Source organism: Mammaliicoccus sp. Q-M61, from assembly GCF_022386055.1.
GTDB classification, from domain to species: Bacteria; Bacillota; Bacilli; order Staphylococcales; family Staphylococcaceae; genus Mammaliicoccus; species Mammaliicoccus sciuri_A.
The window spans coordinates 1-57,671 of sequence record NZ_JAJNJL010000004.1 but is presented as its reverse complement, the minus strand read 5'-3'; the positions used below and the strand labels follow the sequence as shown (position 1 = coordinate 57,671).

Below are 57,671 nucleotides of genomic sequence, written 5' to 3'. Positions count from 1 at the left end.
ATTTAATGAACGGTGCAACTGCCGAAACACCTCACGCTATTGCTGCTGTTTATATATCTGTTTCAATTGTCTTTGGTAAAAGTATGATTCAATGGGCAGATGACCGCTTCAGATATTATGTCATGAAAGAAGGTAGCAAGCCTGAGAAACCTAGTGGATTCGCGTATGCTAAACTATATGCGAAAAGTTGGTTTAAACATTTACTCTCTTACATTATAGGGACAGGTATTCTACATTTAATCATTTATTTAATTCATGATAAAAATAGAACAGAAGCTATGGATGGTGTTATTCACATTTGGTCAATAGTGCTCATTATTGATTTAGCTATCACCATCTCGTATTTCATCTGGCCACCCAAAAAGAAACAGACAGAATAGAAAAACCTGAGCCATTTTTTGTGGCTCAGGTTCTTTTTACGTCTATTTATCGTGTTCATCTTCAATGTTACCGACAATATTTTCAAGTATGTCTTCCATCGTAATCATACCTGCTAATTCACCGTGTTCATTATGAACAATTGCGATATGTGCGCGTTGTTTTTTCATTTTATCTAGTACGTTTTGAATGGCATCTGCCTCTTTGACGTATATGATTTCATGAATCAATTCAGTAATGTCTTGTATGTTGTCTTTCAATAAATCTTTCGCATGTAAATATCCAATAACATTCGTTTTATCATCTTGGTAAACTGGATATCTCGTATAATAGCCATTTTTCACAAATTGAATAGCTTCTTGCTGACTAGCATCACTATTGATCATTGTCATATTGTCTTTAGAAATCATACAATCTTTGACGACAAGTTCATCATAAATAAAGACTTTATTAATATGTTCTAGTTCTGTTGATGAAATTTCCCCGCCTTGGTGACTTTCTTTAATCAACATCTTCAATTCTTCTTCAGAGTGATATAATTCAGACTCTTTCGCAGGCTTCATACCAAATAAGCTCAATATCATTCTTGCTGACCCATTTAAAATAAAAATAAAAGGATATAATAATTTGTAAAACAGTATGATCGGTCTTGCAAAGAATAATGTAACTTGTTCTGCTTTTTGAATTGCGATTGTCTTTGGCGCCATTTCACCTACTACAACGTGTAAATAAGTTGCGATAATAAATGCGCTGACTAATGTTAAGACATGAATAACCGTTTCTGATAATCCAAAGCTACTATAAAGTGGATGCAGAATAAACTCAAATGTTGATTCGCCAACCATACCAATTCCAAGTGCTGTAATGGTAATACCTAGCTGACATGCTGCTAAATACTCATCAAGATGTTCGACTACCTTTTTAGCTGGTTGAGCGTTCTTATAATTCTGTTCTGCTAAGTAGTTAATTCTAGATGACCTGACCTTTACAATTGCAAATTCCGTCGCAACAAAGAATCCGGTTAAAGCGAGTAATACAATAAACGTGATTAAACTAATTGTGGTCCCCAATTATTAATTAATTCCTCCATATAATAAAAAATTCCAACCATATTCGGTTGTCTTTTAATTTTACACTATTTCGAATAATTTTTATAATAATATACATTTGAAATTACATGGTTAAAGGACTATACTAGTGTCTGATAAGGAGGGATCTTAAGATGCTACTAAATGTGTCATGTTCTCTACAATTATTCATACCCAACGATCAAAGGAAATAATTTAAAAGAAGGGATTCAATATGAATAATTACATTAAACCATATCAATTCGTTAGTATTAAAGAAAAATCTGAACAGTTATTTAACGTTTATAAATCTGTAAATGATATAAAAACAATCGATACGTTTCAAGCTATAACATACGACCATATTTCACAGCTTTTTGAGGAAAAGCATTCAGAAATAGAAGATTTCACAAAAATCATTATGAATAAAAAGATTTCTCGAGCACAAATTGAGAAATTATTATTTGGACTTAAAAGCTACGTCGTTCCATTTGAACAGCCTTCAAGTAAGCAACTTGAAAAAATCTTTAAAAAGACCAAGAAATTAAAACATCCAGAATGGGATAACATAGACTTAAAAGAGTCTTCATATATAGGTTGGAATGATTCTGGTAAACAAAAGAAATTTATCGTGCTTTATGAAGATGATAAATTGATAGGTGTATCAGGAGACTTATCACCTACCATTAAACCCGGAATCTGTAGTATATGTAAGAAAGAATCCAATGTTTCCATGTTTCTATCAACTACGAAGTCAAAAGGTGATGGAACATATACTAAAAATGGTAATTATATTTGCCATGATAGTGAACATTGTAATCAACAACTCGATCAACTAAACGGATTATATGAGTTTATACACACAGTAAAAACAAAATAATCAATAAGAAAGCTGAGCACATCATCAAATGATGGCTCAGCTTTTCATTTATCGGCCCGAAAATCCCGTTTTCGGGTCGTTATTTTTATTTATCGGTCCATATTTCTCATTTCTGGACCGGTAATTTATTTTATCGGTCCAGAAATTCCCTACTTACCTCTACTACCCTTGCACCTATCTATATCCATCCTTTTTCGATTGCTTTCTGCCATGCGTCAAACCGGTTATCTGCTTCTAATTTATCTATAATTATCGATGTATAATTTCTAATTGTGCCGTCTGATAAATATAACTCTTTTGATATTTCTTTACTGGATAAGCCTTTGCCTATTTCTTTCAATACTAGTTGTTCTTTCGGACTTAATGGATTTCGATCTTTAAACATTGATGTCATTAAAGATTCACTATATTCTTTCTTACCGTCCATCACATTTTTAATTGTTTCGACAAGTTCATCTATTGATCGTTCTTTCAATACGTATGCATCAACATCGTTTGCTACTGCACTCTCAAAGTATCCAGGTCTTTTAAAAGTTGTAACGATGATGACTTTCGTATTTAAATTTGAATCTTTTACTTTTTTCAATACTTCTAATCCTGTCATTTTAGGCATTTCGACATCTAGTATCGCGACATCTGGTTCGTGACTTTGAATACTTTCTAATGCATCTTCTCCATTTGAAAAGTCCCCTAAAATATTTAATTCATCATTCATTTCCATCAATTGAACCATGGCTTTACGTAACATTTCTTGGTCTTCTGCTATAACAATTGATATCATAATGTGTCATCCCCTCTAGGCAATGTGATCGTCATTTTTAATCCTTTATTTAAATTACTTACTTTTAGTTGGCCATTTAATGCATGAACACGATTTTTGATACTCTTAAAATCATCTTCATCAATGTGTTTCATACCTATGCCGTCATCTATGATTACCAATGTTAAATGTTCATTTTCTTCAACGATTTCACCTGTTACTTTAGTAGCCTGTGCATGCTTAATGACATTGTTAACCGCTTCTCTCAAAATCATGGACAGTGCTGATTGTCGAGTTGGACTGAGTGATTGAGCTCTGTCAGCATTGTTAAATTCAAACGATAAGTTTGCATTTTCTAACAATGTTTCCATCGTCTTCACTTCTTCTTCAAAAGATTGCAACTTCAAATCATCTACAATTGCTCTTACTTTAACAAGTGCTTCTTTAGATAATTCATTCACAGACGCCATTTCTTCTTTCGCTTTATCAATATCTTTATCCACTAATTTCATCGCAAGTTCAGATTTAATACTTAAACTCGCAAACACATGACCTAACGTATCGTGTAAGTCTTGTCCTATTCGATTTCGTTCTTGTTCAGCAATTAACGTATTGATATGTTCATTTTTACTTCTAATTTCTTCTTTTAACTGTTCAGATTCTAACGCTTTAAAATTTCCAAACATAATAAATATCATGACAATACTCATAGGTATCATAATAATTAAATAGTCTCTATGATCAACTGCAATAATATAAATAGCAATCATAAACGACACAATATACATCAATACTTCGATAGATTTTATTTTAGTTTGAAAAACATATGGAATAATATAAGCTGCATAGAAAAAGAATAATAAGTGAGAAGCATTAAAAAAATCTACAAAATAAAATATACCTAAAAAATGAACCATTAAAAGTATTCTTCTAAGCATGCGCCTTTTAGATAAATCTACATAAATCATCATTAAGTAACTTATCGTAAATAGAGCGGTAACCAATATACCGCTCCATAAAGGTCCTCTATGACCAAGTACTGTTAAACTCAATATCGGAAAGATGAGATAAATTAAGTTTGATGAACCTATAGGATTATCTTTAATTCTTTCTATTAATGTCATTAAACCACTTCCGTCTTTTTACGTATAATCAACGCAATACTTATAAACAGTATACAATAAATTGCCAATATAAGAAGTGATACAAAGTGTATACCACCTTGAGTTGTCACAGATAAAGAAAGTTCTCTTAAATTATAAGTAGGTGTTGCATACGATACGTGCTTTAGCCAATCTGGAAACTGATCTGTCGGGAACCAAAGTCCACCCAATACAGCAAGTCCTAAATATATGATATTCGCAATAGCACTAGCTTTTTGAATATCTTTTATTTGAGATATGAGAACGCCCATTGATAAAAACATGCTAGACCCAACCCATAACATCAATCCTGAGCCAATCCATTCGCCTGCTGACATTTCAACACCTTTATAAAAAGCACCTGTTAAAAATAATGCGATAATGGCTAGACAAAACATGCACATGAGTTTCATTACTTTCCCTGCATAGTAATAACTTGGAGATAAAGGTGTTTTGAATAAATTTTTAGACCATCCAATTTTCTTATCTTCTATCATCTCTAACGGAAATGTCATAATACAGAAACTACTTAAACTGAACGTCGCCATACTAAACATATATTCTTTATAAAATTTAGCTTCGTATTCTTTAGGTAAATCCAATAACGCTGTAAATATTAAATAAAATACTAACGGCAACATAATCGAAAGTATTAAATATGATTTTTTTTTAGTTAACAATAACAATTCAGATTTAAAATACGCCCATAACATATCTCATCAAACCCTTTCTTCATTTTTTGAAAATATCGTATCCATCAATGACTCTTTAATAATTTCTACCTCATTAAAATCAATGCCATAGTCTATAAATGCTTTAATAACAGGATTAACATCTTCAGTCGTAATGATGAGCATATCTTTAGATGCTTCAACCGAAACATTTTTAAGAATGTTCACCACTTCTTTCTTAGATAAAGGAATTTGAATCATCGTTTTGTTTTCACTATGACGTATCGCTCTAGGTGTACTATCCATAACAAGCTCACCTTTATTAAGTACAACAACACGGTCAGCCATTCTTTCAACTTCTTCAATATAATGAGAAGTATAAAATATCGTTTTACCTTCTTGTTTCATTTCCTCAATCACTTTCCAGAAATGCTTCCTCATTTCAGTATCCATCGCACTTGTCGGTTCATCCAAAATGACAAAATCCGGTTTCCCAATAATAGATAATGTAAAATCCAATATTCTGCGTTCACCACCAGATAATTTAGCAGCAAATTGTTCAAGTTTATCATTATCGAATCGAGTAATTTCTTTAAAAGTTTCTATCGAAATCGTATCTTTATAAAAAGACTTAAAAAGATAAAACAACTCCTTAACTTTCATCACATCCGGGAAAGCCGTCGTTTGAAACAAAATACCCATCCGCTTCTTATCTAATTGTTGATTGTCACTAATAATTTGCCCGTCATTAGGATGTCTGTCCCCAATAATCATATCAATCAACGTAGACTTACCAGCACCATTTGGACCAATTAAAGCCGTACATTCACCCTCATTAATTTGAAAAGAAACATCACTCACAACTTTTTTCTGATTATAGATTTTCGTTACATTTTGAACATCAATCACAATCATCACCGTCCTTTATAAGTTATCTATATTATAAAAAATCACACCATCCGTTATAAGTACAAACTGTCACGAATATCATATGACAAATGTCATGAATGATTGTAAGATTAAATTGACAATATTTGGAATGTATAGATAATTTATTGTAAGAAGTGTTTGAGGATGATGAAGATGACTAAAATATCAGTAATAAATAAAAGTAATCACACAAGTGTAGTTCAAAGCATCAGAAATTATATTAAATGGATTAATAGAAATAACATATTAAATCAAAGCATTAAAATTATTATCCATGATGCTCCAATAAGTTCTTATGGTTATCTTTCAGATTGCCAAGTAGACTTTGATAATCGTCATATATATTATTCTTTATATAATATTGAAGAATATCTTGTGGCTAAAAAGAGCAATAACATTATTGTAAACGAATTTGAATATGCACTTTCTGAAATTTTATATGATTTAAATTTTCATATCGCACAATTCTATACTTTAGAGTACGAACAAGTTACACATAAAGAACTCATTGATCATTTTGACCGATTTGAATATAACATTTGAAAATACAGTTATTATTTAACTTACAAATATTTATTTTGTCATAATAATAGTTCTACACTTTATAAGGATGGACTTACGTTGAAGTTTGATTCTGAAATAAGTGCTCATTTAAAGAAGGCTTTTGTACAATTTAGAAATTTCATTAAAAAAGAATTGGAATTCCCTTTAAAAGTTAATATTCATATTACGCATAAAGAACTCGAAGATTCTTATGGTTACTTCCAATATCCCAAATCTTTATTTAAGTATCCAAGAATAGTCGTTTCCACACATAGCTATGGACAATTAAAAAAAGAAATGTCACTTTTTGATAGTGATTTAAACATTTTAAGAATATTAGCGCATGAAATTGGACATTATCAAGATTATATAAGTGACAATATAATTTTAGATGAAAAGATGAGTGAGAAGATAGCAGACAAATATGAAGATGAACTCATACAAGAATTTATTGATCAAGTTTATTATGTCAATTACAACGAAAACTAAATTGATTTTTAAGTACTAAATCTGAAACATAAATCATTTCAAATGGTATTTTTTAGCGCTGTCTCCTGCGGGAACAGCATGATTCGAAGACTACAGGCTGAGAACATGCCCGCGGAAAGCATGCGCATAAAAAAATGCCAATAAAGTCTAAGGCTTTGGCAACACACTAAAAAACGCTAAGACAATTCCTTTTTTCTTAGCGTTTTAAATTACTCTATTTCTTCTTACTCATTGCATAGTAAATCACAACTAAAATGACTAATGCTAATTGTGGTATCAATGTTTCGTATGTTGGATAAAATCCTATTAAGTCTATGAATGGTAAGTGATTAATTGTATGTTGTGGTACTATGTTTAATATTTGTAATGTATGGATACTTACGCCTAATATTTTAAATGCCAATATAAATATGAATAATGACATGATAAAGAATAAGCGATGTATTGGTATCCATTTTGTAATTTGGTTAAAGAAGATTGCAATTAACGCCAGTATGACGGATGCGACGATAATACCTAATATTAATGACCATGTTGAGATTTTCCCAACGATACCTAAATAGAAGATAATCGTCTCAGCACCTTCTCTAAATACAGATAGGAAAGCGACTAACCCAAAAGTAACGATACTTCCTGTAGACATAGCTTTATCCATATTTTTATTGATGAAGTTCTGCCACGAATCTAAACTTGATTTAGAGTGCAACCAGATACCTACGATGATCATTAATATCACAGATCCAATACCTACTAAACCTTCTGTTAATTCTCTTGTTGAACCTAAGTTTTCAAATATTGCTTTAAATATGAAAGCTAACGCAATACTTAATACAATACCGATGACACTTCCTGTAACAATCCATTTTGATGCTTTTGTTTGTTCAGATTTACGTGTTACAGTAAGCAACGCCATAATAATGAGCAGCGCTTCTACACCTTCACGTAATAAGATTAAAGCTGCATCCCAAAATGTATAGCTCGTCTTAGAAATAGTTGATTTAATTTCTTGATTGAGCGTTTCTAACTGGCTACCAATGTCATCTTTATTATCTTCATCAAGTTGACCTGCATATTGAGGAATTTTCTGTTCTATTTTAGTGTACAACGCACCATTTCTCGTGCTAATTTCACTCTCAACATTTGGCCATGCAATAATAAATTGTTGTAACGCTTGCTTTGATTTAGCTAAATTATCATTTTTTATATTTTTAATCGCAGTATCTAAATGTTCATTTAAAATGTTAACATCTTGATCGCTTGTTTTAGCATCTGATTTTTTCCCTGCATGATAATCATCAAGTTCTTTTTTCAATTGATCGACTTGCATTTGTGCACTATTCGCGTCTACTTTATCTTTCGTTAATTCAATTCTTGTAAACATTAATGCTGTTTCAACTTGACCATATCTACCAATGTCTTCTTCTCGAACAATTTTTTCATTCTTTGTCCAAGTCGCATTTAATTGATTATTGATCGTTTTTGCTTTTTCAAAATCTTTATCTGAGATCGCCTTTGTTATATTTTTAATCAATGGCTGCATTTCATTTTGTAACTGATCTCGTTTCTTCTGTTTATCAACAGGATTTAATACTTTTTCATAATCAATTAAATCAGAAGTCAGTGTATTTAACGCACTTTCTCTATCTTTTTGAGACGTTGTTTTTTCAACTTTTTCGATATCTTGATCTATTTTTTTCACAAGTTTATGGTCTTTTTTATTCGTACTTTGCCAATTATCTTTAATCTCTTTGAAATGCTTGTCGAATGCCTTTTCGTCTTTATCTTGTATAGCCGATTTGGCATCCGTCACACTAATATAAATATCGCTTAAGCTCGTTTCTGCTTTAGCGGTCAAAGATAGTAGCATAAATAGTATTGCGACTAAACTAAATACGATTGAATAACGTTTCACCTAAATATCCTCCTTCTTGGACACCTGGTAAACATAGAAAAATACCTGAACCTCGATGTGTAATATATTCATTTAATTTATCAATAGCACCCATTTTACTTTGGATTTTAATAAATTGTTCAGGTGATTTTTGAAATGATAGAAAGAGTAATCCTGCATCAAAAGTACCTGTATTTGCGTTTATACCATCTGAATATGAAAAAGATCTTCTTAATAAATTCGTTTTAGCTGCTTTTGCTAAACTGACATGTGACTCTTTTTCTATCAAGTTCTCGCCATTTTTATCTTTAATATCAGGGTCAAATGTATCAAATTCTTTTTCTTTACCAATTGGCGCACCAGAATGACGGTATCTACCAAATGTGGCTTCTTGTTCACCTAAAGCCGTTCTATCCCATGTTTCTAACAACATTTGAATTCTTCTTGCGACTAAATATGAACCATTTTTAGCCCAACCATCTTGTATAAAGACGTATTCATTCAAATCACTTTTATTTTGGACATTAGGATTACCTGTTCCATCTTTAAAAGAGAATAAATTTCTAGGCGTTTCTTTCTTACCATCTTTTTCTTCAAATGAGTTAAATCCAGCTTGGCTCCACTTCATTGAAACTTCACCTTTAGCCACTCTAATTAAGTTTCTAATGGCATGAAAATTAACTTGCGGATCATCTGAGCATGCTTGAATACAAATGTCTCCACCTGAATAGTCTTCATCAATTTGATCTTTAGGAAAATGCGGTAAATCTTTTAATAAATCTGGTTTATGCTTTTTCAATCCAACTTTCTCAAAGAATGAAGGACTTATACCAAAAGTAAGAGACAGACGACTGGCGTCTAGGCCAATCGTCTCCCCTGTATCTGGACTTGGTAACATTTTGTTTTTACCAAGCTCTTTTACATATTCACCATTCATTAAATGAACACTATAATTTGTCCATACTTTAAACATTTCTTTAACATCTGAAATTGACATTTTATTAATGCTCAGAACGACAAAGTAAATATGTTTTTGTTGTTCTGTCGTAATGCCAGACTGATATTTACCATAGAAATTGATTTTATTTTTCACGCCTGTTTTATCTTTAGCAAAGTATTGAGATGCAAGAAAAGTACCGCCTACACCTGTAGAACCTATCAGTAATCCTGCGCCACCAACACCAGCGAGTTTTAGAAAATCCCTTCTAGCTATATGATTTTCATTATTAGACATCAATCATCACTCCGTAATAACAGCCATTTGACTTAAAGATTCCCCTAATTTATCGACAGCTTCAGAAAGTTTTTTCGTTTCATCTTTAGATAGTTTCGTATAGTCTTCATATCCACCATCTTTAGTCTTATATTGATCTAATAATTTATTAACATTATCAAATCTTTCTTGAGTTGTGTCAGCAAGTTTTTTATCTTTATCTGCTACTTTATCTTTAAATATTTCAAAGATTTTTTCTGCACCTTCGATGTTTGCTTTAAAGTCATATAAATCTGTGTGTGAATAAATTTCTTCTTCACCTGTAATTTTTGAGCTAGATACTTCATTTAATAAGTCGATTGAACCTTGTAACATTAATTTAGGTGTAACATCTACTGTATCTACTTTTGCACGTAACTCTTTAGTGTCTTTTAATAATTGATCAGCAACTGGTGCCATATCTTTAGTTGTATTATCTTCCCATAATGCTTTTTCAATTTTGTGGTAACCTGACCATTCGTCTTCTTTATTTTCTTCTTTCATATCTGCTAAACGTGCATCAATTTTCGGATCTAAATCACCGAAACTTTCAGCAACTGGCTCAGATCTTTCATAGTACATACGAGCTGTAGGATAAATTTCTTTCGCTTTTTCGATATCGTCTGCTTTAACCGCTTCAACGAATTTTTCAGTATCCGCTAAGAATTTATCTAATTGTTCAGTTGTAAAATCTTTATAAGCTTTTGTTTCTTTTGAGAAATCCGCTTTTTCAGACTTTTTCGTTTCCTTTGTTTCTTTTTTATCTTCATTTTCTTTCTTATCAGCGCTATTCCCACACGCTGTTAAAATTAAAGTACTTGCTAATAAAGTTGTTGCTAACTTTTTCATCATAACACTTCCCATCTAATTGATTATCATTATCATCTTTAATTTATGCCTATAATGTGTAATAGTCAATAAAAATTTTATAGAATTCATCAAAAATACAAATATAAGACTGTACCTATAGTGTTTATGTAATGAAAATTTTTTCAAACTTCTTCTGATTTATTAATTGAGAATGATAATCACTTAATGAACATAAAAAAAACATAGGACAAAATGAATTATCCTATGCTCTATAATAAATTAATCTGTTTCTTGTTCTAGTATTTCTTTAGACTTAGCATCAATTGTAAATTCTGTTGATTCTTTATTACCTTCTTTTAGTTCAATAGAATAAACAAGTTTGCCATTATCTTCACTTAGTGACCATTCTTTAATATCACCTTTAGCTTTGTCTTGTGCTACTTTAAGTGCATCTTCAAATTTTGCAACATCAGATAATTTGAATGTTTGATCATTATCATCACTATCTTCTTGTTCTTTTTCAACATTCGTAACAGATTTATCATCTGCATTTATGAGTACTTTATTTTCATTTGTTCCATCAACTAATTCTACTTTATAACTCCACTCGCCTGTTTCTTTTTCAAACGATAAATCTTTCAGTTCACCTTTTGATTCTTTTTGAGCAGCTTTTACAGCATCTTCTGGAGAGACTTTAACGTCATCCCATTTCACTGTATTTTCAGTTGCTTTGTCAGAAGATTGATCATCATCTGTGTTTTGGTTATCATCTGAATCTTGATCATCATCTGTATTTTGATCGTCGTTACTATTTTCTTTAGTTGTTTGTTCTGTTTTTTCATCATTTTGATTATCTTTTTTATCATTGTTATCATCGTCACCATTTCCACATGCTGCTAACACGATACCTGCTGACAATAATAAAGAAAGCATTTTATACTTCATAATCTATTCCTCCTATGCTTCATATTCAGTTAATATATAGACCATCTTAAAATTTTTAAACATTTAGCTTTTAAAAAATTAGACAAAATGCAATTTATTCGTTATGATTAAGAAACAATAAAATAGCTCGTAGTCTTATTAAGAGTAGGCGGAGGGAATTGGCCCGATGAAACCTCAGCAACAGGCGTATGTACTGTGCTAAATCCAACAAGTTTAACTTGAAAGATAAGAAGATTCTCTAAACAGCTCTTCTTAATCTTAAGATGAGCTGTTTTATTGTAACTATCAAATTAGGAGGCAATAAATATGAGAACAAGAGACGATATTTTATCAGAACTATTAGAATTAAAGGCAAATCCACCAAAAAGCTTTTCAGGTTCAATAGCTAAGACCCAGAAGAAGAACGCTTTAATCCAAGAATTATGCAGAGTCGAGAACACAATACTACAACCAACTTCAGATACTGAACATCACAATGTTCAATTCGGGGACTTTGAAATTAATATTAAAATAACTAAAAAATAAGCAAAATAAAACAGGCTAAGACATTACATTATGTCCCAGCCTGTTTTATTTATGATTCCATAATGATTTGCATCGCTACAAATTTTGCGACTTGATTACCATTTGCTGCTGCGTCTATAAGTTGAGATGCCATGAAATCTTTACTTTCTCCTGCTACAAATAAACCTGGTACAGATGATTCGCCTAACTCATTAATTTTTATTTTTCCGTTGTCTTCTCTTTCAATATTGAGCGCTTTTAAAAATTCAAAATCAGTATCCCATTTCACACCAATGATTGCACCGCTTCTATTAATTCGTTCACCATTTTTAAAGATAACTTCATTAATTTGTCCTTCATGATGTTTAAATTCAGCTACTTCGCTTTCCACTAATGTGATATGTTTACTTTCAATAAACGCTTTATCTTCTTCAGTTAATAATGAAAAATCACGACTACTTATAACGATATCGTCTGTCCAATTGTTAATAAGCATAGCCATATGTTTCACATGTTCAGGTTGAACAGCTACAAGTAATGGTTTATGTCTCAATTCATATCCATCACACCATGGACAATAAAAGACAGATTTGCCGTAACTTTCTTTTAAACCTTCAATTTCTGGTAATGTTTCTCGCAATCCTGTACATACCATAATTTTTTTAGCTTTATATTGTTGATTGGCTGTTTCAACAATAAAGTTATGCTCTTCTTTCAATATGTTTAACACAGTGTCATTGATACGTGTTACATCATCATATTGATCTACATCGTGTTCTGCTTTAGCTCTCAATTCTTCAGGTCTTACACCGTCTTGTGTTAAAAATGCATGTGAATGCTGTGTCACTTTATTTCTCGCATTATTATTGTCTATCACTAATGTCTTTTTTAAAGCTCTTCCTAACGTGAGTGCACTCGCTAATCCTGCTGGCCCTCCACCTATTACGATACAATCAAACATAGTATTTCCACCTTTCATAACTATTATAGAGTCGTAATATCTATAATTGATAGATAAAAAAAGATTTAACTTACATTAAATCTTTTAAAGTTTTATTTTTCAAAGCTTGCGTCATTTCATCTTCAGCAGAAGTTAATATCGCTTGTATCTTACACTCTGGACCGTGATCAAAGCTATCTTCAAGTGTACTTTGATGACCATCAATTGCAGTAATAATATCATAGACAGTTATGTCTTCCCAATTATTAACTAAATAATAACCGCCTTTTGCACCAGATGCAGATTTTATGACGTTTGCCTTTACTAATTGCGTTAATATTTTAGATAAATATGTTACAGATACATTTAACGTTTCAGATAAACTTTTAACATTGATTGGTTGTTGGTCTCTTTTAGCAATTAAATATGCCAATGCATGCAGCCCATAGTCTGACCCTTTAGAAATCTTCATGTTACACCTCTTAATCATAGATATTACCACTCTATAATAACAACTTTAAACAGAAAGTCTATTATTTAGCTCAAAATATAAAAATGAAGAGACCTTTTTCTTCAAAAAGATCTCTAGCATTATGTTAAAATTCATCAATTTGTTCAAATTGTGACATGTATAAATCTTTGTATTTGCCGCCTTTATCCATGAGTTCATCATGACTGCCCATTTCTTGTATTTGACCTTGTTCGATATATACAATTCTATCGACATGTCTAATCGTACTCAGTCTATGCGCAATGATCAGTGATGTTCGTCCACGTGATAAATTCTTAAATGCTGATTGTATTTTATTTTCAGTTTCAACATCTAAAGCACTTGTTGCTTCATCAAGAATAATAATTGGCGGATTCTTCAAGAACATTCTCGCAATTGAAATACGTTGCTTTTGTCCACCAGATAATTTTGTACCGCGTTCCCCAACGACAGTATCTAAACCTTCTGGCAATTCATCTACAAACGTTCTTAATTGTGCTTGGTCAACTGCGTAATTAATTTCTTCTTCCGTTGCATTTAAATTACCATAAATAATATTATCTCTTAATGTTCCACCGAAAAGAAATACATCTTGTTGTACAACACCAATTTGTTTTCTTAATGATTCCAACTTATAAGATTTAATGTCTCGATTATTGATTTTAATCTTACCTTGTAACGGGTCGTAGAACCTTGGTAATAACGAACAAATTGTCGTTTTACCTCCCCCACTCGGTCCTACAAGTGCTACTTTTTCACCTTGTTCAATTTTGATAGATAACTGATTTAAGATTAATTTCTCTGAATATTTGAATGATACATCTTCATATTCAATCGTATCTGGTTCATCTATAAATTCGATAGCATCGTCATTATCTTTAATTTCTGGATCCATATTGACGATTTCTTTGAAATTTTTGAACCCAGCAATACCTTTAGGAAACAGTTCAATAACCATATTAATTGACTCTAATGGTTTAAATAATAGATTTGTAATCATAATAAACGCTACAAATCCACCATATGACAATGCTCCATTTAATACAAAATAACTTCCTAAAATCAGTACAAAGATTAACGTTAATTTTTGAGCAATATGACTAATCGACAAGTTCCAAGACATATAAGAATATGCTTTTAATTTTGTCGCTCTAAAATTATCATTGACCTTTTTAAATCTTGCTAATTCGTGACCTTCATTAGTAAATGCTTGTACAAGACGCATACCACCAACATTATCAGCAATAAGCTCATTAAATCTCGAAACATTGCTAAATAAGTTCTTAAAAGCACCTGACATCTTTTGATTAAAGTATATCGTTAATACAAAAATAATCGGTACAACACAGAACGTAATAAGCGCGAGTTTCACATCGATCGTCAACATAATGACAAATGAACCGACAAGCGTCATAACTGCTACAAACACATCTTCAGGTCCATGGTGAGCAACTTCTCCAATATCCATTAAATCGTTCGTTAATCGTCCAATGATTTTACCTGATTTTTGGTTATCAAAGAATCCAAAATTCATTTTTTGAATATGCTCATAAAGCTCATTACGAATATCTCTTTCAATATTAGTCCCCAGTTTATGCCCCCAATACGTCACGATGAATTTCAATACAGATTCAACAACGTATATGAATAATAAAAGAAAAACAAAAATCACAATCCAACTCCAATTCTTAGTTGGCAATAGCTGATCTATAAATATACTTGTAATAAGTGGAAACACCAATTCGAGAATACCTACGAAAACAGCCGAACCAAAATCTAAGAAAAACAATCCTTTATAGGGTTTATAATATTGGAAGAATTCTTTCATAACGGACCTCCTAAATAAATTTCGACCAAATTTAATTATACTATAGAATTATATTTTTTCTGCACTTTTTAAGAATTTATTTAAAATTGTTTTTGTATCCGAAATAAAATGGATGATGAAGTGGTGCGCGGTGGATTTTCGGGTCGATATTTTATTTTATCGGCCTGCAAATCCTGTTTTCGGGTCGATATTTATTTTTATCGGACTGCAAATCTCGTTTTCGGGTCGATATTTTTATTTATCGGCCTGCAAATTTCGCTTTCGGGTCGATAAATTTTTTTATCGGTCCATATTTCTCATTTCTGGACCGGTAATTCCATTTATCGGTCCAGAAATTACACAACACAAAAAGGAAAGAGGCAACGCCACCTTAGCGTTGCCTCTTCATCTCAAGCTTCTATATTAATGCGTCGTTTCCTTTTTCTTGTTCTACTAATTTTTTATCATATATCTTAATAAATGGGAACCAGATTAAGAATGCTACAAATCCACAAATTAATGAAACGAGTACTGCCATGAGACTTCCTGCTGTTCCAATAAATGCCCCAAATCCAATAGGCGATGGCCATGGTACTTGTGCAATAATTGGTTTCACGAGTTCTAATTTAATTGTCCAATACCCTATTGAAGCTGATACCATTGGTGCTAAGAAAAATGGAATGGCTAAGAATGGGTTATAAACAATTGGTAATCCAAATACAAGTGGTTCATTAATGTTAAATAATCCTGGTGCTAACGATGCTTTTCCTAATACGCGTAATTGCTCTGATTTAGCTAAAAATGCGATAAACACACATAGTCCTAATGTCGCACCTGATCCACCCATAACAACGAATGAGTTCTGGAATTCACCAGCAAATGGAATATTTGCTCCTTCAATATTTAATTGCATGTTTGATAAGACAATTGGCGTAATAAAAGCACTGATAATATTTGCGCCATGTATACCTACAATCCAAAGTGCATGAATTAAGAAGTAAATCACGAGTATACCAATCCAACTACTAGTTAAATTAACAACAAATCCAAATGGCACAGCAATAATTTTGAAAATATCCGTATCAAAAGCTACTAATATTCCTGTAAATGCCAGTATAACGAAAGCAACTAAGAATGCTGGAATTAATGCTGTAAATGATCTTGAAACCCCTTCTGGTACCGCTTCTGGCATTTTTATAATCCATTGACGTTTTACACATAGTCTATATAATTGAACAGCTATAATAGACATGATAATTGCAGTGAATATCCCGGTCGTACCTAGCCTACTGACACCATCACCAGACATTTCCCAACCATTAAAGATATTGACATCTTTTTTCATGATATTAACTAAGACCATTTTACCGTCATCCATTACTAACTGTGGAATGGCCATAAAGTAAGCAAACATAGATAATAATGCACCGTTAAGTGGGTTAACATCTAAGTCTTCTTCCTCTGCATAAATTTTAGTATATTCATAACCAATGACTAAACAGAAATACAAGGCTAGTATCCCCATCGTTGCTTTATTGGCTAACATGTACAAATCACCAATTTTTAAAAATGTACTATTCCAAAATCCTTCTAAAAACGTAAAAGTCTGTGGAATAACGTTTAACACTAAAAACATTGATCCTACAATTGTAAAAGGTATACACGCCATACCAGCTGCCATAATAGCTCTTACAATTCTAAATGAAGCAATTTTCCCCATTGGACCCATTAAATACTTCTCTAAAAAAGCAAAAACTTTGTTTTCTGATCCCATTTCAAGACCCCTTTTCTTTGATTAGTTCATTGCATTTTCAAATCTTTGTAGTCGTTTATAATGCCAGTCTTTATCGTGTCGAATATTGTGTAATCTAAATAAGATGAAGCTGCTTATGCATAAGCCACATACCAATATGCCAACTACGAAAAGTCGAGACGCTGATTGATCCACAATAAATGGATATAAATATTGGAATAATGGTGTGAATAATATAATGGGTATAAGCAATAGATTGATTGTGCTTATACTTAAAAAGCAATAATAAGTATACTTCGCTTGATTCGAATGATTACCATACATTCTGACTTGTTCTGCAACACTGATCAAAATCACAATCATCAACACAAGTGGCAATATCAATGCTAAAGAGCGACTCATCACAAGTGTAAAAAACCAATATAAATTCGAAAAGAAGAACAAAGCAGACATATATCTCACTAATAAAAATCGATTAAAATACATAGCTTTGAGACTTGTTTCTCTTCTATTTTTTTCAATTTTATTTTTCGTTTCTTGATCCATTTTTATCCCTCATTTATACTGCATCATTTACTTTTTGATACAAATGCAACATCTCAATTGCGACTTCTTTTAACGTCATCGTTGTCATGAGATGATCTTGTGCATGAACCATAATAATTTCCATATTAATAGACTCACCTGATGCATATTTTTGTAGTAAATCCGTTTGAGATTGATGCGCTAACGTTATCTCTTGGTTTGCTTCATCTAATAGTTGTTCCGCTTCTTCATAGTTGTTTTCACGCATCTTTTTAAAAGCATCATGTATATTTGTACGCGCAGTACCACTATGTAAAATAATTTCAAAAGCAACAACTTGAATTTCTTCTTGTTCCATAGACTAACTCCCTTTACTTGTGATATTGACCAATCATATAGTTTTTAAAGCTGTTATAATCCTTACAATTCATCAGTTCAGAAATTTTGTCATCTGAATCTATGAGGTTCACGATAATATCGATGATCGTTTTGAGCTCATTGTCGTTATATTTTGAAGGTGATAACATAATGATTAGCTTAATATTCGGAAACTGTTCATTCCAATACACTCCACCAGGCACAAGTGCCACCGCTATACTTGAATAATCTCCGACTGGCTGTGCAGTATGGGGAACAGCTACCTCATCACTGAATACAACTGTACTCAACTCTTCTCTATACCGAAGTTGTCGTTTCAACTTTTCTTCAAAACACGGCTCTTCTTTAATACTTAATTGCTTGATCAAAAGCTGATATAGCTGATGTTTAGTGATTGGTTCTTCGATATAATTAAACGCATGTTCACTACAATATTGACTAAAGAAAGAACTATATTGTTCAAGTGCCAAATTCGCTTCTAACACATGGTTATATGAAAATTTTGAATCATGATGATGAATAAATGTATTAATTTTCTTAATATCTTGATCATTGAGTAATACATTCACTTGTATGACAGGCACTTTAAATACGATGGTTGATAAATCAATAGATGAAATAATTAAATCAATATTTTCTAATTTTTCGTCTGTTATTTCATATTAGCTAATCACATCAATGATATTCATCTGTATACTAAATTCTCTTTCTACTCGAACCTTTAACATCTGTGCACTACCATAACCAGTTGCACAAATAACGAGGACATTTAACTTTTCTCTTTGGTAATATTTTTCAATAGCTGCAAGTAAATGTAATGTTAAATACGCCCATTCTCCTTCACTGACATCTTGGTCTTTTAACTCTTCTAATTCACCAAAATAATTTTTTGTCATCGTAAGTGATGCTTCATTTTGTGATTTAATGTCATTCAAAATTGGATTTTCCAAGTGGATATTATTGCGAATTCGTTTAATCAACGGTTGTAAATGGGTAACAAGCCCATACAATAATTGACTGTCTGACGACATTGGAAATCCAAAATCTGCTTCTATTTTTCCTAATATTTGAGATACGCGATGAGATAAATCACTCACTTCATCGCTTTCTTGTTGTTTTGAACCTTTGCTCATAATATGCAAACTGATATACTTCGCTTCTTCTTCTGGAAACGATATTTGATAAATACGTTCAACACGATTTAAAATTTTTCTCGCGACTGACAATTCATTTTCTGTTAATACCTCTTCATTTGAAGCAATTGTTTTTAAACAATGCCCATCTAACAGTCTTCTGATCATCAGTCCTAAATGTAATACAAGATTTTGGAGTATATAATCTGATAAATATACTTTAGATTCTCTCGTTTCATCTACAACAATAATTGCCAACTCTTCCATATTGATTTGCTGCAAAAGTGGCGTATCTTGAAAATATTTATTAATAGAATGAAAGAAACTATTTCCTAAGAAATAATCCATGATAAAATGACGTTTATCTCGTTCATCTCCATCAATTCCGATACCATGTTGCTGTTTGCTTACAAGTTCTAAATCATATTGCGCAATCATCTTTTTTATATTTGCGATATCGTGAGATATTGTGGATCTCGAGATAAATAATTGTTCGCTTAATTGCTCAATCGTAATAGCTGTCTTATTAAAAAGTAATAAATTCAAAATATAATATTGTCTATCTTTTGAATCATTAATACTTTCTTGATTCACAGATTTAGTGCTCAAATATCTTTTTAAAAAATTTTCAAATTCAATCATTAAATTGATTTTGAGTTGATAACCATACCCTTGTTTAGCAATCAAAGTTGCACCATTTTTTTCAATTTCAGGTTTAAGGGTTTTGATATATTTTCGAATCGTTCTATCTGAGAGTTGCAAGATCGTTGCAATTTCTGAGCTTTTGACAAATTCATTACGTCGCTGTGATAAATAACTGAGTATATCTATTTCTCTTTGACTAAGCATAAGCTTCCCTCATTTCATAGAGAATATTATACTGATTATTCTATGTCTTGCAAAATTACACTCGCCAATTTTTCAATGCCCATTGGAATCGGGACATATGCTTGTGGTGGAATATTCACAACTGGTTTATTAACTCTATCTCCAGCTTCTTTTAACTTTTTAAAATACATTTTAGTTTGTGGACTCACTAAATATAAATCGAAAGATTGTTTTTCAATCATTTTCCCGCCTTCATTTGCTGAAACGGCATCAACTTCAATGTCATGTCCTTGTTCTTGTAAATAACTCGTTGTTTTTTTAGCCATTAGTGATGATGACATACCTGCTGCACATATAATTAACGCTTTTTTCATAATAAAAACCTCCAAATGTTATAATTGTTCTCCGTTACTTGCAATAACTTTTTTGTACCAATAGAATGAATCTTTTTTAGAACGGTCTAAGGTACCATGACCTTCGTTATCTTTATCTACATAAATAAAGCCGTATCTCTTTTTCATCTCGCCCGTTCCGGCAGATACTAAATCTATACAACCCCATGGTGTATATCCCATTAAATCGACACCATCTTCATCGACAGCTTTAATAAATTGTTCGATGTGAGTTTTTAAATATTCAATTCTATAATCATCATGGACAATGCCGTCTTCACCAAGTTCATCAATTGCACCGAATCCATTTTCAACAATAAACAATGGTAAGTGATACATATCTGTAAACCAGTTCATCGCATATCTTAAGCCTTCAGGGTCAATTTGCCATCCCCAATCCGAAGCTTGTACATAGTTATTTTTTACTAAATCACGTGTTTCAACATAATCATATTTATCGTTAGATTTTTCATGTAAAATTGCGAATGACATATAATAACTAAAGCCAATATAATCAACTGTGCCTTGTCTCAAATCTTCAATATCTTGATCTGTAATATCTAAATTGAAGGATTTATCTTTGAAATACTGTGTCATATGACCTGGATATGCACCATGAACATGGACATCTGTAAAGTAATATCTCTTTTGCATCGCTTTTTGAGCCATTAAGATATCTTTCGGATTACAAGTTGCCGGATATACCGGACACATTGCTATCATGCATCCTATTTCAAAGTCTGGATTAATGTCATGACCAATTTTTGTTGCTTGAGCGCTCGCAACTAATTCATAATGTGCTGCTTGATACATAATTTGTTCACGATTTTCACCAGGTTGATATTTCACGCCTGAGTTCGTAAATGGCGCAAAATCTTCATCAAAGTTAGATTGGTTATTAATCTCATTGAACGTCATCCAATATTTAACTTTGTCTTTATATCTTTCAAAACAAACTGTTGCAAATCGAACGAAGAAATCAATCACTTTCCTATTTCGGAAGCCACCATATTCAGTTACAAGATGATAAGGCAATTCAAAGTGAGACAATGTTACAACAGGTTCAATCCCGTGCTTCAAACACTCATCAAACAAATCATCATAGAATGCTAAACCTTGTTCATTAGGTTCTTGATCATCACCATTCGGAAAAATTCTTGACCATGCGATTGAAGTTCTGAAACATTTAAAACCCATTTCACTAAATAATTGAATATCTTCTTTATATCGGTGATAAAAATCAATTGCTTCATGGTTTGGATAATATTTACCTTCAATGACGCCGTCTGTAATTTCTCGATGTTTCCCGTGAGAAGCTGCAGTCATAACATCTGCAACACTGATTCCTTTACCATCTTCTTGCCAAGCACCTTCAAGTTGATGCGCCGCTACAGCACCTCCCCATAAAAAATCCTCTGGTAGTTTTGACATTGAAACCTTCCTCCTTTAATCAAACATTTCTTAATACAATTTTATTGTAAACGTTTTCATAAACGAGTAGCATATCGAAAAGTTCCGTAGTATTACGGAAGTCTTTTATAATAGGTAGGTTTTATGCAGATTTGGATGATTTATTATGGTGATTGGGCAGTTGATTATAGTGAGGTGAGGTTTTCGGGTCGATATTTTATTTTATCGGCCTGTAAATCCTGTTTTCGGGTCGATAAATTTTTTTATCGGCCTGTAAATCCTGTTTTCGGGTCGATAAATTTTTTTATCGGCCTGTAAATCCCGTTTTCGGGTCGATAAATTTTTTTATCGGCCTGTAAATCCCGTTTCTGGACCGATAATTATTTTTATCGGTCCACATTTCCTATTTCTGGACCGATAATTTTTCGTATCGGTCCATATTTCCCGTTTCTGGACCGATAATTTTTCGTATCGGTCCATATTTCCCGTTTCTGGACCGATACTACCGTTCCAATCAAATACGAAAAGGATGAGACAGCCCACGCTGTCTCACCCTCTCCAACTTCTTATTTATCTATTAATTGATCTTGCTATTCTAGATACTGTATGGCGTTGTCCTCTAATGGCTTTACTTAATGCATATATATTCTCAACTGGTGCTAATCCACCATATCCTGCATCACCTATATGTTGAATATCAACGCCTAATGTTTTATTTTTGATTGCTATTTCTCTAATTGTCGCCTCATCCGAACCTTCTTGAGATGTACCGATTGCACTCATCACTAGTGCGCCATGTTTATGTGCAACTTGAACAGCTTCTCTCACTTCTTCTTCACTGACACCCCATACTGTTCCTACTGCCGGCACTAATATAATATCTGCTCCAGCTTCTACAAAATTCGTTATTGCTTCTAAATTAACGACTGGCTCATCTACACCTGATCCGTGCATCTTACCAGCAATAATGAGTCCATTAAAATGAGATTTCCCTACTTTAATCGCTTCTAAAATATGATTATTTGTAACACCAGTTGCTGGATTACCAGTTAAACATACAAAATCAAAACCTAATTTTTCAGCTTGTATAAAAGTTTCTTTAGTCGCTTTTCTACCTGCAGAAATATCTAGTTTAACTTCTGCCATATTCGCTTTATCATCAACTGGTTCTAAATTTACACCAATAGGTCTTCCGACAAGATTCTTTAAATCTTGAACAGCATTGCCAGTTCCTTGATAAGCTTCATGGTACAGACCTTTTATTTCTGGTTCATTGACATCTAAAGCATTCAGTAAAATCATATCCGCTCCAAAAGCAGTTGCCATTTCCGCATTTGTAATATCTTGAACTAAAGCAGGCGTATGTACGACAACATTCTCACTAAGTACCGTTCTACCTTCACTCGCCTTAATACTTTGCTTCAATTCCTCTGATGTAAAGCTCAAAATATCAGACGTATTTGCACTAATTAATCGTTTAACCAAAATATTCACCCCTTCTTTTACTAACACAAACCAAAGATATATTTAAAAAATAACAAAGTCAAATTAATTTAAAAATAAAGTATTGAATAATTAATGTTGATTGCTATAATTTAAATGATATTGATTATCATTATCATATTTTTGGAGGGTTTAATTTATGAAAAGATTAATAATTTTTTGCTTATGCTTATTATTTTTCTTGGCAGCTTGTAATAGCTCAGATACTAAAGAAAAGTCGTCAGAAACAAAATCGGATTCTTCATCTGATACTAAAGTATTTAAACAAGATGATGGTGAAAAAATCAAAATACCTAAAGATCCGAAAAGAATTGTCGTATTACATCCGACATACATAGGTGCATTAGTTGAATTTGGCCATAAACCTGTTGGGGTCATCGATTTTGTGAAACAAAATAAAACTTTATCTGATGCTACTAAAGGTGCAAAAATGTTAGGTCAAAATAATGTTGAAGATATTGCTAAAACAAAGCCGGATTTAATCATTACTACTAAAGAAGATAAAAACATTAATAAACTCAAAAAAATTGCACCAACTGTCCAAATGGATGCTATGAAATCAGACTACAAAGCTGCTACTAAAGAACTTGGGGAAATTGTAAATGAACAAGACAAAGCCAAAAAATGGATAAAAGATTGGGAAGAAAAACTTGAAAAAGATAAAAAATCTTTAGGTGATAAAGTAGACGGGAAAACTATTACAGTCCTACAATCAACACCAAAAGGTTTAACAGCTTTCGGTAAAAACTATGGACGTGGTACAGAAATTGTTTACGGTGGTTACGGAATGACACAACCTGAAAAATTAGAAAAAGAAACAAAGAATGCTTATATGGCAACGCCATCTGAAGAAGAACTTTCTGATTATACGGGTGATTATATTATACTAGCAACAATGGGAGAAACACCACAATTCACACAAACAACTAACTGGAAAAACCTTGATGCAGTTAAAAACAACCATGTTATCGAATTAGATTTACAACAAACGCAATATAATGATCCAATTTCACTAGAAAAACAAAGAGAAATCATTTTAAAACAACTAAAAGAAATGAAATAAAATATTACTGAGCATCGCTTTTAGCACACGTATAATGTTTTCAACTTTATACGTGTGTCTTTTTTTAAATATTAACTTGTTCTACTTCTTCTACTTTTTCTTTGCTTTTACTAATAGAAATGGTGGGAATTGTTTCAACTTATTGATACGTGCTTGATCGTACATTTTAAATACTTCCTCAGACTGCCCAAGGTCTTTTACACATTGAATTTCAAAGTCATTTTCTATTAAATTATTGAAGATTGTCTCAATTGTATGATGATATTTATAAACATCAGCACCTAGCCAATTTGCTGAACGAGATGACTCATCAAAATAATGTTCCATTCGTAAAAATATGCCATTGTCATCTTCTAGTGCAACTTCGGGTTCTTTAGTGGCTGTTTGTATAGGATGTTCCATTGTAAAGAGTAACGAGCCACCACTATTTAAGAGCTGATTCAACTTCTCGGCGCATCTCTTAAAATCTTCAATATAATGAAACACAAGTGAAGATACGATTACATCATACGTTTCATTCGTCTCAAAATCCATAAATGATTCATGATATAACGTGACATTGTTAGAATTGAATTTTTCGCGACTTGCGTTAATCATATTGAGTGACTCATCTATTCCTGTAATATGTTTAGGATGTAATTTCAACATATGCGCAATTAAATGCCCCATACCACAGCCAATATCAAGTACTGTTTTGCCATTTAAATTTGGCATTAACCGCTTCATCTCAGGCATTTCAACGACTTCGTTATAACTTAATGCATGATTTCTTTTTTGTTTATAGCCTTCAAAGAAATCATCTTGATCATAAATATTTGTCATCTGATACATCCCCCTTTTATTAAATTTAGTATAGCAATCATTTATATAAAAAAGAACCTGAGACCACCGTGGTCTCAGGTTCTTTACTTTAATGTGCTAACATTTCTTCTTTAACTTCGTCTTTAGATAATTTAGCTGGATAATAAGTTGGCCAGTTATCTAATTCTTTTAAGACTTTATCTTTATCATTGCCCGTGAATATATGGAAATGTGCAGCTTTTTTAGGATAAATATTGTGATCGCTAAATTGTACATATTTCGGTAAGTTATCGTTTGATTCACCTTTTAATTTAAATGTGTATCTTACGCCTCTATTACCTTTTTCATATTTCAAGATATCATAGCCATCGTACTCATATTCTCCAGTTGTTGTTTTGCCTTCTTTAGTGAAACTGATTTTATTGCCGTCAATTTTGATGTTTTCGACATCTGTTTTATAGCCTTTATCATAATAAGCTTTATATTCTTTTTCAGACATTTTGCCATCTTCTTCAGCTTTATGTTCGAAGACTTCATCAAGTGTGCCATCTTTTAAATATGGATATACTGATTGCCAGTCACCTTCATAATCAGATAGTTTACGGTCTTTTACTTGTGAATCTTTGAAATACCCTTTTTCAATTGCTTTATCATGAGATGCAGCTTTCTTGTCATCTTTTGTTGTAATCTTGTCGTTTAATGATTTTTCGATATTTTTAATATTTTCTTTCATTAATGACTGATATGAAAGGTCTTTTTCTTTTAATTGTTCTTTCGTTAAAGATTCCATATTATTAAACGTTAATGGCTTAGCATCTGTTTCTTTACGAATTGTGTCTGTAATTTTTGATGAAATATTGCTTTCATATAAGATGTATTTCGCATCTGTATCTTTAATTTCTTTAACAATTTCAGTTAATTCTTTTTGTGATGGATCTTCAGCATTCATACTTTGAACACCTTTTTGAACAAATCCATAACGATTTGCTAAGTAACCTAGTGATTCATGAGAGATAAATACTGTATGGCCTTCATGACCTTTAGTAGCATCTTTTAATGATTGATCGATATCCGATAATTCATTATTTAATTTTTTATAATTTTTCTCATAATCTGCTTTATGGTCTGGGTCTTTCTTAATTAATTCATCTTTAATTCCTTTGATCATTTCTTGGTCGATTTTAGGATCTAACCATACATGAGGATCAAATCCACCGTGGTGATGATGTTCATGTTCGTGTTCATGCTCTTCATGGTCTTCTCCATGTTCATGATGTTCATCTTCGTCATCATGATCTTCCCCGTGCTCGTGACCATGTTCATGTTGATCTGTTAAAAGTTCTGATTGATCCATACTATTTTGAAGTGATAATTTTTTATCATCTTTTTTAATAGTTGAGGCAATTTTCTTTGCTACTGGATCTAAATCATCTCCTGTATAAACAAATAAATCCGCTTTACTCGCGTTTAAAATATCTTTTTGCGTTGGTTCATAACTATGTAAGTCTGTTCCTGCAGGATAAATTGATTCTACTTCTACATGCTTACCGCCAATTTGTTCTATAAAAGATTTCAATGGGTAAACTGTCGTCTTAATCTTTAATTTATCAGAATCATTATTTTTGCTATCTGTTTGATTACAGCCAGCTAATACCATACAAATTGCAAAAACAACTGTTAGTACCCCAATCCATTTTTTCATCTCGTACACTCCTTATACAAATAGTAACGTTTACGATTTAAAATTATATACGTATATTTGTTAAAAAACAAGACCTTATTTAGAATAATTTTTTATAGTCTGTTTATTTTGTTTAGTTGAAAACGCTTTAGTATAATGACATCAAGACATACATTAATTAAGAGGACGTGTTTAAATGTTACAAAATAGAAAAATCATCATGGATTGTGATCCTGGGCATGACGATGCTATCGCATTAATATTGGCTGGTGCTCAATCTAGTCCATTAAATATCTTAGCAGTGACAACAGTTGCGGGGAATCAATCAGTAGATAAGAATACAACAAACGCTTTAAACGTATTAGATATTATGAATAGAGGCGACATTCCTGTTTCAGTCGGTGCTGACAGACCTTTAATTAAGAAAGCTGCATTTGCTGAAAGTATTCATGGTGAAAGTGGCTTAGATGGTCCTGAATTACCAAAAGTTCCAAACTTAAAGCCTACAAACCAGCATGGTGTAAATGTCATAATTGAAGAAGTCTTAAATAGTAACGAACCTATAACACTCGTAGCAACAGGACCGTTAACAAATGTTGCGATGGCACTTATCCAAGAACCTAAAATCGCTCATAATATAGAAGAAATCGTCATTATGGGCGGTGGAACGTTTGGGAATTGGACACCAACAGCTGAGTTTAATATTTGGGTTGATGCAGAAGCAGCGAAAAAAGTATTTGAAAGTGGTATCCCGGTTGTTGTCTTCGGATTAGATGTGACGCATCAATTATTAGCAGATGATGCTGTAATTGAAAGATTTCATCAAATCAATAATCCAATTTCTCATTTCGTAGTTGAGCTCTTAAAGTTCTTTAAATCTACATATAAATCACAATTCGATATGGATGGTGGTCCTATTCATGATGCTTGTACAATTCTCTATTTGCTGCATCCTGAAATATTCACGTTACAAAAAACATTTATCCAAATTGAACATCAAAGCGACCTCACATATGGCACAATGTCTGTAGATTTGCATAATACTTATAAACAAGAACCTAACGCCTATTTCGCTACAGAAGTGAACGTAGACTTAGCATGGGACATCATGGAAAAAGCATTAAAAAGTTATGAATAAAAAAACTCTCGCTCTTTATTACATATTGAGCGAGAGTTTTTTTATTAGTTCTATAATTAGATTTTAATACATCATAATGTAGGATAAGTTATTTTATAAAATTGATATTACAAAAGGAAATTAGTTTTCAACTAAATTATTTATTTCTTTTTATCATTATTGTTAAGTTCAAATTCTGAGAGGTTTTATTTTCAATAATAATTAGTTGATAAAGTATGTCCTAACCGATATTGGTTTTCAGCAATATCAATAATTACATCACAATTTTAATAAATGACTTTAAAAATCTCATAATCCTTTATATAAAAAACTTCTGAATTATTAAAAAATCACTTGATTTTTAGAAACTACATTTCAAGGATCTTATTTAGCACTGAGAAATGATTTACAATATTAAATCTATCCAAATAATAAAGCAATTAACCATAGTACGAATATATATAAGAAACATAATGCAGATATAACTATTAGACCACTTCCAATAAATTCTACAATACTAAATAATGAAAATGAATCTATTTGTCCACCATAGGCGTCAGTTGTGAACGGTTTAGCAATTACACTTAAAAGTGCACCCATTATACCTGTAAAGATACCAACACGCACTACAGTTGGAAGTGCTCTAATCCATTCAACCATCGAAGTTCCTTTTCTTTTTGTAAAAAATACACAAGCAATAACAATTAAAATTAAAATCCACAAATTCAAAACCTCCAAAAATTAAATTATAATTTATTCTACTTTACTAAATTCAATTTTACAATATAGAATTACATAAAATAAAAAATTTTATGTTCTTTTTCGAAGGATTTATAAAAATAAAAATCCTAGATATTAATAATCTAGGATTTTTTTATAATTCAATCAATTTTATTTAACCAATTTACTCTTCTTCTTTCAACTCACCGTCTACCATTTTAAATACTTTATCACAGTATGATGTCAGTCTTTGATCGTGTGTTACGATAATACATAATTTATTTAATTCTTTTGTTTCTCTTCTCAATATTTCCATAACTTCTATTGCATTTTCTGTATCTAATGATGCGGTTGGTTCGTCTGCTAATATAACGGATGGATTTGTGTAAAGTGCTTTAGCGATAGCCACTCTTTGTTTTTGACCGCCTGATATTTCACTTGGTAATTGAGATAAAATTTTATCCAAACCGAGTTGTTTCAATAATCTTGTATGTTCTTCTTCATTCATGACGTCTTTTTTCACTTTTTTAAGTAATTCAAATTGTTGTTGAACAGTTAAAAACGGTATTAAATTACTTGTTTGAAGTATAAATCCGATTTCTTTTAATCGAAGTTTAGATAATTGCTTTTCATTATATTGATTGATATTTTGACCATTTAAAGATACAGTGCCTTCTGATGGTAATTGCAAGGCACCTGCCATTGTTAACAACGTACTTTTTCCTGATCCTGATGGTCCAATAATGGCAACTAGTTCGCCTTTTTCTAATTTAAAGTTGGTTGATTTTACTGCTTCTATCGTTCTATTACCGTCTTTAAATGACTTTGTGACATTCTCAAATGCTAACATGTTTCCGCCTCCTAACTAATGACTTTCAATGGTTCTACTTTTCGTATACTTAATACTGAGAATAAACTACCTAAAATTGCGACGATAATAAGCACGATACCGTATAACAACATTGTTAAATAATCAAATTTAATAGGCACTGCTTCTGGTAAGAATGAACCTGTTAACACCGTTAATCCAAAGCCAATCAATGTACCGATTAAAGCGATAATAATCGTTTGGCTCATAACTGAACGCGCTAAAAAGCCATTCGTTAATCCTTGTGCTTTTAAAACACCAAATAAATTTCTCTTTTGTAAGGTAATAATGTATAAGAATATACCAATAACCATTGCTGAAATCGCAAATAAGAACACAATCATAAAGTTTAATGTTAAATTTTGCGCTTGATAGCCTGGTAACTTCGTAATAAATGATTCAATGTCATCTACTTCTAAATCTTTGTTTAATTCAACATCTTTCCAATTTTTATCTTTAACGACTAGCGCATTAATCTTATCGCCTTTTAACATCGGATTTAATTTCCCAATCGTTTCATTATTTGTAAATAAAACAGGTGATGCATTAAATTTAGAACTTACTGAGAAACCGACAATTTTTAATTCTTCATCACTATTTGAAAGTGTTAATGTGTCCCCGATTTTAAATCCTTTTGTTTTTAAAGTATGATCTGCAACGACTTCATTATTCTTCTCAAATAGTTTGCCGTCTTCTATTTTAGGCATTAAAAACCCTTTTCCATCGATACCAAAGACCGTCGCATTCTCTTTGTTTTTACCGTCTGAAGCGATAACAGCCGTTTGCTTTAAACCTTCACTTTTATCAAATTTGCCTTTAACATCATCTGTATTAATAGATGATTGTGCAACTGTTTGATTGGCATCTTTATTCAATACAATCGCATCTGCTTTCCATAAATCGACTGCTTCTCTATTCATATTCATCAATCCATTTGCTAACCCTGATAATAAGAATAAAAGATAGCTAATCATAACTAATACGCCAATAATTAGACCAAACTTCGTCTTATTTCGTCTCATTTCATTCCAAGCTAAAAACATACTTCCAGCCCTTTCCTGAATCTAAATTTTCTATTATTTAATTATAACATTATTATTTAATTATCTTAAAATAATAGCAGCATTGTATTTATAAAAACGTTCATGTATAATTGATAACGATTATCAATTAAGGAGGTGTCAAATTGGCACAAAAAGAAATTTGCATCATTGGTACGCCACATATTCGGTTAGACCAAAGCAATCAATATTTTTTAGAAACTTATCAACGATACTTAGAAGACGCTGACGTCATTTTGAATAAATTACAGCAATACAATCCAGATTTAATCGCAATTGAATGGGATATTAAAAATAAAAATCAATTAGATAAAGACTTTAACCAATTATCCCGTAAACATTTACCGCTTCAACTCAACGAACATCATTTTTTAGCGATACCACTCGCATTGAAATTAAATTTACCAACTGTTATACCAATCGACAACAATCAAATGCAAACCCGTAAAATCCGTGCAGCATTTGCAGATGAATACCTTGAAAATGATAACCCTTTACTATACCAACATTTAAACGAAGCAAAACAAAGTCATCAAAATAAAAAAGGACAAGATTTATCATTATATGAACAATTAACGGAATATCAGGATACAGTCATTCCATTAGAACAAGTTTTTGCTATTCGTTCACTTGCAGATAGTCCCGGTATCGCCTTTTCACTTGAATGGTTAGAACGTAATCAATTTATGGCCAACAACATCATGAAAAATGCGCTTAACCATGATAGAACAGTTGTCTTTACAGGTATGAGTCATGTCAGAATTTTAAAATTCATGATAGAATCAACAGGTTTATTTAAAGTCGTTCCATCAATAGATATATTAAAATAAAGGAGCATACATATGAAAAAGTTACTTGTATTAATGGTCATCACACTTATATTAGCAGCATGTGGTCAAACAAAAGGAACAAGTGATTCAGACAGTAAGAAAGAAACAGTCACAGTTAATCAAAAATATGAATTACGTGGTAAATATAAAGACGGAAGAGATGCAGAACAGAAAGATGAAAAAGTCAAAATCACGAAAGATCCTAAAAAAGTCGTCACATTTGATTACGGTGCAACAGATATCATTAAAGCACTCGGTAAAGAAAATAATGTAGCCGGTATTTCAATAGGTTCAAGTGATTCTATGCTACCTAAAGAATTAAAATCTTTTACGAAAGATAAATATACAAATGTCGGTGAATTAGGGAAACCAAATTTTGAAAAAATAGCTGAAATCGACCCAGATTTAATTATCTTTTCAAACCGTACAGCAAGCAGCGAAACATTAAAAGAATTTAAAAAAGCTGCCCCTAATGCATCACTGCTTTATATAGGTTCAGATGATAATGCCGTCGTAAAATCCGTTTCAGATAACACGACGAAACTCGGCAAGATTTTCGGAGAAGAAAAGAAAGCTAAAGAACTTACAGATCAACTTAAAAATGAAGAACAAAAAGCTAAGAAATCAGTTAAAAATATAGATAACAGTGTCATGCTGCTACTTACAAGCCAAGGTGAATTATCAACTTACGGACCAGGCGGAAGATTCGGTGGCCTACTTTATGATCAACTTGGATTTAAACCAGCAGATAAAAAAGTTAAACCAAATCCACACGGCCAACCCGTCAGCTTTGAATACGTCGCTTCAAAAGATCCAGAAGTCATATTCGCAATGGATAGAGACGAAGCAACAGACGGAAAAGGCACAAGTAAGAAAGTACTAGGAAACGACGTACTTAAAGACGTAGATGCCATAAAAAATAATAACATCATTAACTTAGATGCAAAATCATGGTACTTCTCATCAGGTGGCATTAAATCCACTACGAAACAAATACAAGAAATACAACAAATCGCGAAAAAATTACAAGAACAGAAATAATAAGTGTGGATGGTGGTGTTGAATGTTTGGCTAACTATCATTATTCTGAATTCTGGTAATTAGAATGCCCTAACTTCCATTATTTCGAATTCTGGTAATTAGAATGCCCTAACTTCCATTATTTCGAATTCTGGTAATTAGAATGCCCTAACTTCCATTATTTCGAATTCTGGTAATTAGAACGCTGTAACTACCATTATTCGGAATTCTGGTAATTAGAGCGCTGTATCTTCCACTATTCGGAATTCTGGTAATTAGATGGACGCTCTCTTACGGACATTTCTCGAAATTCTGTCCCTTACAGCATACAAACTTCGTCATCTTATACGACAAAAACGCCACTGGCTCCTGCCAGTGGCGTTTTCCTTTATCTATTCTGTTTCACTTTCATAATATATCCGAACAATCCGATTCCCCATAATAAAAATAGTGGATCCCACACGAATGCTTGTCCGAAGGTTGTAAAATAGTTATGACTCTCGATTATTTTACACATTTTTAATATGCCAATTATCATGTTTAATCCACCATATATCATTAGAAAAATACTGCCTATTAAAGATATGATATATATTTTCTTATCAAAATGATTGGTTAATGTTAATGGCACGATGGTCGCTAAAAATTTAAACACACCTATTAATAACAGCCCGATATTAATCCATATTCCAAACTGTGCACTTAACGTGAAGACCCATGAGCCAACTGTTATGAGACCCGCTTCTCCACCAAGTCCCCAATACAATGAAAATAGTGCATGCACACTTCCTGCTATGATAAATAATGATATATACTTTTTCATTCAATCACCTATTATAATCATAAATTTTCTGCGATATATATTTTTATATTTCGATAACTTGTATTGTATTTTTAATTTCAGTTGCTAAATCAGTCGTTCGCCACTCTCTTTGATAACCGAGACATGGACATATATATTGAATACCACTTTCTTCTATTATATTACGAAAATGCACATGCCCCATAATACTGTATTTGATTGGGTATGCTTCATAGAACTTATCAAAGTCTGATGTACCTATAAATGCATTAAAATAATCAAATATTCTATGTGGCATTGGTACAGCAAATTTTCGATTGGTCACAATATGCGTCATTAATATAATATTTTTATCTTTTACCTGTTCTAAATCATTTCTCACGGATTCGGCAGCTAATCGCGACATTTCTAAGTCTGACTTACCCCAATCGATATGTTCTTTATCTAGCCATGTAGAGCCGTAATATTTTCTACGTTCTAATCTTTCCATACTAAATTTATTTTGGTCTGCAAAGCTATAATCATACCATCCACTGTGCCCGACAATCGCCCAATCTTCATTCACAATATATGGACTTGCTATAATACTTTCAGGTTGCGCTTTATAATATTCAAAAATTTCATACGAACTTTTTTCTTCTTGATCTTTTTTCCAATAATCATGATTGCCAGGTATAAACAACACTTCAACTTTAGAATGACGCTTAACATTTTGAACAAACTGCATCGTTTGTAAATAATGATTTGAAACATCACCTGCTATTAATAAAAGGTCTAAATTCAAATGTGTAATTTCTTGCGCTAAAATATATTCAAAATCTTGAGGATAGTAATCTTTACTTCTATCTATATGCAAATCTGAAATGGTACCAATTCTCATATGCATGACCTAGCTTTCTTTAAAATAACGTTGTATATCAATTTTATATTAACATATTCTATCCTTGTATCCTTTATAATAGAATTAAGATTTAAATAGGAGGTTTTGAGTTGAATATTTTACAATTTGAAGAGTACTTAAAAATAGATACAGAATCTTTTAATCAAGTAGATTTGCGCACTTTGAACCACTATATCGAAAGATTCATGTACACTGTACCTTTTGAAAATATTAGCGTTCAAAATAAAGAACCGATTTCAGTGAACATTTATGATTTATTTAACAAAATTGTTCATCGTCATCGTGGTGGATTTTGTTATGAATTAAATACGATTTTTCAATATTATTTAAAAGAAAAAGGATTTCACGTCGAACGTGTATCAGGAACGATTCATACGCCAGATGACAATTGGAGTAGAGACGGTTCACATATGTCGACAATCGTACATTTAGATCAACCTTATATTGCAGACGTAGGATTTGGAGATTTACCAACAAAAGCTATTCCAATCTCTGACCCAGATAATATTGTAGTTATTGATGATGTTAACGGTCATTATCGTGCTATTTTAGACGAAGATCGTGTCATTCACCTTCAAAAACAGTTAGATGACCAATCATGGCGCACATCTTATTTAACAAATGAAATTTGTAGACCGTGGGACTTCTTTATAGAACATTTAGATTATAATGAACATCATCCTGATTCAATATTCGTTCAGAAACTAATTATTACAATGGCTAAAGAATATGGTAGAGTAAGCATGTCTTATGATCATTTAACCATTACGTCTAAAAATCATAAACAAAAAGAAAGTTTCAAACGTGATCAATATAAAGCCATATTAAAAAAATATTTCGGTATAGATGAAACAATTCATACGTTGGAAAGTTGAGGAAAGCTCTATCTTCTTCCATTACTCTAATAAAATAAGCCGGAGACGTCACAAACGTCTTCGGCTTTCTTCATATATATTAATCTGTTTTTACTTTACCTTTTTGTAATTCTTGTTCTGTCCACCATAGTGCATCTTCAGGATTTTTAACGGCATGTTCGAAATCTTTTTTAGAAGATACTGTTGGATATGATCCTTTTAATGCTTTTCCTGATGTTGTTTCAAATAGGAATAGTATTGTTACAAATCCTATAACACTTACAGCTGTTAAATAATAAGCTGGTGCTAATGGATTTTGTGTGACATGTACTAACCATGTTGAAACTAATGGTGTTGTACCACCAAATATTGAAACAGATACGTTAAATGTAACCGCTAATGTACGGTAACGAACATCTGTATAGAAAATACTTGGTAATAAACTTGGCATTGCACCTTCATATGTTGATAAGAAGAAGCCAAGAATAAAGATACCTAATGATATAAACATTAATTGGTTAAGTCCTATGAAATAGAACGCTAGCATTGAAAATGCTGTTAAACCAAATGTACCGAATAACACAACTTTTTTGTTACCGATTTTGTCACTTAAACGACCGAATATAAATGCTAATGGCACCATAATAACCATAACACTAGTAATCAATACTGTACTAACTGTTGTTGAAATACCAATTACTTCGTCTAAGTATGACGGCATATATGAAAGTAACATATAGTTTGTAATATTAAAGAACGCAACTGCTATAAAGCATACGATAATATCTTTTTTGTGATTTTGAATAATTGAAATGAATGGTTCTGGTTTTTCATCATTCTCAGAAATATCATTTTCAAAAATTGGTGTTTCATCTAAATGTCTTCTTAAATAAAGTCCAACTAAACCAAGTGGTGCACCTAGAATGAATGGAATTCTCCAACCCCATGCTTGCATTTGTGCATCTGATAAACCAATAAATAATCCACTTGCTAATAACGAAGCTAAAATATAGCCACCTAAAGTACCAATTTCTAATCCACTACCTAAAGCACTTCTTCTATTGTCTGGAGAAGATTCTGCAATATATACCATTGCACCTGCATATTCCCCACCAGTTGAGAACCCTTGAATAATTCTCGCTAATAGTAATAAGACTGGCGCCCAAATACCTATTTGATCATAAGTAGGCAATAATCCAATTAATAACGTTGAAGCTGCCATCAATACGATAGTCGTTGTAAGAACGGTTTTTCGGCCAAGTTTATCGCCAATTTTACCAAATATAATACCACCAAGTGGTCTCATTAAGAACGCAATCGCAAATGTAGCGAAAGTAAATACTAATTTCAGTTCATCATTTTCAACTGATGTAAAGAAATTCTTACTAATGATAATTGCTAAATAAGAATATAGACCAAAGTCAAACCATTCCATAGCATTACCAATACCTGTAGCATAAACACTTTTTTTAGTTTGTTTCATATCTACAACATTTATTTTATTCTTGTTGAATTTCATGTTTTTATAAACACCCTTTCAATATAGTTATGTATACTACCATATTGAAAAATAAGCACAACTGTAATTTTACACTTTGTTAAGCATCAACTTTTGTGAAAAACACCACAAGTATATAAGCTTATTAGCCTCATAAGTGGTCGACCGATGTTGTAATATTACTTATATTTCTTGAATAATTTTATAAAAAAACAGAAAAAAGCTCTTTCAAAGCTTTTTTCTGTTTTAATTATTTTAAATTATTTCAATCTTTGAACCTTCTTGAAGTGTCACGATTTCTTTGTCTTCTAAATATAATGATCCAGATTGTTCTGCATTTGTACTTCCATCAAATTTTAAAGTAATATGACCTAAATCATTTAAATTTTTATTTACTGCAGATCCTACTTTTGTAATTTCATATTCTGTTCCATCAATGAATAATTTATTTGATTCAGTAATCTCATTTTCAACTGGATTAATATCAATAATGTAACAAAAATCTACTAATTCATTTGGTGCGTTATCACCAAATAATATAATCATCTTTTCTGCTTCAAATGCATTAGCATCTTTTCCTATTTTTTTAATCTCTGTTTGATACATGTCATTTACTCTCCTTAATTATTTATATAGACCGAAGCTTGCTAACCAGGCGACAAACACCCTAGGAACACCGTTTAAGAACCGAGAATATAGAACAGATGGCACACCAACTTCAATCGTTTTAGTTTCTGCTTCTGCTAAACCTAAACCAACCGGAATAAAGTCTGCAGCATTTTGTGTATTTATTGCAAATAATGCTGGTAATGCTAAATGAGGTGGGATGTTGCCTTTACCAATTTCAACACCAATAAGTGTTCCTAATACTTGGCCGATAACGCCACCTGGTCCTAATAATGGACTTAAGAATGGTAATGAACATATAAGTCCAATAGCTAATAATCCCCAAATATTACCTGCTAATGGTGACATAAATTTAGCAAATAAATCACCAATTCCTGATCCTTGAATAATACCAATTAACAATGCAACAAATCCCATAAATGGAATGATTGTATGCAACATCGTTTCTACTGCATCACGAGCGGCTTGGTAGAAAGTATTGATTACTTTACCTGCACCTAAACCTATTTTAGTTAAAAGCGATTTATTCTCTTGCTCTGCTCTTGTTTCCATAATTTTTTTATTCTTAGAATAAGTCGTTTTTTCTTCTGAAGTAGCTGCAGAATTGTTAGAGTCAGTATCATTACCAGTAGAATTATTTTCTCCAGCTACTGACACTTGATCAACATCCACATTAGAAACATAAATTTCTTCAGTAATATATTGTCTTAATGGACCACTTTTACCAGTTGCCATTATATTTATTGTAGGGATACCTTTTTGAGGATATATACCACATCTCAAAGTTCCACCACAATCAATAACAGCAACCATGATTTCATCTTCAGGTACTGATGTTTCAAAACCATTAACTGGTGTTCCTCCAGTTATTTCACAAATTTTATCAACGATATCTGGTTTATGACCGCCAGTAACATACATAACTTTATCTTTTTTACCTTCAATACCTATTTCTAATGGCCCACCAAATCCACCTGAACCTTTTACAATTTTAGCTTTTTGACTCATTTTATGTCACCTCACCCTTCAAGTTTAACTTCAGTACTTAATTTAACTTTTTGTTGTTTCTCAACATAACTTGTTGTAAAGTCTGTTACCCATCCACCAATAAAGTTCATAACAAGACCAACTAGTAAATATCTAACTGCTAAATCTGTCATTGGTAATCCCAACTGTTGAATACCATTTGCAATACCCATAAAAATAAATAACTCTGCTGGGTTTATATGTGGGAAAATACCATTACTTGTATGTGCAAATTGTGCAGCTGATGCAAAATAACTTGGTTTATATTTTTCAGGCATAAATCTACCGAGCGAATGTACCATTGGATTTGCTAACATAAACGATCCTAAGAATGGTAATACTAAATATCTTAATAATGGGTTTTTGGATGATTTTTGAGCAATAATATTAATACGGTGTTCCCCTATTAATTGAATTAAAGTATTCATTGCAATTAATAACATTAAAACGAGTGGTACAATTGTTGTCATCCAGTCTATAAATGTATCTGCACCTGTTTGAAATAACTTAATAAATCCTTCAGCTAACTTAACTATGAAGTCCATGATGATTTACTCCCTTCTTTTTTAAACATTCCATTTATTTTTTTAACTGCCTTCATCATTGGAGATGGAATCTTCTCAATTTCTCCACCTGATTGAATGACGTTAAATGTATGTTGTGCGTCCAATATTGCTTTAATTAACAATTTGTTATATTTTTTCAAATCTGTATCTCTTAATTTATTGATTTTATAACCATCTAAACCTTTTAATTTTTTAAATTTAGAAAATACGGTTACCCCTTGCATATATCTTGCTTCTTCGATTTCATTCCGATTATTTATTTGTAGTAAAACGAGTGTCCCAGCTTTAAAAATTGCTGGTCTTCTCCCTATTGCTACACGACCATTTTCACGCATGCTCGTATAATGCTTTGTAAAATTTTTAATTTGAAGTAGTCCTAATAAATACTGAATTACAAATCCAACAGCTAACATGATAATCAATATAATAAAAAACATAACTAACCTCCGATTTCTTTATTTAGTATATGTGCAAGCGATATATAATCCGTATCACGATTGATTTTTTCAATGATATAACTGTTAGCTGTAATTGCTAATATTTCTTCATATAATCGAATTAGTACCGCTTCATTACCTTCATTTTCTGGTGTTGCTACCATTACAATAATTTTTACATTTTCATAATCTAATAGAGGTTCATCTAATATGCAAAACTTCACCCATATATCATTTAGACTGTGGCTAGTATGAGGGAAGCCTAATAAACCAGTTATGGTAGATTTATTATCTTCTCTTTCTAGTATTCTATTCGAAAAGCCAGAATCTACTTTCTCTTTATCAATCATTTCAAGTGATAAATACTGAATGACATCTTTGTAATTCATTCTTTTACTAATATGATAAACATCAGACTCGTTGATAAAATCAACTAAAATACTATTATTAAATAATTGGCGATTATTAACATCTTTATATATTAGAAACTGCTCTATTTTAAGCTTCAAAGCTTGTTCATCTAAAATATTATCTACATAAATAATTTTATTAAATAATCTATTACTTTTTATTGTTGAAACTACTAAATCAAATTGATCTATATCATTCAATTCAATTTGATTTTCATTTATTACTTTCACTTGAATATCTTTACCAAAAATTCTTTTTAACTGCACTGTGACCAATTTTCCACTACTTAAACCCTGATCTGTTATAAACGCAATCGACTTTATTTCTTTTAACTTTTGTTCTAATTGCTGCAAGTAAACACTAAAATATATAGATAAAAATCCAAGTTCATTTAAAGGAACTTCTATATCTAATTCTTTTTCAATGTTTTCTGCGAGTACCTTTGATAATTCATAAGCAAATGGGTATCTCGTTTTAACCTCATCTATTAAATCATTATGAATATTAATCTCGAATATGAGTCTATTTATGAGATATTTGATATGAAGTTTTATATCATTACTGAACAGTTGCTCATCTATTTTTATAGTGTAGTAAAAGTTAATGTCTTTAATAGTATTTTCAATAATACTATTAAGTATTGTCTGATCTTGTTCATTTATCATTTCATCTATAATCGAAGCTCTCCTACCAATAATTTGAAAGACGATTAATAGAATTTCTAAGTTAGGAAATACAACTTCATAATGTTTCTTAATATAATCCTTAATGCCACTGACAACTTTGAAGTCTTCCGATTCATACACTCTCTCGTCTATTTGAACATTTTGTTGAATATTAAAACCTTCGTCCAATCTAGTTAATATGACCTGTGTAGAAAGTCTTAATCTTCTATAACTGGTAGCATCTAAGTTAAACTTATCTTGAATATTTTTTAAAGTTTCATTTATGTGGTCGGGTAATATAGCACTTTTATATTGATTCGGAAAACATTCAATCAATACTTTCCTTACTTCAATTTCACTACCTTCGATTCTGAGACCAACGTTTTGAGTACCTTTAATTTCAACTTTGTAATTTTTTAAAATGTTTTTTATTTCTATCAACGTATTATTAACGATACTTTTACTTATATATAGTTCTTCAGCAATGTCATCGATTGTACAAACACCATTATTCAATAAATAGTAAAAGACACTTTCTTCTCTAGCTTCGACTTCATGAATGCTTTTACTTATATTATTTTTCAGTTTTTGTAAAATATTAAAGAATACTGATTCATCTAATACAATCATCGATATTTCATGATGATCTTTAATAATACTGATTGAACCACCAAAATGTGTAAGTAGTTGATTAATATAGTTAGATAACGTTCTTTGAGATATAGAAAGTTGGTGGGCAAGTTTATCAGTTGATATGTGTTCTTTCTGCAATACTTCTATTATTAATAAATGTTTTTTATTCAATAACATAACTTCCCCACCTTTCTATCTCTTAATTTAACCTCTTGATTTACCACCAGAAATGTTAATTGTTGTCCCCGTAATATAGCTTGATTTATCTGAGCTTAAATAACAAACTAAATCAGCTACTTCTTTTAACTCTCCTACTCTTCCTAATGGTATAGATTTTGAATAATCACCATTAAGTTTATCGACAGTTGTATTTCTACTATAAGCTAATGCTTCCTCATATTGTTTTGTACGTAACCCAGTCTCTTCTAATATTCCTGGAGCAATTGCTACAACTTTAATATTATATTTACCTAATTCTTTAGCCCAACTTCTTGTAAATCCAATTAATGCAGCTTTTGTAGCAGAATATATACTTTGACCTTCTGAGCCTTCTTGACCAGCTTCACTCGCAATATTAACAATAATACCTTTATTATTTTTGACGAATTGTCTACTTACTTCTTGGCTAAAGAATATAGGTCCTTTTAAATTCACGCCAAACATTAAATCTAAATCTTTCATATTAATTTCGTATTCTGGTTTTTCACCTTTAACATCCACTAATAATCTAGGTAAGTTTATACCTGCATTATTAACAAGTACATCAATTTGAGATTGCTCTTCTAAAATTTGACTAACTGTACTTTGAACTGCTTCTTCATCTGTAACATCCGTTTGAATAAAATGATAATGTTCATTATCAATTGGATTATCTTTTAAATCTACATTATATACAATTGCACCATTTTCTAATAGAGAATTCACAATCTGTCTACCAATTCCAGATGTTCCACCTGTAACAATTATTACTTTACGTTCTATCTCTAACCAATTATTAGACATATCTATTGCCTCCTATGTAATTTGTAAATTCATTATAGTATTAAACGCTTTCATAATTAATTTAGATTTTTATGCATAAACTTGAAAACGGTAAAATAATAGAAAACTTGCTAAATGATTTTGAAGCATCCTACACAGATTTACATTCCTAAAAGCGTTATACTAAATATAAATCATCACAATTGGAGGTTTTGTAAATGGAACGATTTGATATGTTGATTATTGGTTTTGGTAAGGCTGGTAAGACGCTTGCTAAAGATTTTGCAGGGCAAGGTCAAAAGGTCGCGGTTATTGAACAAGATTCAAAAATGTATGGAGGTACTTGTATAAATGTTGGTTGTATTCCTAGTAAGACATTGCTCCATGAAAGTCTAGAACATCATTCATTTTCTGAAGCGATGGATCGTAAGAAAGATGTTGTTGCTGCTTTAAATAAGAAGAATTTCAACAATCTTAATTCTGATGACAATATCGAAGTGTACACTTATAAAGCGCATTTTAAAGATAACCAAACAGTGTTGCTTTTAAATGACCAGAATGAAACGGTTGAAACGATTCAAGCGGATAAGATTGTGATTAATACGGGTACGCGTTCAAATATTCCTGATATAGATGGTATTAATACAACTGAAAATATTTATGATTCTAAAGGGATTATGGCATTAGATCACTTACCTGAAACACTTGTTATTATTGGTGCTGGTTATATTGCATTAGAATTCGCGACAATCTTTTCAAAATTAGGCAGTAAAATTAAAATCGTGCATCCTCGTAAGCATGTATTAGTAACTGAAGATAAAGATATTGCTTCTCTTATTTATGATGAAATCATTAGTCAGGATATTGAATTTATTGATGAAGCTGAAGTAACAGCCTTCTCTACTGAAAATAATCGTCCCATCGTGCATACTTCTCAAGGTGATATAACAGGTGATGCGGTATTACTTGCGACTGGTCGTGTGCCTAATACCGATTTAGCTTTAGAAAATACAGATATCGAACTTGGAGATAAAGGTGAAATTAAAGTTAATGAACATCTACAAACTTCTGTAGACCATATTTATGCAGTTGGAGATGTTAAAGGTGGTCCTCAATTTACTTACATTTCATTAGACGATTACCGTATTGTTAAAGATCATTTAGTTGGTAAACAACACCGCACAACGGAAAATAGAGGTTATGTGCCTTATACAGTATTTCTAGATCCTCCACTTTCAAGAATTGGCTACACTGCAAGTAAAGCTAAGAAAAATGGCCACAATATTTTAGAAGGTCAAATTGAAGTGAAGAATATCCCTCGTCACAAAATCAATCATGATGACAGAGGCTTATTCAAAGTTGTTGTAGATGCAGATAGTAAACTTATTCTAGGTGCAAGTCTTTACGGTAAAGAATCTGAAGAATTGATTAACATTCTAAAACTTGCAATGGATCAACAAATTCCATATACCGTTTTAAGAGATAACATATATACCCACCCTACGATGGCTGAATCATTTAACGATTTATTTAATATTTAATTTAGTCAAAGTAGGTCAAATTATTTGAAATCAAAATCGCACTCGTTCACAATAGTAGTATCAATCATTATAGGAGTGATTTCATGTCTGAAGAAAAACATAACGAAAAAGATATACTTACTGAAAAGTTATTAGAAACACGTACGGTTATTATTACCGGGGAAATCAATGATAAAGTGGCAAAAGAAGTCGGTAATCAACTATTACTATTAGAAGCAATGAGCGATGAACCTATCAATCTATTTATTTCAAGCCAAGGTGGTCATGTAGATTCAGGTTATTACATTCATGATATGATTAATTTCATTAAACCAGAAGTTAATATTATCGGTTCTGGTTGGGTAGTAAGTGCAGGCGTTATTATTTATTTAGCTGGTAAAAAAGAAAACCGCTATAGTTTACCTAATACAAGATTCATGATTCATCAGCCTTCTGGCGGTGTACAAGGTCAATCTGTTGAAATGGAAATCACAGCTAAAGAAATTATTCGCACAAGACATAAAATTAATGAATTAATCGCAAGAGAAACTGGCCAAGATATTGAAAAAGTAGAAAAAGACACTGGCCGTGACTACTGGTTAAGCACACAAGAAGCTAAAGACTACGGATTTATTAACAAAATCATTAAATCTCGTGATGAAATAAAATAACGTAACATGAAAGGCAGGGGCTGCGATAGTCGCCCCTGCTTTTTCTATGTTTATATAATGTGAACGGATTGTATTGGGTGGATAACTGCACGATATTTCTTAGTCTTCGTGCAGTTGAGCCTTATTTTGTACCCTAGCGCACTATATCTCTCAGTCTTCGTGCAGTTGAGCCTTATTTTGTACCCTAGCGCACTATATCTCTCAGTCTTCGTGCGTTATGCCTCCATTTTATACCTTATCGCACGATATTTCTTAGTCTTCGTGCGCACAAGCCAGTACATTCTCTACCATCTACCAATTATATTCATATCATGATTATTTTCTTCTATATTACTTAATATTCTCATCTACCATACGTTTCATAATAGACAATGGTCCTGTTGATGCGATTGTTGAGACATAATTTACGAGTTCTTCTACGGATACGCGATTTTCATCTGATACCCAGTATTTGATCATCGACATCATTGAACCTACTACATAACTTAAGTAATAATTTTCTGGAATGCCAAATACATTATCCTTATTACCTATTAAATGTTTAATATTACTTCTCACAATATCTGCTAATTGTTCTTCGATTTGACTTTTACGTTCTAAGTTTAGAATCACTTGATAAAATTCCATATTATGCTCAATATGCGTAATGACATTTTTAATAATTTTATTCGCAAAGTCTTCAATAAAACGATCACTCGTCTTAGTGGATAAATCCATCTTTCTAATATCTACAAATCCTTTAATTTTCTCTATTTGTTCATTTTCCATTTCATCTAACAAAGCATATTTATCTTCATAATTTAAATAAAAGGTTCCTCTATTAACATCTGCTAAATCTGAAATTTGTTGTATCGTAATACGATCAAGGTTATTTTCTTTTAATAACTGGATAAATGCTTGTTTAATTGCTCTTTTACTTTTTCTTACGCGTCGATCTTCTGCCATTTTTAACCATTCTCCTTATTTTAATGAACAATTTGCATATATTTGTTGATTAATAAACGTATCGTAAGCAATTGACGATTGTAACTATCTTAAATTCTATTATAATAAACAATGTTATTAATAATCAACACAATGTTCATTAATCAAGGAGGAAAAAATATGAATATTTTCAAAAAGAAACTTTTTTGGATGACACCTATTCTAGTAATCGTCATACTTTTATTATTAGCGATTGCTTTTATTCCAGCATATAATCCAGAACCAAAATCAGTCCCAATTGCGATTGTGAATCAAGATAAAGGTACAACAATGCAAGACAAAGACGTCAATATCGGGAAAACTTTTGCAGATAAAATTAAAGACAATAAAGATTTATCAGACAAAGTTGAATGGGTAGATGTAGATAGCAAGAAAGATTTAAAACAAGGCTTCAAAGACAACAAATATTATGGTGAATTAATTTTAGATGAAAATCTTTCAAAAGATTCTATGAGTAAAGTTCAAAAGACAGTTCAAGACGCAAAAATTAAAGAAATGCAGTCACAAATGAAAGAAAAAATCGAAAGTGGACAAATTCCACCTGAACAAGCTAAAAAAATGCAAGAACAAAACAAAGTTGAACCTGTTAAAGTTAAACAAGGACAAGTTGAAATCATCGTTAACGAAGGTGCAAGTATGCAAGGTGCACAACTCGCGAATACAATGTTAACGACTATCGGTGATCAACTGAATACACAAATTTCTAAACAAGGTATCCAAACTTTAGATAAAATGGATGTCGACGTTTCAGCTTCAGATATTCAAGGTATCACAAATCCAATTAAAGTGGATAAAACAAACATGAACGCTGTTAAATCACATCAAGGTAACGGAAACTTACCATTCCTAATGTTCACACCAGTATGGTTAGCATCATTAGTTGGCTCAGTTGTTCTATTCTTCTCATTCAGAACAAGTAATAATATCACAATTAAAGACCGTATTTTCGCTTCACTTGGCCAATTAGGGGGTGCGATTGTTACAGCATTAATCGGTGGATTTGGATATATTTACTTTATGACGCACGTATTAGATGTAACAATTAACGAACCAACTAAAATCGGTTTATACATTTCAATTGCAATCCTAGCTTTCATCAGTCTCATCTTAGGATTTATGACATGGTTAGGTGTCAAAGCTATTCCATTATTTATGGTATTGTTATTCTTCAGTATGCAACTCATCATGTTACCAAAACAAATGTTGCCACAATTTTATCAAGACTATATGATCGGATGGAATCCATTTAGACATTATGCAGAAACATTACGAGGACTATTGTATTTACACCACGATATCGAACTTAATAGTACAATGTGGATGTTTATAGGCTTTATCATCTTCGGTGGTGTATCAGCTATATCAGCAGCTATACTTAGAAAACATAGCGAAAAAAGAACAGAAGTACCATCATAAAATAAAAAAATCTCATGTGACTGAATCATTCAGTGCCACATGAGATTTTTTATTATGTTATTTTTTCTCTTTGAATCCTTGTTCTTTAATAAATTTTTCTGATTTTTTCATGCTTACGCCTTTATCAGTATCTCCAATAATATCAACAACATTATTATCTCTTAATTCTTTGAAATCAGCTTTTTCATAATCAACTTCAACATTTTCGATTAATTGATTATCGTTACTTTTTACAGATTCCTTAACACCTTTAATATCTTGGAATTTTTTACTTTCAGTCTCAAGCTGTTTCTTTAATTCTTCTTTCTGGCTATCTTCAGTAATATTAAAATCTTTGTAATCAATTGTGATTTTAGATGTTTGCTTTAACACTTTGTCCCCTTTATATGTATACGTCATTTCAACATCTGCTCTGTTTTGCTCACCAGTAAAAGTTTTAGTTTCTTCCTTACCACAAGCTGATAATAAGACTAACATCATCGTGCATAATAAAGAACCAACCATTAATTTCATAGATATTTTCATTTGCTTCGTCACCTTCCATATCCTTTAGTTATATTTCTATAATCTAATATATCACTATATAGTTTATTTATCTCAATTTTCCGAGAAAAAATAATTTGAAAAATGTCAGTATTATAATTATTATATTTAATTTTACGAAATTTTTATATTGGTTCTTGATCGTTAGTGCTTAAGTTTCTTTATATCATTCAAATTCTGGGCTGATTTCGCTGGCTAACGATCTTGTTTCGTTTTCTTGAGCGTTAGAATTTCTAACGATCTTGTTTTCGATTCTTGATCGTTAGACAGCTCATTTTATGTATTTTCACTCATTTCCACCTGCGATTTGGTGCGCTAACGATCTTGTTTCATTTTCTTGAGCGTTAGAATTTCTAACGATCTTGTTTTCCACTCTTGATTGTTAGACAGCTCATTTTGTGTATTTTTACTCACTTCCACCTGCGATTTGGTCCGCTAACGCTCTTGTTTCATTTTCTTGAGCGTTAGAATTTCTAACGATCTTGTTTTTCATTCTTGATCGTTAGACAGCTCATTTTGTGTATTTATACTCTTTTCCACTTGCGATTTGGTGCGCTAACGATCTTGTTTCGTTTTCTTGAACGTTAGAATTTCTAACGTTCTTGTTTTTCATTCTTGATCGTTAGACAGCTCATTTTGTGTATTTATACTCTTTTCCACCTGCGATTTGGTGCGCTAACGATCTTGTTTCGTTTTCTTGATCGTTAGAATTTCTAACGATCTTGTTTTCCACTCTTGATCGTTAGCCACTCTTACTCCAACCCATACTCCCTCTCACAAAAGAAAAGACCAGCTCCCCCGAGCTGGTCTTCTTTTTATAATATTTCTCTTGCTTTAAGTACCGCTTCTTGCGTAATTTCATGACTGTTAACCCATGCTTCTGTCACTGTTGCGTTTCGTTCTTTAAATATTTCTATCACGCGCTCGCTTTGTGCGTTTGTAACGATTGGATCTCTTGCACCCATTGATAAAAAGACATTAAAATGAGATAAATCTTTATGATTATTTTCTAAATCTAATGGATAAAGTGGTGCAAAGAGTAATGCTTTTTGAAATGGTGTTTGTTCTCTTAATATGAGATTAATCGCCATATTAGAACCATTAGAGAATCCTACTGGAATAACATCTTCTAATTTAAAACCATATTCTTTAGATGATTCTTCTATAAATTGATACAATTCTTGTCCTCTATATTCTAAATCTTCTAAGTCATATTGCCCTTCTCCGAGTCTTTTGAAATATCTAGCCATACCATTTTCAGATACTTCACCTTTAACACTCAAAATACTATAAGTCGGATCAAGCATTTCTGCTAATGGTAATAAATCTCTCTCATCTCCACCTGTTCCGTGAAGTAATAGAAATACTGGTTTACCTTGTGCACCTTGTTTAAATATATGTTTCATATTTACTATCTCCCATCATATTATGGTCTTTCGATTGTGAATGTGTGTCCAATTTCAGCATAATCATTCCCAGCAAGTCTGCTTACCGCATTGAGCTTTTCTTTATTAATATATCCATCATCATAAATACCTTCGTCAAAATGATAATACTTCACTTCTAGCAGTAATAAATCTGAAATAGGTTGTCCGTCTTTTTCAATTACAATATCATCATATAGAACCGCTTCAAATCGAACTTTACTTTGCTTCAAGCCTTTCACAGATACTTCAACTGAATCTACTATTTCAAAATTCGTACGTTCGAGTTCACTTTCTTCATGACTTAACATAGCTGCTGTTTGATTCGCATCACGCACATTATTTGTATCTACAATATGCACGACCGCTTCTTTATTCTGAATGATATTTCGTGCAGTATCTTTCATTTCACCATTCACTCTTTGTACTGCGATAGAAAGAATCGGTGGGTCTGAAGATACAACATTGAAAAAGCTAAACGGTGCTATATTCAGTACGTTATCATCTGATTCTGTTGTGACTAATGCAATTGGTCTAGGAATAATAGATCCTATTAACAATTTATAGTTTTCTTTCTGCGATAAGACTTCTGGTCGTATCTCCTTCACCTTAACCACACCTTTTCTCATTAATGTTCTCTACTTGTATCAAAAGCTTTAATTTCAGATTCAATGTAGTCACGTTTTGCTTCTAAGAATGGTGGTAATGCAAGACTTTCACCTAATGTTTCATAAGGTTCGTCTCCCATAAATCCTGGTCCATCAGTAGATACTTCTATAAGAATATGACCAATTCTTGCGTATAGCGCTTCAAAATAATATCTATCGACATTACCTGAGTTACCAATGCGAAGTTCGTTATATTTTTCTTCCCACGCTTTAATCGCTTCATGGTCTTTTAATCTGAATGATACGTGATGCACTTCACCATAACCTTGTCTTGCTTCAGGACCTTGGTCGTCTTTTCTCAAAATAACTTGACCACCGTTACCGCCTTCTCCAACTTCTAACAATGTCACGTTTTCTTCTTCAATAATTGGTTTCATACCGTAAACTTGTTTCAATACAGATTTGAAGTCTTCATAATAGCTCACTGTAATTTCAATTGGTCCTAATCCATAAATTGCTTTATCTTCAGGTACTGGACCATTTTTCCAAGGAATACCTGGTTTAACACCTTCATTTAATTCATCTGAAATTAATTGATATCTTTGACCGTCTTCTTCTTCAAAAGGTAATACCTTTTTACCGAATAAATCTTGGATACCGTCATGTTTAACGCCAAATTCTTCAAAGCGATTTAAATAATATTCAAGTGCTGCATCGTTTGGCACTCTGAATGCTGCACGACTAATTGAATTTGTACCACGACTACCTTTCGGATTATTTGGAAAATCAAAGAATGTCATGTCTGTACCTGGAGATCCTTGATCATCTGCGAAAAATGTATGGTACGTATATATATCATCTTGGTTTACTGTTTTCTTAACTAAACGCATACCTAGTACTTGTGTGAAAAAATCATAGTTTCTTACTGCATCATTTGTCATTGCAGTTACGTGATGGATACCGATAAGTTCTGGATTACTCATTATAGTTTCCTTCTTTCTTTATTTTTATTTCGAATTCGAAATAATAAGTTGTAAAAAAATTTGCGCTATCCACTACTCAGTAGAATTTGCGCTTATTTTTTTAAGTGCTCTACGAAAAATCGCAAGCTCTTCGTCATCTAATATAGAAAATGCTTTTTCAATTGTTTCGGCATGTTGTGGAAAAATACGTTCCATCAATTCATGACCACTTTCGGTTAGAACAGCATACGTAATACGTTTATCTTGCTCATCTTGTCGACGTGTTACAAATCCTTTCTTAACAAGTTGATCGATGACGTAAGTTGTACTACTGCTTGCAATTAAGATGCGTTGTTTTACTTTTTGAATAGGTTGATCACCTTTATGATACAAAAGTTCCATTACAGCAAATTCAGTAATATTCAAACCGTAGTTCTTCATATCTTGTTTAACAATACGATCTAACGTATCATTTGTACGTTTTATACCTACTAGCGCTTTTAATGATTCTTTCGTTCTATCCATGTTCATCACCTATTCAAATATTATTTCGATTTCGAGATAATTGTAACGCCCTCACTAATAAATGTCAACACTTTTGAGTATAAAAAATATACTAACTTTGTTTTTATTATATTTTCAATATTCTAACAAATTTAATTTAGTTGATTTTTAATAATGTTTAACCTATAATTCTTATTGAAAAACTAAGATATTTATTAATTTTATATTGGGGTAATGGGATGAAAGCATTTGATTTAATCGGGAATACGCCACTTGTCTTATTGGAACATTACAGTACAGACAACGTGAAAATATTTGCGAAATTAGAAAGTTATAACTTAGGTGGCAGCATTAAAGATCGACTAGGCAAGCATCTAATAGAACATGCACTAGCTAAAGGTAATATTCGTTCTGGTGATACAATAGTTGAAGCCACTGCCGGTAACACAGGTATAGGACTTGCTATCGTAGCGAACCATTACAATATTAACTGCGTTATCTTTGCACCTGAAGGATTCTCGGAAGAAAAGATGAACATCATGAAAGCTTTAGGGGCTGAAGTAAGAAGAACACCACGTTCAGAAGGTATGTTAGGTGCGCGTCAACAAGCACAGACCTACTCTGAAGAATATGGCGCTTATTACATCAATCAATTTGAAAATGAACAGAATCCACAAGCTTATGTTCATACTTTAGCGACAGAAATTCTTGAACAATGTCCAGACATCACACATTTGATTGCTGGGGCTGGTTCTGGCGGAACTTTTACAGGAATAGCTACAATCATGAAAGAACATCAAGTACGTAATATCATTGTAGAACCTGAAGGAAGTATTCTTGCTGGTGGCGAAGCGCATGCTCACGATACTGAAGGTATTGGCGTTGAAAAGTGGCCACCATTTCTAAAGCGAGATTTAATCGATGATATTAAAGTCATTTCAGATCAAGATGCATTTACAAATGTATCAGGTCTTGCATTAAATGAAGGTATTCTTGCTGGTAGTTCATCAGGCGCAGCATTACAAGCAGCAATAGACGTTTCAAAACAAATCGAACAAGGACATATTGTCGTCATTTTCCCTGATGGCAGTGATAGATATATGTCTAAAAATATATTTAATTATGGAGGAAAAGATTATGAATAAAAAAACATTACTCATCCATGGCGGTAAAACAACAGATGCATATACAGGTGCGGTAACAACACCAATTTATCAAACAAGTACTTATGAACAAGACGGAATCGGAAATTTAAGACAAGGTTATGAATATTCAAGAACAGCTAACCCTACTCGAACAGCATTAGAAACATTAATCGCGGATTTAGAACACGGTACAAATGGTTATGCGTTCGGTTCAGGTATGGCAGCAATCTCAGCAGTCATCATGTTATTAGACAAAGGTGACCATATTTTAATTAATTCAGATGTATACGGTGGTACTTACCGTGCATTAACAAAAGTATTCTCTCGCTTCGGTATTGAATTTGATTTTATCAATACAACTGATGTAAGCAATATCGAATCTTCTATTAAAGATACAACTAAAATGTTATTTATCGAAACACCATCAAATCCGTTACTTCAAGTAACAGATATTAAAGCAGCAAGTGACATCGCTAAAAAACATGACATGTTAACTGTTGTAGATAATACATTTATGACACCTTATTACCAAAATCCATTAGACCTAGGTGCTGATATTGTTCTTCACTCAGCTACTAAATACTTAGGCGGACATAGTGATGTTGTATCAGGTTTAGTCGTAACAGCTAACGAAAGCCTTGGAGAAAGAATTGGCTTCATCCAAAATTCAACTGGTGGTATTTTAGGGCCACAAGATAGTTATTTATTAACACGTGGTATCAAAACATTAGGTTTAAGAGTAGAACAAATCAATAGAAACGTTAAAGAAGTCGTAGCATTACTAAACAAACATGAAAATGTTGTTAAAACAATTCATCCATTAAACGAAGACCATGTGAATCGCGACATTCACTTCGAACAAGCTTCAGGTTACCCAGGTATCATTTCATTTGAAGTTGCTGATGTAGAAAAAGCAAAAGAAGTCATTAAACATACAAAATTATTCACATTAGCAGAAAGTTTAGGCGCGGTAGAAAGCTTAATTTCAGTACCAAGTCTTATGACACATGCATCAATACCAGCAGAAATTCGTCATAAAGAAGGTATCGCAGACGGCATGATCCGTTTATCTATCGGTATAGAAGATACAGAAGACTTAGTAGAAGACTTAAACCAAGCATTAAACCAAATATAATAAAAAGAAAAGCTGAGACAGCGGAAATTGACCGCTGCCTCAGCTTTTTTTCATATTTGAGGTGTGGTGGATGGGTGTATTTAGTGTGGGATGGCGGTATGTGTGGAGCGTGAGGGTCGTATGTTGCTTGTTTGGGTCGTCTTGCAATATTCACGGCTCCAATGTTGCTAGTCACGTCCCACTTGCAATATTCAGACCTCCAATGTTGCTAGTCACGTCCCACTTGCAATGTTCGAGGTTCTTATTTATCTAGTTTGGTCAGTCTTGATAAATACAACGCCTCTATTTATCTTGTTTGGTCAGTCTTGATAAATACAACGCCTCTATTTATCTTGTTTGCTCAGTCTTGATAAATACAACGCTCCTATTTATCTTGTTTGGTCAGTCTTGATAAATACAACGCTCCTCACTATATTATTCCTCAATATAAAAAATGGCCGGGACATTATTCAATGTTCCGCGCCATTTTCACTTCTTTATGATTTTGTACCGAATAGACTTATTCCTAATATGACAAATACTGCGCCACTTATTTTATTGATAATTTTTTCTGCTACGATATTATCTCTTAATTTTGTTGTTAAACTACTTGAAAAGATCGCAATGATAAATGATGTGATCGCACCCATTACTGCGAAAATACTGCCCAATATTAAAAATGGTATTGGACCGTACTGATTATCCACTGAAATAAACTGTGGAATAAAGGAAATAAAGAATAGTGCTACCTTTGGATTCGTAACGTTCGTGATCACGCCTTGTACAAATAATTTTCTACGAGATTGATACACAGTCTTCTTTATAGAAATTGACGATTGTTTACTTATAAACATTTGTATACCTAAATAAATTAAATATACTGCTCCGACAATTTTAATAATCGTGAATAAGACCACGGAAGTTTGTAAAATAACGGACAAACCTAATCCTGACAGTACAGTATGAACAACTGCACCAACCGATACACCTAATGCTGAATATATACCTGCATCTCTACCTTGTGAAATACTTCTATTTAGTATAAACATCATATCAATACCAGGTGTGATACAGATGATAAGCACTGTGATTAAAAACAGTTGAAAAGATACGATATCAAACATCATTTACCCCCTTTAAATTAATCGTTAAGATATACTAACATATAATCTAAAGTTGTAAAATGAAAATTTTAATTTATCTCGACCTTTTCAATGTCTAAGTTAATATTTAACTTTTCAAGTATGGATTCAAAACCTTCTATAGTATAGTCCTCATTTTCAGTTACTAATGTCTTAATCGTCCCATGACCGTTGGAAGTGTATGATTCTGCTTGTTCAATAACAGTTTGAGCAGGATCAATAAACATGATATGCGGATATAACTCTTTAAAATAACTATACAACCACGGTAAATGTGTAGAAGATAATGTAAATATATCGATTTCTTCATGTTGGTCTATAATATCATCCATAAAATTCTTCACAGTCATTAAAGTACGATATTTATCGGATATAAATGAACCGTCTTCAACTAATTCAACTAATGAAGAAGCATTAAATTGATATACGTGACTTGAAGAAACTTCATTGTTTATAAATTCATTTAATGCATCACTTTCAATTAGGGATTGAACACCTAAAATACCTATTTGTTTACTAGAAGATTTCTCTAATGCTTCTTTCACCGGTGGATAAACACCTACGATTTCAGTATCAAAGTTATCTTTCATGTTATCCAAAATAGTAATCGTTGGTACATTAGATGCCACGATAATCAAACGAGGATTCCACTTCCCTAAATAATGAATGGTTTGTGTGATTACAGTTTCTAATTCATGGATAGATTTTTGACCATAAGGAAACTGATTGCGATCTGCCAGATATATTATGTCTTGATTTGGGTATGTCTTTTTTAACAATTCTACAATTGAATAACTACCAATTCCCGCATCAAAAACAGCAATAGGTTTCAATAACGTGTCTTGATTATTTGTCATATATGCCACCCTAACTTAAATTTCTAAAAATATTTTCGGTGTTTGTGCTATTTTCTCATCTACCACGTTATAAAATCCACCTTTTTGAAATCCCGTACAATGCACTTTGTCTTCTGTAGCAATTTCGAATTCAAGTTCCCATTTCATTCTACTCACTTTAACTAACCAACATCTACCGACTGGTTTATCATGGATCGTCAATGGTACTTTGTAGTCTGCCTCAGTTCTCATCAATATTGGTGATATATTAAATTTCATCATTTCTGAGTAAGTCATATATTGGTTAATAAAAGCAGTTCTTAAATCTTCAAACCATCTTACATACACAATATTACTCACAATGCCCATAGCATCAATATCATAAACATTAACTTCGATTTCTTTTTCAGCGACTAATTTTCTCTCTTGCATTAAAAAGACTCCTTCGTACATCATTTTTTATTATTTCAAAATAACTTTATACATATTATCACTTAAAGTCATTCATTAAATCAACCTTAAGCAATACTAGAATCTTTAAATACTTTTTGGTATTGAACATACCCTGATAAATAGTGTTCAATATCATCTATTCTTACTCTATAGCCATGATGTTTAATAAAGAATGAATTCACAATACGTGCTGGATTTTTAAAGTACATTGCAATTTCAGGATAAAAGTAGCCTGTTCTTTCATAATCAGCTCTTATATGTATTGTCTTAATGAATTTTTCTTCATCTAAATAAGTTTCAACAAGATCAGCATAGCCAGTCTTCTTAGCTTTTTCCACTAAGTGATAAGTCGCCATTAACATTTCTAAAAATGTTGGGAATGTCGTTTCCCTTTGTTGCATATAATCTAAATAACTCGATACGTTCTGAATGCCAAATTTATAATATTTCTCTTGTGGGTCAATTTGTACTAATTCATTTGTACAATATCCTAACCAGTGATCATGGTATTTCCAATATTTTTTCTCTATAAACATTTCAAATAACATTTTGACAGTATTCAACCATTCTTCATTATGATCAATTTGATAAAGTCTTAATAACGCTAAAGCAGCTTCACCATCATAATATACAATTCTGAATTGTTCTTTTATCGTTAAATCAGGATAATTTAATACGTGAATCGTTTGTTGTTGATCATCAATCATCGACAATATCCCTTTAGCAACTTTCTGAGCAGCTTCTAAATATCGAACATTATCAGGTACATGTTTTAAATACTCACAAATCGCAAAAATAAATGCAGCGTTTTGACCTAATTTTATTTCATTCATACCTTCTGTATCATCAAATATATATCCTGCGCCATCAACTTCATATAAATAATGTTTAATTAAATAATCAATCGCCTTTTCTACAATTGTGACATCTTCATTTAAATAACTCAGACCTTCTATTAATGCATATGTCGAAGATGAATGACGTAAGTTGTTATAGAAGCCTATTTCATTATCAAAATGCGGAAAATAACCGTAAATATACTTTCCGTTATCTTGAATTTGATCTTTCAAAAAGTGAGTACTTGTTTTGATTAATCGATCAATTTCTTCATTAAGATTATCAATTTTTCTCAAACCTTTACGATATCCCTTTTCTTCTAATTCAATAAGTTGATCTTCTTCAAAGAAATAACTTTTTGTGTAGAACTTATAAACAGATTCATTTTCATAATTGCTATGTGTGAAGTATTTTCTTAATTTTTTATATTTATTTATGTAGTTATTAATATTTTTCTCAGACATGATAAATTCTTTAGTACCTTTTTTAGGTCTAATAAATGCATTGGCATTAATTTCTTCTGGTAAGAACGCTAAGTCCCAGTTCTCATCTAAAGCAAAACCATATTCAACATAATTTCTACGTGTATTGATTAAATCATGCTTCAATTGTTCATACTTTATTTCTTCTATTGAAGTAACGAAATCTATTTTAACCCATTCAGCTTTTTTACCAGTATTTTTTCGAAATGCTTCTATATATTTTTTAATATTTCGGTCAGCATTATGTGATTTAAACATTTTTACTAAAGCCTTTTGAGAAGGATGACCAACACTAACAAATATCCTTTCTACATTTGAATGATTATTTAATAAATCTTTGAGTTGATTAGTTATAACCATGTATAACATTCCTTTCTTTATTAATTTATATAACAGAAAAATTCACTCTAATTATACATATTATACCATTTTTTGAAAAATTATAGAGGCCAGGACATATAAATGTCCCGGCCAAAATCTAACATTATTTTATTCTAGTTGTTTTTACTTACTATCTTTGTTGTCTCTTTTACGACGACCAAGTAATAATAATGAACCTGCACCAGCAAATAATCCACCGAATAAAGCACCATTAATTGAAGTCATTTCACCAGTATCTGGTAAATATTTATGATGATTATCTTTATTGTCGTTATTATTCATATTTGTTGCTTTAGTATCTTTGTTTCCATCATTATTGCTTGAATCAGTTGATCCCATTCCCATATCTGAGTCTGAATCAGCGTCCGCATCTGAATCTGCGTCTGCATCTGAGTCTGCGTCCGCATCTGAATCTGCGTCTGCATCTGAGTCTGCGTCCGCATCTGAATCTGCGTCTGCATCTGAGTCTGCGTCTGCGTCTGAGTCAGAGTCTGCATCTGAGTCTGAATCGCTGTCTGAATCTGAGTCGCTATCTGAGTCTGAGTCGCTATCTGAGTCTGAATCGCTGTCTGAATCTGAGTCGCTATCTGAATCTGACTCGCTATCTGAGTCTGAATCGCTGTCTGAGTCTGAATCGCTGTCTGAATCTGAGTCGCTATCTGAATC

The 57,671-nt window shown here is 32.0% G+C and carries 60 protein-coding genes and 1 riboswitch (1 of these 61 running past the window's edge); of the genes, 15 read left to right on the top strand and 45 right to left on the bottom strand.

The features are described from left to right. Nucleotides 1–380, top strand: the 3' portion of a protein-coding gene (locus LQ677_RS07295) for a hypothetical protein (protein WP_191836277.1). It extends 166 nt beyond the left edge of the window; 380 of the gene's 546 nt are visible here — the last part of the coding sequence; the start codon falls outside the window, past its left edge; the stop codon is at nucleotides 378–380. A 42-nt stretch (nucleotides 381–422) separates the two neighbouring features. Here the strand turns inward: LQ677_RS07295 and LQ677_RS07290 are convergent, their stop codons facing one another. After that, nucleotides 423–1,448: a hemolysin family protein gene (locus LQ677_RS07290; protein WP_107577871.1), complete on the bottom strand. Its 1,026-nt coding sequence runs from the start codon at nucleotides 1,446–1,448 to the stop codon at nucleotides 423–425. A gap of 232 nt (nucleotides 1,449–1,680) precedes the next feature. Here LQ677_RS07290 and LQ677_RS07285 point away from each other — a divergent pair, with 232 nt between their 5' ends. Then, entirely contained in the window at nucleotides 1,681–2,325 is a 645-nt protein-coding gene (locus LQ677_RS07285; protein ID WP_159315834.1) for a FusB/FusC family EF-G-binding protein, read from the top strand. Between the two features lie 178 nt (nucleotides 2,326–2,503). On the opposite strand, the gene LQ677_RS07280 is transcribed toward LQ677_RS07285, so the two are convergent. The 4 genes from LQ677_RS07280 to LQ677_RS07265 are packed head-to-tail and all read right to left on the bottom strand — an operon-like array spanning nucleotide 2,504 to nucleotide 5,813. Then, a complete protein-coding gene (locus tag LQ677_RS07280; RefSeq protein WP_191836276.1) occupies nucleotides 2,504–3,106 on the bottom strand; it encodes a response regulator transcription factor in 603 nt (200 codons plus the stop codon). Next, entirely contained in the window at nucleotides 3,103–4,209 is a 1,107-nt protein-coding gene (locus tag LQ677_RS07275; protein WP_191836275.1) for a sensor histidine kinase, read from the bottom strand. The genes LQ677_RS07280 and LQ677_RS07275 overlap by 4 nt, the downstream gene beginning before the upstream one ends. Beyond that, the gene (locus LQ677_RS07270; RefSeq protein ID WP_239748230.1) at nucleotides 4,209–4,940 is read right to left on the bottom strand and encodes an ABC transporter permease; all 732 of its coding nucleotides are present in this window, start codon (nucleotides 4,938–4,940) and stop codon (nucleotides 4,209–4,211) included. The genes LQ677_RS07275 and LQ677_RS07270 overlap by 1 nt, the downstream gene beginning before the upstream one ends. Nucleotides 4,941–4,946: 6 nt before the next feature. Then, nucleotides 4,947–5,813, bottom strand: coding sequence for an ABC transporter ATP-binding protein (locus LQ677_RS07265; RefSeq protein ID WP_201277779.1), 867 nt, complete (start codon nucleotides 5,811–5,813; stop codon nucleotides 4,947–4,949). A gap of 168 nt (nucleotides 5,814–5,981) precedes the next feature. Here LQ677_RS07265 and LQ677_RS07260 point away from each other — a divergent pair, with 168 nt between their 5' ends. Then, nucleotides 5,982–6,371, top strand: coding sequence for a hypothetical protein (locus LQ677_RS07260; protein WP_239748229.1), 390 nt, complete (start codon nucleotides 5,982–5,984; stop codon nucleotides 6,369–6,371). Between the two features lie 78 nt (nucleotides 6,372–6,449). Continuing rightward, nucleotides 6,450–6,860, top strand: coding sequence for a hypothetical protein (locus tag LQ677_RS07255; RefSeq protein ID WP_239748228.1), 411 nt, complete (start codon nucleotides 6,450–6,452; stop codon nucleotides 6,858–6,860). Between the two features lie 214 nt (nucleotides 6,861–7,074). Here LQ677_RS07255 and LQ677_RS07250 read toward each other — a convergent pair whose 3' ends face one another. The 4 genes from LQ677_RS07250 to LQ677_RS07235 form a co-directional block, all read right to left on the bottom strand. Further along, on the bottom strand, nucleotides 7,075–8,772 hold the full coding sequence (locus tag LQ677_RS07250) for an FTR1 family iron permease (protein WP_239748227.1): 1,698 nt from the start codon (nucleotides 8,770–8,772) through the stop codon (nucleotides 7,075–7,077). After that, nucleotides 8,747–9,985, bottom strand: a complete 1,239-nt coding sequence (gene efeB, locus LQ677_RS07245) for an iron uptake transporter deferrochelatase/peroxidase subunit (protein WP_239748226.1) — start codon at nucleotides 9,983–9,985, stop codon at nucleotides 8,747–8,749. Before efeB ends, LQ677_RS07250 begins: the two co-directional genes overlap by 26 nt. A 6-nt stretch (nucleotides 9,986–9,991) precedes the next feature. After that, the gene (gene efeO, locus LQ677_RS07240; protein WP_037589373.1) at nucleotides 9,992–10,852 is read right to left on the bottom strand and encodes an iron uptake system protein EfeO; all 861 of its coding nucleotides are present in this window, start codon (nucleotides 10,850–10,852) and stop codon (nucleotides 9,992–9,994) included. A gap of 240 nt (nucleotides 10,853–11,092) precedes the next feature. Next, nucleotides 11,093–11,758 carry a PepSY domain-containing protein gene (locus LQ677_RS07235; RefSeq protein ID WP_037589320.1) on the bottom strand — a complete coding sequence of 222 codons (666 nt, stop codon included), beginning with the start codon at nucleotides 11,756–11,758 and terminating at the stop codon, nucleotides 11,093–11,095. Between the two features lie 132 nt (nucleotides 11,759–11,890). Continuing rightward, nucleotides 11,891–11,990, top strand: a riboswitch (SAM riboswitch). 74 nt (nucleotides 11,991–12,064) lie between these two features. Between LQ677_RS07235 and LQ677_RS07230 the strand changes: the two genes are divergently transcribed. Then, nucleotides 12,065–12,283: a hypothetical protein gene (locus LQ677_RS07230; protein WP_206180763.1), complete on the top strand. Its 219-nt coding sequence runs from the start codon at nucleotides 12,065–12,067 to the stop codon at nucleotides 12,281–12,283. Between the two features lie 49 nt (nucleotides 12,284–12,332). On the opposite strand, the gene LQ677_RS07225 is transcribed toward LQ677_RS07230, so the two are convergent. From LQ677_RS07225 to LQ677_RS07175, 11 genes are all read right to left on the bottom strand, one after another. Beyond that, complete coding sequence (locus LQ677_RS07225; protein WP_239748225.1) at nucleotides 12,333–13,223, bottom strand: NAD(P)/FAD-dependent oxidoreductase; 891 nt, start codon at nucleotides 13,221–13,223, stop codon at nucleotides 12,333–12,335. A 70-nt stretch (nucleotides 13,224–13,293) separates the two neighbouring features. Then, nucleotides 13,294–13,674, bottom strand: a complete 381-nt coding sequence (locus LQ677_RS07220; protein WP_037589324.1) for an RrF2 family transcriptional regulator — start codon at nucleotides 13,672–13,674, stop codon at nucleotides 13,294–13,296. Between the two features lie 124 nt (nucleotides 13,675–13,798). After that, a complete protein-coding gene (locus LQ677_RS07215; protein WP_196308004.1) occupies nucleotides 13,799–15,520 on the bottom strand; it encodes an ABC transporter ATP-binding protein in 1,722 nt (573 codons plus the stop codon). 397 nt (nucleotides 15,521–15,917) lie between these two features. Then, nucleotides 15,918–17,273 (bottom strand): PTS cellobiose transporter subunit IIC, encoded by a 1,356-nt coding sequence (celB, locus tag LQ677_RS07210; RefSeq protein ID WP_037589326.1) that lies wholly within the window; start codon nucleotides 17,271–17,273, stop codon nucleotides 15,918–15,920. Nucleotides 17,274–17,294: 21 nt separating this feature from the next. Next, nucleotides 17,295–17,798, bottom strand: coding sequence for a hypothetical protein (locus LQ677_RS07205; RefSeq protein WP_126477844.1), 504 nt, complete (start codon nucleotides 17,796–17,798; stop codon nucleotides 17,295–17,297). A gap of 13 nt (nucleotides 17,799–17,811) precedes the next feature. Then, entirely contained in the window at nucleotides 17,812–18,135 is a 324-nt protein-coding gene (locus LQ677_RS07200) for a PTS cellobiose transporter subunit IIA (protein WP_037589328.1), read from the bottom strand. Between the two features lie 13 nt (nucleotides 18,136–18,148). Then, nucleotides 18,149–18,724 carry a PTS sugar transporter subunit IIA gene (locus tag LQ677_RS07195; protein ID WP_239748224.1) on the bottom strand — a complete coding sequence of 192 codons (576 nt, stop codon included), beginning with the start codon at nucleotides 18,722–18,724 and terminating at the stop codon, nucleotides 18,149–18,151. Between the two features lie 93 nt (nucleotides 18,725–18,817). After that, nucleotides 18,818–20,137, bottom strand: coding sequence for a BglG family transcription antiterminator (locus LQ677_RS07190; protein ID WP_239748223.1), 1,320 nt, complete (start codon nucleotides 20,135–20,137; stop codon nucleotides 18,818–18,820). Between the two features lie 35 nt (nucleotides 20,138–20,172). After that, nucleotides 20,173–20,490, bottom strand: a complete 318-nt coding sequence (locus tag LQ677_RS07185) for a PTS cellobiose transporter subunit IIB (protein ID WP_103361768.1) — start codon at nucleotides 20,488–20,490, stop codon at nucleotides 20,173–20,175. Between the two features lie 18 nt (nucleotides 20,491–20,508). After that, the gene (locus tag LQ677_RS07180; RefSeq protein WP_239748222.1) at nucleotides 20,509–21,939 is read right to left on the bottom strand and encodes a 6-phospho-beta-glucosidase; all 1,431 of its coding nucleotides are present in this window, start codon (nucleotides 21,937–21,939) and stop codon (nucleotides 20,509–20,511) included. Between the two features lie 549 nt (nucleotides 21,940–22,488). Further along, a complete protein-coding gene (locus LQ677_RS07175; RefSeq protein WP_239748221.1) occupies nucleotides 22,489–23,403 on the bottom strand; it encodes a DUF7916 family protein in 915 nt (304 codons plus the stop codon). Nucleotides 23,404–23,560: 157 nt separating this feature from the next. Here LQ677_RS07175 and LQ677_RS07170 point away from each other — a divergent pair, with 157 nt between their 5' ends. After that, the gene (locus LQ677_RS07170; protein WP_191836267.1) at nucleotides 23,561–24,484 is read left to right on the top strand and encodes an ABC transporter substrate-binding protein; all 924 of its coding nucleotides are present in this window, start codon (nucleotides 23,561–23,563) and stop codon (nucleotides 24,482–24,484) included. A 90-nt stretch (nucleotides 24,485–24,574) separates the two neighbouring features. Here the strand turns inward: LQ677_RS07170 and LQ677_RS07165 are convergent, their stop codons facing one another. Both LQ677_RS07165 and adcA read right to left on the bottom strand, forming a co-directional pair. Further along, nucleotides 24,575–25,306 (bottom strand): class I SAM-dependent DNA methyltransferase, encoded by a 732-nt coding sequence (locus LQ677_RS07165; RefSeq protein WP_191836266.1) that lies wholly within the window; start codon nucleotides 25,304–25,306, stop codon nucleotides 24,575–24,577. Between the two features lie 88 nt (nucleotides 25,307–25,394). Further along, nucleotides 25,395–26,987, bottom strand: a complete 1,593-nt coding sequence (gene adcA / locus LQ677_RS07160; protein WP_159315847.1) for a zinc ABC transporter substrate-binding lipoprotein AdcA — start codon at nucleotides 26,985–26,987, stop codon at nucleotides 25,395–25,397. A 175-nt stretch (nucleotides 26,988–27,162) separates the two neighbouring features. Between adcA and LQ677_RS07155 the strand changes: the two genes are divergently transcribed. After that, on the top strand, nucleotides 27,163–28,104 hold the full coding sequence (locus LQ677_RS07155; RefSeq protein ID WP_126477839.1) for a nucleoside hydrolase: 942 nt from the start codon (nucleotides 27,163–27,165) through the stop codon (nucleotides 28,102–28,104). A 399-nt stretch (nucleotides 28,105–28,503) separates the two neighbouring features. On the opposite strand, the gene LQ677_RS07150 is transcribed toward LQ677_RS07155, so the two are convergent. From LQ677_RS07150 to LQ677_RS07140, 3 genes are all read right to left on the bottom strand, one after another. Then, nucleotides 28,504–28,806, bottom strand: coding sequence for a hypothetical protein (locus tag LQ677_RS07150; RefSeq protein ID WP_159315915.1), 303 nt, complete (start codon nucleotides 28,804–28,806; stop codon nucleotides 28,504–28,506). Between the two features lie 181 nt (nucleotides 28,807–28,987). Beyond that, nucleotides 28,988–29,653, bottom strand: coding sequence for an ABC transporter ATP-binding protein (locus LQ677_RS07145; RefSeq protein ID WP_037589338.1), 666 nt, complete (start codon nucleotides 29,651–29,653; stop codon nucleotides 28,988–28,990). Between the two features lie 11 nt (nucleotides 29,654–29,664). Beyond that, complete coding sequence (locus LQ677_RS07140) at nucleotides 29,665–30,714, bottom strand: ABC transporter permease (RefSeq protein ID WP_191836264.1); 1,050 nt, start codon at nucleotides 30,712–30,714, stop codon at nucleotides 29,665–29,667. A gap of 143 nt (nucleotides 30,715–30,857) precedes the next feature. Between LQ677_RS07140 and LQ677_RS07135 the strand changes: the two genes are divergently transcribed. Together LQ677_RS07135 and LQ677_RS07130 are read left to right on the top strand one after the other, a co-directional pair. Beyond that, complete coding sequence (locus LQ677_RS07135; RefSeq protein ID WP_191836263.1) at nucleotides 30,858–31,562, top strand: DUF5694 domain-containing protein; 705 nt, start codon at nucleotides 30,858–30,860, stop codon at nucleotides 31,560–31,562. Nucleotides 31,563–31,574: 12 nt separating this feature from the next. Beyond that, the gene (locus tag LQ677_RS07130) at nucleotides 31,575–32,603 is read left to right on the top strand and encodes a siderophore ABC transporter substrate-binding protein (RefSeq protein WP_191836262.1); all 1,029 of its coding nucleotides are present in this window, start codon (nucleotides 31,575–31,577) and stop codon (nucleotides 32,601–32,603) included. A 367-nt stretch (nucleotides 32,604–32,970) separates the two neighbouring features. Here LQ677_RS07130 and LQ677_RS07125 read toward each other — a convergent pair whose 3' ends face one another. Further along, nucleotides 32,971–33,405, bottom strand: coding sequence for a DUF3995 domain-containing protein (locus tag LQ677_RS07125; RefSeq protein WP_239748220.1), 435 nt, complete (start codon nucleotides 33,403–33,405; stop codon nucleotides 32,971–32,973). Nucleotides 33,406–33,448: 43 nt separating this feature from the next. After that, nucleotides 33,449–34,264, bottom strand: a complete 816-nt coding sequence (locus LQ677_RS07120) for a metallophosphoesterase (RefSeq protein ID WP_119651220.1) — start codon at nucleotides 34,262–34,264, stop codon at nucleotides 33,449–33,451. Between the two features lie 110 nt (nucleotides 34,265–34,374). On the opposite strand from LQ677_RS07120, the gene LQ677_RS07115 reads away from it, so the two are divergent. Further along, nucleotides 34,375–35,160, top strand: coding sequence for an arylamine N-acetyltransferase family protein (locus LQ677_RS07115; RefSeq protein ID WP_239748219.1), 786 nt, complete (start codon nucleotides 34,375–34,377; stop codon nucleotides 35,158–35,160). Nucleotides 35,161–35,239: 79 nt separating this feature from the next. Here the strand turns inward: LQ677_RS07115 and LQ677_RS07110 are convergent, their stop codons facing one another. The 7 genes from LQ677_RS07110 to LQ677_RS07080 all read right to left on the bottom strand — a co-directional run bounded on the left by LQ677_RS07110 (nucleotide 35,240) and on the right by LQ677_RS07080 (nucleotide 42,004). Beyond that, nucleotides 35,240–36,658, bottom strand: coding sequence for an MFS transporter (locus tag LQ677_RS07110; protein ID WP_037589343.1), 1,419 nt, complete (start codon nucleotides 36,656–36,658; stop codon nucleotides 35,240–35,242). 234 nt (nucleotides 36,659–36,892) lie between these two features. Then, entirely contained in the window at nucleotides 36,893–37,243 is a 351-nt protein-coding gene (locus LQ677_RS07105; protein ID WP_037589344.1) for a PTS glucitol/sorbitol transporter subunit IIA, read from the bottom strand. An 18-nt stretch (nucleotides 37,244–37,261) separates the two neighbouring features. Next, nucleotides 37,262–38,272: a PTS glucitol/sorbitol transporter subunit IIB gene (gene srlE, locus LQ677_RS07100; RefSeq protein ID WP_126477833.1), complete on the bottom strand. Its 1,011-nt coding sequence runs from the start codon at nucleotides 38,270–38,272 to the stop codon at nucleotides 37,262–37,264. Between the two features lie 11 nt (nucleotides 38,273–38,283). After that, on the bottom strand, nucleotides 38,284–38,835 hold the full coding sequence (srlA, locus tag LQ677_RS07095; RefSeq protein ID WP_025905738.1) for a PTS glucitol/sorbitol transporter subunit IIC: 552 nt from the start codon (nucleotides 38,833–38,835) through the stop codon (nucleotides 38,284–38,286). After that, nucleotides 38,823–39,293, bottom strand: a complete 471-nt coding sequence (locus LQ677_RS07090) for a transcriptional regulator GutM (RefSeq protein ID WP_049319612.1) — start codon at nucleotides 39,291–39,293, stop codon at nucleotides 38,823–38,825. Before LQ677_RS07090 ends, srlA begins: the two co-directional genes overlap by 13 nt. 2 nt (nucleotides 39,294–39,295) lie before the next feature. Then, nucleotides 39,296–41,179 carry a BglG family transcription antiterminator gene (locus LQ677_RS07085; RefSeq protein ID WP_239748218.1) on the bottom strand — a complete coding sequence of 628 codons (1,884 nt, stop codon included), beginning with the start codon at nucleotides 41,177–41,179 and terminating at the stop codon, nucleotides 39,296–39,298. A gap of 27 nt (nucleotides 41,180–41,206) precedes the next feature. Continuing rightward, nucleotides 41,207–42,004, bottom strand: a complete 798-nt coding sequence (locus tag LQ677_RS07080; RefSeq protein ID WP_239748217.1) for an SDR family oxidoreductase — start codon at nucleotides 42,002–42,004, stop codon at nucleotides 41,207–41,209. Nucleotides 42,005–42,201: 197 nt separating this feature from the next. Between LQ677_RS07080 and merA the strand changes: the two genes are divergently transcribed. Together merA and LQ677_RS07070 are read left to right on the top strand one after the other, a co-directional pair. Continuing rightward, nucleotides 42,202–43,524, top strand: coding sequence for a hypothiocyanous acid reductase MerA (merA, locus tag LQ677_RS07075; protein ID WP_239748216.1), 1,323 nt, complete (start codon nucleotides 42,202–42,204; stop codon nucleotides 43,522–43,524). 83 nt (nucleotides 43,525–43,607) lie between these two features. Next, nucleotides 43,608–44,174, top strand: coding sequence for an ATP-dependent Clp protease proteolytic subunit (locus tag LQ677_RS07070; RefSeq protein WP_239733219.1), 567 nt, complete (start codon nucleotides 43,608–43,610; stop codon nucleotides 44,172–44,174). Nucleotides 44,175–44,504: 330 nt separating this feature from the next. On the opposite strand, the gene LQ677_RS07065 is transcribed toward LQ677_RS07070, so the two are convergent. Continuing rightward, the gene (locus tag LQ677_RS07065; RefSeq protein ID WP_159315923.1) at nucleotides 44,505–45,119 is read right to left on the bottom strand and encodes a TetR/AcrR family transcriptional regulator; all 615 of its coding nucleotides are present in this window, start codon (nucleotides 45,117–45,119) and stop codon (nucleotides 44,505–44,507) included. A 159-nt stretch (nucleotides 45,120–45,278) separates the two neighbouring features. Here LQ677_RS07065 and LQ677_RS07060 point away from each other — a divergent pair, with 159 nt between their 5' ends. After that, a complete protein-coding gene (locus tag LQ677_RS07060; protein ID WP_239748215.1) occupies nucleotides 45,279–46,574 on the top strand; it encodes a YhgE/Pip domain-containing protein in 1,296 nt (431 codons plus the stop codon). Nucleotides 46,575–46,631: 57 nt separating this feature from the next. Here the strand turns inward: LQ677_RS07060 and LQ677_RS07055 are convergent, their stop codons facing one another. The 5 genes from LQ677_RS07055 to LQ677_RS07035 all read right to left on the bottom strand — a co-directional run bounded on the left by LQ677_RS07055 (nucleotide 46,632) and on the right by LQ677_RS07035 (nucleotide 50,636). Then, on the bottom strand, nucleotides 46,632–47,099 hold the full coding sequence (locus tag LQ677_RS07055) for a YehR family lipoprotein (protein ID WP_126477828.1): 468 nt from the start codon (nucleotides 47,097–47,099) through the stop codon (nucleotides 46,632–46,634). An 833-nt stretch (nucleotides 47,100–47,932) separates the two neighbouring features. After that, on the bottom strand, nucleotides 47,933–48,523 hold the full coding sequence (gene mhqD / locus LQ677_RS07050; RefSeq protein ID WP_037589354.1) for a methylhydroquinone degradation carboxylesterase MhqD: 591 nt from the start codon (nucleotides 48,521–48,523) through the stop codon (nucleotides 47,933–47,935). Nucleotides 48,524–48,543: 20 nt separating this feature from the next. Then, complete coding sequence (locus tag LQ677_RS07045) at nucleotides 48,544–49,149, bottom strand: flavin reductase family protein (RefSeq protein ID WP_243505430.1); 606 nt, start codon at nucleotides 49,147–49,149, stop codon at nucleotides 48,544–48,546. Between the two features lie 20 nt (nucleotides 49,150–49,169). Further along, on the bottom strand, nucleotides 49,170–50,132 hold the full coding sequence (gene mhqE, locus LQ677_RS07040; protein WP_239748213.1) for a ring-cleaving dioxygenase MhqE: 963 nt from the start codon (nucleotides 50,130–50,132) through the stop codon (nucleotides 49,170–49,172). A gap of 72 nt (nucleotides 50,133–50,204) precedes the next feature. Beyond that, nucleotides 50,205–50,636, bottom strand: a complete 432-nt coding sequence (locus LQ677_RS07035; RefSeq protein WP_159315928.1) for a MarR family winged helix-turn-helix transcriptional regulator — start codon at nucleotides 50,634–50,636, stop codon at nucleotides 50,205–50,207. A 218-nt stretch (nucleotides 50,637–50,854) separates the two neighbouring features. Here LQ677_RS07035 and LQ677_RS07030 point away from each other — a divergent pair, with 218 nt between their 5' ends. Together LQ677_RS07030 and LQ677_RS07025 are read left to right on the top strand one after the other, a co-directional pair. Further along, complete coding sequence (locus LQ677_RS07030; protein ID WP_239748212.1) at nucleotides 50,855–51,760, top strand: PLP-dependent cysteine synthase family protein; 906 nt, start codon at nucleotides 50,855–50,857, stop codon at nucleotides 51,758–51,760. Continuing rightward, entirely contained in the window at nucleotides 51,753–52,895 is a 1,143-nt protein-coding gene (locus LQ677_RS07025; RefSeq protein WP_037589358.1) for an aminotransferase class I/II-fold pyridoxal phosphate-dependent enzyme, read from the top strand. Before LQ677_RS07030 ends, LQ677_RS07025 begins: the two co-directional genes overlap by 8 nt. A 476-nt stretch (nucleotides 52,896–53,371) precedes the next feature. Here LQ677_RS07025 and LQ677_RS07020 read toward each other — a convergent pair whose 3' ends face one another. From LQ677_RS07020 to LQ677_RS07000, 5 genes are all read right to left on the bottom strand, one after another. Then, nucleotides 53,372–53,998 (bottom strand): LysE family translocator, encoded by a 627-nt coding sequence (locus LQ677_RS07020; RefSeq protein ID WP_107576649.1) that lies wholly within the window; start codon nucleotides 53,996–53,998, stop codon nucleotides 53,372–53,374. Between the two features lie 68 nt (nucleotides 53,999–54,066). Further along, nucleotides 54,067–54,873: a glutamate racemase gene (locus LQ677_RS07015; RefSeq protein WP_239748211.1), complete on the bottom strand. Its 807-nt coding sequence runs from the start codon at nucleotides 54,871–54,873 to the stop codon at nucleotides 54,067–54,069. 15 nt (nucleotides 54,874–54,888) lie between these two features. Next, nucleotides 54,889–55,284: an acyl-CoA thioesterase gene (locus LQ677_RS07010; RefSeq protein WP_239748210.1), complete on the bottom strand. Its 396-nt coding sequence runs from the start codon at nucleotides 55,282–55,284 to the stop codon at nucleotides 54,889–54,891. An 86-nt stretch (nucleotides 55,285–55,370) separates the two neighbouring features. Next, entirely contained in the window at nucleotides 55,371–56,984 is a 1,614-nt protein-coding gene (locus LQ677_RS07005) for a poly(glycerol-phosphate) alpha-glucosyltransferase (protein WP_239748209.1), read from the bottom strand. 144 nt (nucleotides 56,985–57,128) lie between these two features. Next, on the bottom strand, nucleotides 57,129–57,671 hold a 543-nt coding region (locus LQ677_RS07000; RefSeq protein WP_239748208.1), incomplete at its 5' end, for an LPXTG cell wall anchor domain-containing protein.

What these genes read in the sequence shown, in the direction of transcription:
- LQ677_RS07285 (WP_159315834.1), top strand. Translation starts at nt 1,681, where the DNA reads ATGAATAATTACATTAAACCATATCAATTCGTTAGTATTAAAGAAAAA.
- LQ677_RS07280 (WP_191836276.1), bottom strand. Translation starts at nt 3,106, where the DNA reads ATGATATCAATTGTTATAGCAGAAGACCAAGAAATGTTACGTAAAGCC.
- LQ677_RS07275 (WP_191836275.1), bottom strand. Translation starts at nt 4,209, where the DNA reads ATGACATTAATAGAAAGAATTAAAGATAATCCTATAGGTTCATCAAAC.
- LQ677_RS07270 (WP_239748230.1), bottom strand. Translation starts at nt 4,940, where the DNA reads ATGTTATGGGCGTATTTTAAATCTGAATTGTTATTGTTAACTAAAAAA.
- LQ677_RS07265 (WP_201277779.1), bottom strand. Translation starts at nt 5,813, where the DNA reads ATGATTGTGATTGATGTTCAAAATGTAACGAAAATCTATAATCAGAAA.
- LQ677_RS07260 (WP_239748229.1), top strand. Translation starts at nt 5,982, where the DNA reads ATGACTAAAATATCAGTAATAAATAAAAGTAATCACACAAGTGTAGTT.
- efeB (WP_239748226.1), bottom strand. Translation starts at nt 9,985, where the DNA reads ATGTCTAATAATGAAAATCATATAGCTAGAAGGGATTTTCTAAAACTC.
- efeO (WP_037589373.1), bottom strand. Translation starts at nt 10,852, where the DNA reads ATGAAAAAGTTAGCAACAACTTTATTAGCAAGTACTTTAATTTTAACA.
- LQ677_RS07235 (WP_037589320.1), bottom strand. Translation starts at nt 11,758, where the DNA reads ATGAAGTATAAAATGCTTTCTTTATTATTGTCAGCAGGTATCGTGTTA.
- LQ677_RS07230 (WP_206180763.1), top strand. Translation starts at nt 12,065, where the DNA reads ATGAGAACAAGAGACGATATTTTATCAGAACTATTAGAATTAAAGGCA.
- LQ677_RS07225 (WP_239748225.1), bottom strand. Translation starts at nt 13,223, where the DNA reads ATGTTTGATTGTATCGTAATAGGTGGAGGGCCAGCAGGATTAGCGAGT.
- LQ677_RS07220 (WP_037589324.1), bottom strand. Translation starts at nt 13,674, where the DNA reads ATGAAGATTTCTAAAGGGTCAGACTATGGGCTGCATGCATTGGCATAT.
- LQ677_RS07215 (WP_196308004.1), bottom strand. Translation starts at nt 15,520, where the DNA reads ATGAAAGAATTCTTCCAATATTATAAACCCTATAAAGGATTGTTTTTC.
- celB (WP_037589326.1), bottom strand. Translation starts at nt 17,273, where the DNA reads ATGGGATCAGAAAACAAAGTTTTTGCTTTTTTAGAGAAGTATTTAATG.
- LQ677_RS07205 (WP_126477844.1), bottom strand. Translation starts at nt 17,798, where the DNA reads ATGGATCAAGAAACGAAAAATAAAATTGAAAAAAATAGAAGAGAAACA.
- LQ677_RS07200 (WP_037589328.1), bottom strand. Translation starts at nt 18,135, where the DNA reads ATGGAACAAGAAGAAATTCAAGTTGTTGCTTTTGAAATTATTTTACAT.
- LQ677_RS07190 (WP_239748223.1), bottom strand. Translation starts at nt 20,137, where the DNA reads ATGCTTAGTCAAAGAGAAATAGATATACTCAGTTATTTATCACAGCGA.
- LQ677_RS07185 (WP_103361768.1), bottom strand. Translation starts at nt 20,490, where the DNA reads ATGAAAAAAGCGTTAATTATATGTGCAGCAGGTATGTCATCATCACTA.
- LQ677_RS07180 (WP_239748222.1), bottom strand. Translation starts at nt 21,939, where the DNA reads ATGTCAAAACTACCAGAGGATTTTTTATGGGGAGGTGCTGTAGCGGCG.
- LQ677_RS07170 (WP_191836267.1), top strand. Translation starts at nt 23,561, where the DNA reads ATGAAAAGATTAATAATTTTTTGCTTATGCTTATTATTTTTCTTGGCA.
- LQ677_RS07165 (WP_191836266.1), bottom strand. Translation starts at nt 25,306, where the DNA reads ATGACAAATATTTATGATCAAGATGATTTCTTTGAAGGCTATAAACAA.
- adcA (WP_159315847.1), bottom strand. Translation starts at nt 26,987, where the DNA reads ATGAAAAAATGGATTGGGGTACTAACAGTTGTTTTTGCAATTTGTATG.
- LQ677_RS07155 (WP_126477839.1), top strand. Translation starts at nt 27,163, where the DNA reads ATGTTACAAAATAGAAAAATCATCATGGATTGTGATCCTGGGCATGAC.
- LQ677_RS07145 (WP_037589338.1), bottom strand. Translation starts at nt 29,653, where the DNA reads ATGTTAGCATTTGAGAATGTCACAAAGTCATTTAAAGACGGTAATAGA.
- LQ677_RS07140 (WP_191836264.1), bottom strand. Translation starts at nt 30,714, where the DNA reads ATGTTTTTAGCTTGGAATGAAATGAGACGAAATAAGACGAAGTTTGGT.
- LQ677_RS07130 (WP_191836262.1), top strand. Translation starts at nt 31,575, where the DNA reads ATGAAAAAGTTACTTGTATTAATGGTCATCACACTTATATTAGCAGCA.
- LQ677_RS07125 (WP_239748220.1), bottom strand. Translation starts at nt 33,405, where the DNA reads ATGAAAAAGTATATATCATTATTTATCATAGCAGGAAGTGTGCATGCA.
- LQ677_RS07120 (WP_119651220.1), bottom strand. Translation starts at nt 34,264, where the DNA reads ATGAGAATTGGTACCATTTCAGATTTGCATATAGATAGAAGTAAAGAT.
- LQ677_RS07110 (WP_037589343.1), bottom strand. Translation starts at nt 36,658, where the DNA reads ATGAAATTCAACAAGAATAAAATAAATGTTGTAGATATGAAACAAACT.
- LQ677_RS07105 (WP_037589344.1), bottom strand. Translation starts at nt 37,243, where the DNA reads ATGTATCAAACAGAGATTAAAAAAATAGGAAAAGATGCTAATGCATTT.
- srlE (WP_126477833.1), bottom strand. Translation starts at nt 38,272, where the DNA reads ATGAGTCAAAAAGCTAAAATTGTAAAAGGTTCAGGTGGATTTGGTGGG.
- srlA (WP_025905738.1), bottom strand. Translation starts at nt 38,835, where the DNA reads ATGGACTTCATAGTTAAGTTAGCTGAAGGATTTATTAAGTTATTTCAA.
- LQ677_RS07090 (WP_049319612.1), bottom strand. Translation starts at nt 39,293, where the DNA reads ATGTTTTTTATTATATTGATTATCATGTTAGCTGTTGGATTTGTAATT.
- LQ677_RS07085 (WP_239748218.1), bottom strand. Translation starts at nt 41,179, where the DNA reads ATGTTATTGAATAAAAAACATTTATTAATAATAGAAGTATTGCAGAAA.
- LQ677_RS07080 (WP_239748217.1), bottom strand. Translation starts at nt 42,004, where the DNA reads ATGTCTAATAATTGGTTAGAGATAGAACGTAAAGTAATAATTGTTACA.
- merA (WP_239748216.1), top strand. Translation starts at nt 42,202, where the DNA reads ATGGAACGATTTGATATGTTGATTATTGGTTTTGGTAAGGCTGGTAAG.
- LQ677_RS07070 (WP_239733219.1), top strand. Translation starts at nt 43,608, where the DNA reads ATGTCTGAAGAAAAACATAACGAAAAAGATATACTTACTGAAAAGTTA.
- LQ677_RS07065 (WP_159315923.1), bottom strand. Translation starts at nt 45,119, where the DNA reads ATGGCAGAAGATCGACGCGTAAGAAAAAGTAAAAGAGCAATTAAACAA.
- LQ677_RS07060 (WP_239748215.1), top strand. Translation starts at nt 45,279, where the DNA reads ATGAATATTTTCAAAAAGAAACTTTTTTGGATGACACCTATTCTAGTA.
- LQ677_RS07055 (WP_126477828.1), bottom strand. Translation starts at nt 47,099, where the DNA reads ATGAAAATATCTATGAAATTAATGGTTGGTTCTTTATTATGCACGATG.
- mhqD (WP_037589354.1), bottom strand. Translation starts at nt 48,523, where the DNA reads ATGAAACATATATTTAAACAAGGTGCACAAGGTAAACCAGTATTTCTA.
- mhqE (WP_239748213.1), bottom strand. Translation starts at nt 50,132, where the DNA reads ATGAGTAATCCAGAACTTATCGGTATCCATCACGTAACTGCAATGACA.
- LQ677_RS07035 (WP_159315928.1), bottom strand. Translation starts at nt 50,636, where the DNA reads ATGGATAGAACGAAAGAATCATTAAAAGCGCTAGTAGGTATAAAACGT.
- LQ677_RS07030 (WP_239748212.1), top strand. Translation starts at nt 50,855, where the DNA reads ATGAAAGCATTTGATTTAATCGGGAATACGCCACTTGTCTTATTGGAA.
- LQ677_RS07025 (WP_037589358.1), top strand. Translation starts at nt 51,753, where the DNA reads ATGAATAAAAAAACATTACTCATCCATGGCGGTAAAACAACAGATGCA.
- LQ677_RS07020 (WP_107576649.1), bottom strand. Translation starts at nt 53,998, where the DNA reads ATGTTTGATATCGTATCTTTTCAACTGTTTTTAATCACAGTGCTTATC.
- LQ677_RS07015 (WP_239748211.1), bottom strand. Translation starts at nt 54,873, where the DNA reads ATGACAAATAATCAAGACACGTTATTGAAACCTATTGCTGTTTTTGAT.
- LQ677_RS07010 (WP_239748210.1), bottom strand. Translation starts at nt 55,284, where the DNA reads ATGCAAGAGAGAAAATTAGTCGCTGAAAAAGAAATCGAAGTTAATGTT.
- LQ677_RS07005 (WP_239748209.1), bottom strand. Translation starts at nt 56,984, where the DNA reads ATGGTTATAACTAATCAACTCAAAGATTTATTAAATAATCATTCAAAT.